Origin of the sequence: Pseudalkalibacillus sp. A8, from assembly GCF_045920555.1 — a bacterium.
Classification (GTDB): Bacteria; Bacillota; Bacilli; order Bacillales; family Fictibacillaceae; genus Pseudalkalibacillus.
Map to the genome: position 1 here is coordinate 57,672 of NZ_CP174509.1, position 57,671 is coordinate 115,342.

55 protein-coding genes, 2 tRNA genes, 1 rRNA gene and 2 pseudogenes (2 of these 60 cut by a window edge) are annotated in these 57,671 nt (G+C 41.9%); 58 read left to right on the forward strand and 2 right to left on the reverse strand.

Annotated features, from left to right (window positions below; translation table 11 throughout):
* From ACJROX_RS00275 to rsmI, 8 genes and pseudogenes are all read left to right on the forward strand, one after another.
* Nucleotides 1-75 carry the end of a cyclic-di-AMP receptor gene (locus ACJROX_RS00275; RefSeq protein ID WP_261134704.1) on the forward strand. Its footprint begins 255 nt before the window's first position, so the window shows 75 of its 330 coding nt (coding positions 256-330); its start codon lies off the left edge, out of view; its stop codon occupies nt 73-75.
* 107 nt (nt 76-182) lie between these two features.
* Nucleotides 183-527, forward strand: a pseudogene (locus ACJROX_RS00280) (YaaR family protein); the annotation flags it as partial.
* 16 nt (nt 528-543) lie between these two features.
* Nucleotides 544-1,530 (forward strand): DNA polymerase III subunit delta', encoded by a 987-nt coding sequence (gene holB / locus ACJROX_RS00285; protein WP_408008858.1) that lies wholly within the window; start codon nt 544-546, stop codon nt 1,528-1,530.
* A 5-nt stretch (nt 1,531-1,535) separates the two neighbouring features.
* Entirely contained in the window at nt 1,536-2,360 is an 825-nt protein-coding gene (locus ACJROX_RS00290; RefSeq protein ID WP_408008859.1) for a stage 0 sporulation family protein, read from the forward strand.
* Nucleotides 2,361-2,372: 12 nt separating this feature from the next.
* Nucleotides 2,373-2,729: a DNA replication initiation control protein YabA gene (gene yabA, locus ACJROX_RS00295; RefSeq protein ID WP_408008860.1), complete on the forward strand. Its 357-nt coding sequence runs from the start codon at nt 2,373-2,375 to the stop codon at nt 2,727-2,729.
* Between the two features lie 360 nt (nt 2,730-3,089).
* The gene (locus tag ACJROX_RS00300; protein WP_408008861.1) at nt 3,090-3,824 is read left to right on the forward strand and encodes a tRNA1(Val) (adenine(37)-N6)-methyltransferase; all 735 of its coding nucleotides are present in this window, start codon (nt 3,090-3,092) and stop codon (nt 3,822-3,824) included.
* The gene (locus ACJROX_RS00305) at nt 3,817-4,098 is read left to right on the forward strand and encodes a GIY-YIG nuclease family protein (RefSeq protein WP_408008862.1); all 282 of its coding nucleotides are present in this window, start codon (nt 3,817-3,819) and stop codon (nt 4,096-4,098) included. Before ACJROX_RS00300 ends, ACJROX_RS00305 begins: the two co-directional genes overlap by 8 nt.
* Nucleotides 4,082-4,957: a 16S rRNA (cytidine(1402)-2'-O)-methyltransferase gene (gene rsmI, locus ACJROX_RS00310; protein WP_408008863.1), complete on the forward strand. Its 876-nt coding sequence runs from the start codon at nt 4,082-4,084 to the stop codon at nt 4,955-4,957. Before ACJROX_RS00305 ends, rsmI begins: the two co-directional genes overlap by 17 nt.
* Before the next feature lie 49 nt (nt 4,958-5,006).
* On the opposite strand, the gene ACJROX_RS00315 is transcribed toward rsmI, so the two are convergent.
* Nucleotides 5,007-5,291: an AbrB/MazE/SpoVT family DNA-binding domain-containing protein gene (locus ACJROX_RS00315; protein ID WP_408008864.1), complete on the reverse strand. Its 285-nt coding sequence runs from the start codon at nt 5,289-5,291 to the stop codon at nt 5,007-5,009.
* 572 nt (nt 5,292-5,863) lie between these two features.
* Between ACJROX_RS00315 and metG the strand changes: the two genes are divergently transcribed.
* From metG to ftsH, 35 genes are all read left to right on the forward strand, one after another.
* Nucleotides 5,864-7,831: a methionine--tRNA ligase gene (gene metG / locus ACJROX_RS00320; RefSeq protein ID WP_408008865.1), complete on the forward strand. Its 1,968-nt coding sequence runs from the start codon at nt 5,864-5,866 to the stop codon at nt 7,829-7,831.
* Nucleotides 7,832-8,325: 494 nt separating this feature from the next.
* The gene (locus ACJROX_RS00325; protein WP_408008866.1) at nt 8,326-9,096 is read left to right on the forward strand and encodes a TatD family hydrolase; all 771 of its coding nucleotides are present in this window, start codon (nt 8,326-8,328) and stop codon (nt 9,094-9,096) included.
* Nucleotides 9,097-9,299: 203 nt separating this feature from the next.
* A complete protein-coding gene (locus ACJROX_RS00330) occupies nt 9,300-10,496 on the forward strand; it encodes a ubiquitin-like domain-containing protein (protein WP_408008867.1) in 1,197 nt (398 codons plus the stop codon).
* A gap of 229 nt (nt 10,497-10,725) precedes the next feature.
* On the forward strand, nt 10,726-11,286 hold the full coding sequence (rnmV, locus tag ACJROX_RS00335) for a ribonuclease M5 (protein ID WP_408008868.1): 561 nt from the start codon (nt 10,726-10,728) through the stop codon (nt 11,284-11,286).
* Nucleotides 11,283-12,161 carry a 16S rRNA (adenine(1518)-N(6)/adenine(1519)-N(6))-dimethyltransferase RsmA gene (gene rsmA / locus ACJROX_RS00340; protein WP_408008869.1) on the forward strand — a complete coding sequence of 293 codons (879 nt, stop codon included), beginning with the start codon at nt 11,283-11,285 and terminating at the stop codon, nt 12,159-12,161. The genes rnmV and rsmA overlap by 4 nt, the downstream gene beginning before the upstream one ends.
* A 416-nt stretch (nt 12,162-12,577) precedes the next feature.
* Complete coding sequence (gene yabG / locus ACJROX_RS00345) at nt 12,578-13,477, forward strand: sporulation peptidase YabG (protein ID WP_408008870.1); 900 nt, start codon at nt 12,578-12,580, stop codon at nt 13,475-13,477.
* A 397-nt stretch (nt 13,478-13,874) separates the two neighbouring features.
* Entirely contained in the window at nt 13,875-14,144 is a 270-nt protein-coding gene (gene veg / locus ACJROX_RS00350) for a biofilm formation stimulator Veg (protein ID WP_221569244.1), read from the forward strand.
* A 403-nt stretch (nt 14,145-14,547) separates the two neighbouring features.
* Complete coding sequence (locus ACJROX_RS00355; protein ID WP_225066957.1) at nt 14,548-14,718, forward strand: small, acid-soluble spore protein, alpha/beta type; 171 nt, start codon at nt 14,548-14,550, stop codon at nt 14,716-14,718.
* 151 nt (nt 14,719-14,869) lie between these two features.
* On the forward strand, nt 14,870-15,730 hold the full coding sequence (ispE, locus tag ACJROX_RS00360; RefSeq protein ID WP_408008871.1) for a 4-(cytidine 5'-diphospho)-2-C-methyl-D-erythritol kinase: 861 nt from the start codon (nt 14,870-14,872) through the stop codon (nt 15,728-15,730).
* 68 nt (nt 15,731-15,798) lie between these two features.
* On the forward strand, nt 15,799-16,635 hold the full coding sequence (purR, locus tag ACJROX_RS00365; protein ID WP_408008872.1) for a pur operon repressor: 837 nt from the start codon (nt 15,799-15,801) through the stop codon (nt 16,633-16,635).
* Nucleotides 16,632-17,006 (forward strand): RidA family protein, encoded by a 375-nt coding sequence (locus ACJROX_RS00370; RefSeq protein ID WP_408008873.1) that lies wholly within the window; start codon nt 16,632-16,634, stop codon nt 17,004-17,006. The genes purR and ACJROX_RS00370 overlap by 4 nt, the downstream gene beginning before the upstream one ends.
* 520 nt (nt 17,007-17,526) lie before the next feature.
* Nucleotides 17,527-17,817, forward strand: a complete 291-nt coding sequence (gene spoVG, locus ACJROX_RS00375; protein ID WP_221569249.1) for a septation regulator SpoVG — start codon at nt 17,527-17,529, stop codon at nt 17,815-17,817.
* A gap of 242 nt (nt 17,818-18,059) precedes the next feature.
* Entirely contained in the window at nt 18,060-19,448 is a 1,389-nt protein-coding gene (glmU, locus tag ACJROX_RS00380; RefSeq protein WP_408008874.1) for a bifunctional UDP-N-acetylglucosamine diphosphorylase/glucosamine-1-phosphate N-acetyltransferase GlmU, read from the forward strand.
* A 7-nt stretch (nt 19,449-19,455) separates the two neighbouring features.
* Nucleotides 19,456-20,406, forward strand: coding sequence for a ribose-phosphate diphosphokinase (locus ACJROX_RS00385; protein WP_408008875.1), 951 nt, complete (start codon nt 19,456-19,458; stop codon nt 20,404-20,406).
* Between the two features lie 89 nt (nt 20,407-20,495).
* Complete coding sequence (locus ACJROX_RS00390) at nt 20,496-21,146, forward strand: 50S ribosomal protein L25/general stress protein Ctc (protein ID WP_408008876.1); 651 nt, start codon at nt 20,496-20,498, stop codon at nt 21,144-21,146.
* Nucleotides 21,147-21,370: 224 nt separating this feature from the next.
* Nucleotides 21,371-21,931, forward strand: a complete 561-nt coding sequence (gene pth / locus ACJROX_RS00395) for an aminoacyl-tRNA hydrolase (protein WP_408011543.1) — start codon at nt 21,371-21,373, stop codon at nt 21,929-21,931.
* A 58-nt stretch (nt 21,932-21,989) separates the two neighbouring features.
* Nucleotides 21,990-22,220: an anti-sigma-F factor Fin gene (locus ACJROX_RS00400; protein WP_408008877.1), complete on the forward strand. Its 231-nt coding sequence runs from the start codon at nt 21,990-21,992 to the stop codon at nt 22,218-22,220.
* Nucleotides 22,221-22,528: 308 nt separating this feature from the next.
* Entirely contained in the window at nt 22,529-26,065 is a 3,537-nt protein-coding gene (gene mfd, locus ACJROX_RS00405; RefSeq protein ID WP_408008878.1) for a transcription-repair coupling factor, read from the forward strand.
* 204 nt (nt 26,066-26,269) lie between these two features.
* A complete protein-coding gene (gene spoVT / locus ACJROX_RS00410) occupies nt 26,270-26,806 on the forward strand; it encodes a stage V sporulation protein T (protein WP_408008879.1) in 537 nt (178 codons plus the stop codon).
* Between the two features lie 550 nt (nt 26,807-27,356).
* The gene (locus ACJROX_RS00415) at nt 27,357-28,955 is read left to right on the forward strand and encodes an oligosaccharide flippase family protein (protein WP_408008880.1); all 1,599 of its coding nucleotides are present in this window, start codon (nt 27,357-27,359) and stop codon (nt 28,953-28,955) included.
* The gene (gene mazG, locus ACJROX_RS00420; RefSeq protein ID WP_408008881.1) at nt 28,948-30,432 is read left to right on the forward strand and encodes a nucleoside triphosphate pyrophosphohydrolase; all 1,485 of its coding nucleotides are present in this window, start codon (nt 28,948-28,950) and stop codon (nt 30,430-30,432) included. Before ACJROX_RS00415 ends, mazG begins: the two co-directional genes overlap by 8 nt.
* A 101-nt stretch (nt 30,433-30,533) precedes the next feature.
* Entirely contained in the window at nt 30,534-30,806 is a 273-nt protein-coding gene (locus tag ACJROX_RS00425) for an HU family DNA-binding protein (protein ID WP_408008882.1), read from the forward strand.
* Complete coding sequence (locus ACJROX_RS00430) at nt 30,807-31,073, forward strand: RNA-binding S4 domain-containing protein (protein WP_408008883.1); 267 nt, start codon at nt 30,807-30,809, stop codon at nt 31,071-31,073. It begins immediately after the preceding gene.
* Between the two features lie 271 nt (nt 31,074-31,344).
* The gene (gene yabP, locus ACJROX_RS00435) at nt 31,345-31,662 is read left to right on the forward strand and encodes a sporulation protein YabP (protein WP_408008884.1); all 318 of its coding nucleotides are present in this window, start codon (nt 31,345-31,347) and stop codon (nt 31,660-31,662) included.
* On the forward strand, nt 31,659-32,252 hold the full coding sequence (yabQ, locus tag ACJROX_RS00440; protein WP_408008885.1) for a spore cortex biosynthesis protein YabQ: 594 nt from the start codon (nt 31,659-31,661) through the stop codon (nt 32,250-32,252). Before yabP ends, yabQ begins: the two co-directional genes overlap by 4 nt.
* 11 nt (nt 32,253-32,263) lie before the next feature.
* Nucleotides 32,264-32,647 (forward strand): FtsB family cell division protein, encoded by a 384-nt coding sequence (locus ACJROX_RS00445; protein WP_408008886.1) that lies wholly within the window; start codon nt 32,264-32,266, stop codon nt 32,645-32,647.
* 70 nt (nt 32,648-32,717) lie between these two features.
* On the forward strand, nt 32,718-33,137 hold the full coding sequence (locus tag ACJROX_RS00450; RefSeq protein WP_408008887.1) for a S1 domain-containing RNA-binding protein: 420 nt from the start codon (nt 32,718-32,720) through the stop codon (nt 33,135-33,137).
* Nucleotides 33,138-33,501: 364 nt separating this feature from the next.
* Nucleotides 33,502-33,578, forward strand: a tRNA-Met gene (locus tag ACJROX_RS00455).
* Between the two features lie 210 nt (nt 33,579-33,788).
* A tRNA-Glu gene (locus ACJROX_RS00460) sits at nt 33,789-33,863 on the forward strand.
* Nucleotides 33,864-34,337: 474 nt separating this feature from the next.
* On the forward strand, nt 34,338-36,824 hold the full coding sequence (gene spoIIE / locus ACJROX_RS00465) for a stage II sporulation protein E (RefSeq protein ID WP_408008888.1): 2,487 nt from the start codon (nt 34,338-34,340) through the stop codon (nt 36,822-36,824).
* Nucleotides 36,825-36,899: 75 nt separating this feature from the next.
* The gene (locus ACJROX_RS00470) at nt 36,900-37,640 is read left to right on the forward strand and encodes a VWA domain-containing protein (RefSeq protein WP_408008889.1); all 741 of its coding nucleotides are present in this window, start codon (nt 36,900-36,902) and stop codon (nt 37,638-37,640) included.
* Nucleotides 37,612-38,607: a protein kinase domain-containing protein gene (locus ACJROX_RS00475; protein WP_408008890.1), complete on the forward strand. Its 996-nt coding sequence runs from the start codon at nt 37,612-37,614 to the stop codon at nt 38,605-38,607. The genes ACJROX_RS00470 and ACJROX_RS00475 overlap by 29 nt, the downstream gene beginning before the upstream one ends.
* A gap of 112 nt (nt 38,608-38,719) precedes the next feature.
* A complete protein-coding gene (tilS, locus tag ACJROX_RS00480) occupies nt 38,720-40,120 on the forward strand; it encodes a tRNA lysidine(34) synthetase TilS (protein WP_408008891.1) in 1,401 nt (466 codons plus the stop codon).
* 15 nt (nt 40,121-40,135) lie between these two features.
* On the forward strand, nt 40,136-40,678 hold the full coding sequence (gene hpt, locus ACJROX_RS00485; RefSeq protein ID WP_408008892.1) for a hypoxanthine phosphoribosyltransferase: 543 nt from the start codon (nt 40,136-40,138) through the stop codon (nt 40,676-40,678).
* Nucleotides 40,679-40,746: 68 nt separating this feature from the next.
* Nucleotides 40,747-42,699: an ATP-dependent zinc metalloprotease FtsH gene (gene ftsH / locus ACJROX_RS00490; protein ID WP_408008893.1), complete on the forward strand. Its 1,953-nt coding sequence runs from the start codon at nt 40,747-40,749 to the stop codon at nt 42,697-42,699.
* A 154-nt stretch (nt 42,700-42,853) separates the two neighbouring features.
* Here the strand turns inward: ftsH and ACJROX_RS00495 are convergent.
* A pseudogene (locus ACJROX_RS00495) lies at nt 42,854-44,326 on the reverse strand (IS1182 family transposase); the annotation flags it as partial.
* Nucleotides 44,327-44,684: 358 nt separating this feature from the next.
* Between ACJROX_RS00495 and ACJROX_RS00500 the strand changes: the two are divergent.
* The 15 genes from ACJROX_RS00500 to ACJROX_RS00570 all read left to right on the forward strand — a co-directional run.
* Nucleotides 44,685-45,458 carry a type III pantothenate kinase gene (locus ACJROX_RS00500; RefSeq protein WP_408008894.1) on the forward strand — a complete coding sequence of 258 codons (774 nt, stop codon included), beginning with the start codon at nt 44,685-44,687 and terminating at the stop codon, nt 45,456-45,458.
* Between the two features lie 15 nt (nt 45,459-45,473).
* On the forward strand, nt 45,474-46,370 hold the full coding sequence (gene hslO / locus ACJROX_RS00505; RefSeq protein WP_408008895.1) for an Hsp33 family molecular chaperone HslO: 897 nt from the start codon (nt 45,474-45,476) through the stop codon (nt 46,368-46,370).
* Nucleotides 46,367-47,284: a peptidyl-prolyl cis-trans isomerase gene (locus ACJROX_RS00510; protein ID WP_408008896.1), complete on the forward strand. Its 918-nt coding sequence runs from the start codon at nt 46,367-46,369 to the stop codon at nt 47,282-47,284. Before hslO ends, ACJROX_RS00510 begins: the two co-directional genes overlap by 4 nt.
* 90 nt (nt 47,285-47,374) lie before the next feature.
* Nucleotides 47,375-48,301: a cysteine synthase A gene (gene cysK, locus ACJROX_RS00515; protein ID WP_408008897.1), complete on the forward strand. Its 927-nt coding sequence runs from the start codon at nt 47,375-47,377 to the stop codon at nt 48,299-48,301.
* A 250-nt stretch (nt 48,302-48,551) separates the two neighbouring features.
* Nucleotides 48,552-49,985, forward strand: a complete 1,434-nt coding sequence (gene pabB, locus ACJROX_RS00520) for an aminodeoxychorismate synthase, component I (RefSeq protein WP_408008898.1) — start codon at nt 48,552-48,554, stop codon at nt 49,983-49,985.
* A gap of 3 nt (nt 49,986-49,988) precedes the next feature.
* Nucleotides 49,989-50,582: an aminodeoxychorismate/anthranilate synthase component II gene (gene pabA, locus ACJROX_RS00525; RefSeq protein WP_408008899.1), complete on the forward strand. Its 594-nt coding sequence runs from the start codon at nt 49,989-49,991 to the stop codon at nt 50,580-50,582.
* Nucleotides 50,567-51,406, forward strand: coding sequence for an aminodeoxychorismate lyase (gene pabC, locus ACJROX_RS00530; RefSeq protein ID WP_408008902.1), 840 nt, complete (start codon nt 50,567-50,569; stop codon nt 51,404-51,406). The genes pabA and pabC overlap by 16 nt, the downstream gene beginning before the upstream one ends.
* A gap of 404 nt (nt 51,407-51,810) precedes the next feature.
* Entirely contained in the window at nt 51,811-52,641 is an 831-nt protein-coding gene (gene folP, locus ACJROX_RS00535; protein ID WP_408011544.1) for a dihydropteroate synthase, read from the forward strand.
* On the forward strand, nt 52,634-52,996 hold the full coding sequence (gene folB, locus ACJROX_RS00540; protein ID WP_408008903.1) for a dihydroneopterin aldolase: 363 nt from the start codon (nt 52,634-52,636) through the stop codon (nt 52,994-52,996). Before folP ends, folB begins: the two co-directional genes overlap by 8 nt.
* On the forward strand, nt 52,990-53,517 hold the full coding sequence (gene folK, locus ACJROX_RS00545) for a 2-amino-4-hydroxy-6-hydroxymethyldihydropteridine diphosphokinase (RefSeq protein WP_408011545.1): 528 nt from the start codon (nt 52,990-52,992) through the stop codon (nt 53,515-53,517). The genes folB and folK overlap by 7 nt, the downstream gene beginning before the upstream one ends.
* Nucleotides 53,469-53,687, forward strand: coding sequence for a helix-turn-helix domain-containing protein (locus tag ACJROX_RS00550; RefSeq protein WP_408008904.1), 219 nt, complete (start codon nt 53,469-53,471; stop codon nt 53,685-53,687). The genes folK and ACJROX_RS00550 overlap by 49 nt, the downstream gene beginning before the upstream one ends.
* Before the next feature lie 13 nt (nt 53,688-53,700).
* Complete coding sequence (dusB, locus tag ACJROX_RS00555; RefSeq protein WP_408008905.1) at nt 53,701-54,693, forward strand: tRNA dihydrouridine synthase DusB; 993 nt, start codon at nt 53,701-53,703, stop codon at nt 54,691-54,693.
* 274 nt (nt 54,694-54,967) lie between these two features.
* Nucleotides 54,968-55,096 carry a hypothetical protein gene (locus ACJROX_RS00560; RefSeq protein WP_408008906.1) on the forward strand — a complete coding sequence of 43 codons (129 nt, stop codon included), beginning with the start codon at nt 54,968-54,970 and terminating at the stop codon, nt 55,094-55,096.
* Nucleotides 55,097-55,191: 95 nt separating this feature from the next.
* Nucleotides 55,192-56,679: a lysine--tRNA ligase gene (gene lysS / locus ACJROX_RS00565; RefSeq protein WP_408008907.1), complete on the forward strand. Its 1,488-nt coding sequence runs from the start codon at nt 55,192-55,194 to the stop codon at nt 56,677-56,679.
* Between the two features lie 372 nt (nt 56,680-57,051).
* Nucleotides 57,052-57,671 (forward strand): 16S ribosomal RNA (locus tag ACJROX_RS00570) (it continues 931 nt past the right edge of the window).

Sequence of the window (57,671 nt, forward strand, 5' to 3'; positions counted from 1 at the left end):
CCGTATCCAGTAGAAGTTGAAGTCGGAGGCGCTACGGTGTTTGTCCTCCCTATCGAACAGTTTATGCAGTATTAGGAGGCATAGTTATGAAAGTCGGACAAGAGCTTCGTACAACTGTTGAACAACGTGTTCAGGAAATGTGAAGCCCCAACTAAAGCCAGGCAAGTTCGGAATCAGTCGTACAGGCCCAGCAGCAGAAACTACAGAGCGAGCAAATGACCCAACTACTAAATAAAATAGATCGCCAAGGACAGCGATTGTTGAAGTCCCAGACTTTAAGTGAACTTCGAGAATATAAACAACTTGTGAAGCGGTTCGTGAAAGAAACTGTGGAATTCGGAATGAATCTGAAAAAGTCGAGAAGCTGGAATGGACACGGGAATATAGAGACGATGCACCTGGTCGAACAAATCGATAAAGAATTGATGGCGCTGACTGATGAACTCGTATCCCGAGAAGGAAAATCCATTGATATTTTAGGCCGGATTGGTGAAATCAAAGGATTGCTCGTGAATTTGTATACGTAGAAAAGAGTCGATTGCAATGAACTGGAATACACTCGCTGATAGACAGCCTTATGTGGTCAAACTATTGACCAACAGTCTAAGAAAAGAACGACTAGCCCATGCCTATTTATTCAAAGGCAACAAAGGGACCGGAAAAAGGAAAATTTCAATCCATTTGACGAAGGCTTATTTCTGCCGCGTCAGGGAAGATAGTGAACCTTGTGGTGAATGTCCGGATTGTAAGCGGATCGATTCTGGAAACCATCCGGATGTCCATGTTGTGGAGCCAGAAGGCCAATCGATAAAGATCGAACAAATTCGGCAGCTTCAAAAGGAATTTTCCTATTTAGGCTTAGAATCAAAATCGAAGGCTTATATTCTTGAACACGCGGAACGAATGACAAACCAAGCTGCAAACAGTCTGTTGAAGTTTTTAGAAGAACCTGGCCAAAAAACAATCGCCATATTGCTAACTGAAAATCCTCAACAACTTTTAGACACAATCCGATCAAGATGCCAAATCTTGACCTTTGCACCACAGTCACAAAGAGAATTGATAGCGTCACTTATAGAGAAGAATTATCCTGCCCATCTTGCTCGGACTGCTGCCGCATTGACAAATGATCAGACAGAAGCAGAAGAGTATTTGAATGATGAGTGGTTTGTAAAAGCTAGAAAGAACGTGTTAAAATTAGGAGAAGAGCTTTTTGAAAGACCCCAACGTGCACTCCTTGCTCTTCATGAACATTGGAATCCAAATTTCAAAGAGAAACAACAGGTCGAGATCGGTTTGGATTTGTTGTTGATTTTGTATAAAGACGTTTTTCTTTCACAATTGGAAGAAGAACAATCGATCGTATACGACGATCATCAGAATAAATTATCCGTCCAAGCGCTACAAAGCTCTCAAAGCCGAGTGCGGACTCAGATGCTGCATATTCTTGAGGCGAAGCGACGTTTGAACGCAAATATGAATCTTCAGTTATTAATGGAGCAATTAGTGCTTAGATTGCAGGAGGGATAACCCAAGTGTATGAAGTAATTGGTGTCCGCTTTAAAAAAGCGGGTAAAATATATTATTTTGATCCGGGTGACCTTGATATAGATGTCAATACATTCGTCATTGTCGAAACAGCAAGAGGTATAGAATATGGCAAAACAGTTCTTGCTAGAAAGCAAGTTGATGAAAATGATGTCGTCCTTCCCTTGAAGAAGGTCGTACGGGTAGCGAACACGAAGGATCAAATTTCTGTGCAAGAGAATAAAGAGGCTGCGAAAGAAGCATTCGATGTTTGTGTCAAGAAAATAGATGAGCATGATCTTGATATGAAGCTTGTCGATGTTGAATATACATTTGATCGAAACAAAGTCATCTTTTATTTCACAGCAGATGGCCGGGTCGATTTCCGTGAATTAGTAAAAGATTTGGCATCCATTTTCCGGACGAGGATTGAGTTGCGCCAAATCGGTGTCCGGGATGAAGCGAAAATGCTTGGAGGAATCGGTCCGTGTGGACGCCTGCTTTGCTGTTCAACTTTCTTAGGTGACTTTGAACCTGTATCGATCAAGATGGCAAAAGACCAAAATCTATCATTGAATCCAGCGAAAATATCTGGATTATGCGGACGACTAATGTGTTGTTTGAAATATGAGAACGATGATTATGAGACCGCAAAAAAGGAGCTTCCAGACATTGGAGAAGAAATTCACACAGCGCATGGTAACGGGAAAGTTGTCGGTCTGAATATTTTAGAGCGGTTAGTACAAGTAGACCTTTACGAACGTGAACGTGTGATTGAGTACACCCTCGATGAGCTTATAAAGGAAGGCTCCGTTTCACAAGCTACAGAGTAACGGGGTGAAGCCGTGGATAAAAAAGAAATCTTCTCAAGAGTAAGTGAAATGGAAGAGCAAATCGGAAGTTTATACAAGCAATTGGGAGATCTGAAAAACCAATTGGCTACTCTATTAGAAGAAAACCATCATTTAGAAGTTGAGAATCGTAATTTGAGGAGCCGCCTGGAGAGGGAAAAGCAGCCGGCGGGAGGACAAGCTTCTTCTAAAAAAAGCGGTTCCCAAAAACATGTACCTGATATCGGTGAAGGGTTTGATACATTGGCACGTTTGTATCAAGAAGGATTCCATATATGTAACCTTCACTATGGGAGTATACGGACTGAAGGAGATTGCCTATTTTGTCTGTCCTTTCTTAACAAAAAATAAATGATGATTCCTTTGATGTTTTTTTGTAAGGGCTGAGCTGTGATTTTTCGTAGTTCAGCCTCTTTTTTACACTATAAGAAAGTATAAATCCTTTCTTAAGTATAAGTGAACAAGCTGTTCACTTCGGAAGCAACACTCCGTACGAAGGAAAAGCATTTGCTTTTTCGAGGAACTAAGGCTCAGCCATCGCAACAGGCTTGGCTTTACCAAGTTTTATTTATATAGTCTCTGTTATACTTCATGGTTGATATTTTTGCGAAGGGGTGTCGCGAATTTCGCTTAGAAGAATTTTAGCAAAAATCAAAATGAAAATTCAGCAGAACCTATACATACAACCATGAGTGAAAGGACTTATATATGATGTCGATAGAGTTATTTGATGATGAACGGATTGATTATATTGTTAAAGATCAGTTGAAGATAATACAAAGTCCATCTGTCTTCACCTTTTCATTAGATGCTGTTTTGTTAGCCAATTTCGTATATGTTCCTATCCAGAAAGGAAAGCTGTTGGACTTATGTACCGGGACCGGAGCTGTTCCATTAATTTTGTCAAGGCGTACCAAAGGATCGATTATAGGAGTGGAAATCCAAGAAAAGCTTGTAAGTATGGCGGAACGAAGTATTAAAATAAACGGTCTAGAAGAACGTATTCAAATCGAACATCAAGACATCCTAGATTATGAAAAGCGGTCTAATCAAGAATTTGATGTTGTCACCTGTAATCCGCCTTATTTTGATTCTAAAAACCCATTCGATCATAATGAGAATGAACACGTAGCAATTGCCCGCCATGAAATTTATTGTTCTTTGGAAGATGTCGTCAGGATTTCGGCTGAAAATCTTCGGAATGGCGGGAAGGCGGCATTTGTCCATCGACCAGAAAGATTGATGGACTTACTGTTTTTGATGCGTAAATTTAAAGTTGAACCAAAGCGCCTGCAGTTCGTTTATCCGAAACAGGGCAAGGACGCTAATATGGTGCTTATTGAGGGTGCCAAAGGTGGAAAGGCTGATCTGAAACTGCTTCCGCCACTGACTGTTTATGATCAATCGAATAAGTATACTGAGGAGGTCAGGAAAGCCTATGAGTGACTTCCAGTATTGTGTATATATTTTAGAATGCTGCGACGGCACCCTTTATACAGGATATACGAACGATATCGATAAAAGGTTGAATGCGCATCAACAAGGAAAAGGGGCTAAATACACAAAAGGAAGAACACCAGTCGAACTTGTGTATAAAGAGCATCACTTGACGAAGTCGGATGCGCTTAAAGCCGAATATCAGATCAAGCAGTTGAACAAAAAGGAAAAGCAGCGCTTGATCTATGTGAAGGAGCAAAGGAATCATGTGGAATCAACATAGCTATCAATCAGATGAAAAGCAAGGTTCTTTAGTGATCATTCCAACCCCAATCGGTAATCTGGAAGATATGACATTTCGAGCCATTCAAAATTTGAAAGACGCAGATTTGATAGCATGTGAAGATACCCGCCAAACGAAAAAGTTATGTAATCACTTCGATATTTCTACACCACTTGTCAGTTATCATGAGCATAATAAGATGAAAAGCGGAGAAAAATTGATTGGCCAGCTTCAAAGCGGTGAAACGATAGCACTTGTCAGCGATGCTGGAATGCCTGGTATTTCTGATCCTGGTTTTGAATTGGTGAAAATGTGTGTTGAAAACCAGATTCCTGTCATCCCATTACCAGGGGCAAACGCTGCATTACCTGCTCTTGTTTCCTCAGGCTTACCGACTGATCATTTTTATTTTTATGGATTCCTCCCGAGAGACAAGAAAACGAGAAAAGAAGAACTTGAGTATTTAGCTTCAATTCGGGATACGTTCATTTTATATGAATCTCCCCACCGGCTCAAAGAAACCATGAAAGAACTTTCTGAGTCCTGTGGACCGAATCGGCAAGCTTCTATCAGCAGAGAATTGACGAAGAAATATGAAGAAATCATTCGCAGTAATTTAGAAGAATTACACCAATGGAGTGAGAAGGTGCAAATTCGAGGGGAATTTTGCTTAATAATAGAAGGAACAGGGGAACATCCCGAAGATAAAAATCAATGGTGGTTGAAACTTTCTGTGGTTGAACACATCGAGCACTATTTAAATGAAGAAAATATGTCCAGTAAGGCTGCTATTAAACAAGTAGCCGTGGATCGCGGTTTACCAAAACGTGAAGTCTATCAAATGTATCATGTTGAATGATAAAGAAAGAAGGGTTGACCCTTTATGGGCCAACCCTTGTGTTATGTCATTATTTAGCTTTTGACACGTAGTCTTCTAATTCTTTCATGATTTGCTCTGCACCTTCACGGCTTAGGATGATTCTTCCATCAGCGATTGAAAGGTTGTCATCAGATACTTCTCCAGTGACTTGGCAAGTCATGTTCGGCTTATATTTTTTAAGTACAATGCGGTCATCGTCGACATAGATTTCTAATGCATCCTTCTCTGCAATTCCTAGTGTGCGGCGAAGTTCAATCGGAATCACCACGCGACCTAATTCATCAACCTTACGAACAATACCTGTAGATTTCATATTAACAAATCTCCTCTCTTGTTTTCCTATGTTTTTGACTTATTCTATGTTTATCGCCATTATTCGACAAAAACTATTATGCCCTAATAATACCAGCGATTCCCAAACTCGTCAATCATTTTCTTTTGTGATAAAATTCGCAATTTCTGTAAACGAAACACAAACCTTAAGTTGACGCATTTTATGAACATAGACTGTTTCATAATTTCCAAAAACAGAAGTCATTTCCAGGAAAAGTATACTAGTTTTTTAAAATTACTAATAACCTAAAAGTATTATACTTCGACTTTGATTCGTCATTATTCGACAAAATCGTGTCGAATTCTTTATGCGCCTACTTGAAGGAACCCAGTACTTCAGGTATATTTTTTAAGAAATACAGTAATACTGTAGTATTTACATATATTGTTTTCGTATCTCTGTGTCATTTTATGTCTAAGATAAGAAAAACTCTTTGATTAATGATAGAATTAAATCGGGAAAATGTATGAGAAAAAATAGAGGATTCAAAATTCAAATACCCCTATATTATTAATTTGAAACAATTTTTGGAAATCCGAGGAGGTTGCAAGATGTCAGGGGAAAACAAATCATTTTATATCACTACACCAATCTATTATCCAAGCGGGAAACTTCATATCGGACATGCATATACGACTGTAGCCGGTGATGCGATGGCACGCTATAAACGTTTGCGCGGATATGATGTCATGTATCTGACTGGAACAGATGAACATGGTCAAAAGATTCAGGATAAAGCAGAAGAACAAGGTGTTGCCCCGATCAACTATGTAGATGAAATCGTAGAGGGGATTCAAGATCTCTGGGACAAGCTTGATATTTCCTATGATGATTTCATAAGAACCACTCAAGATCGTCATACGAATATTGTCGAAAAGATTTTTCAGCAGCTGATGGACCAGGGGGATATTTACCTGGATGAATATGAAGGATGGTATTGTACGCCTTGTGAATCCTTTTTCACAGATTTACAGCTAGAAGAAGGAAATTGCCCGGATTGTGGCCGTCCTGTCCAAAAGGTAAAGGAAGAATCGTATTTCTTTAAGATGAGTAAGTATGCTGATCGCCTGCTTAAATTTTATGAAGAAAACCCGCATTTCATTTTACCGGAAACACGAAAGAATGAAATGGTCAATAACTTCATTAAGCCGGGACTTGAGGATTTAGCGGTATCACGGACTTCCTTTGACTGGGGCGTTAAAGTTCCTGGAAACCCGAAGCATGTCATTTACGTTTGGATCGATGCACTATCCAACTACATCACGGCACTCGGTTACGGCTCTGAGAACGATGAACGCTATCAAAAATATTGGCCTGCTGACGTGCATTTGGTAGGAAAAGAGATTACACGATTCCATACCATCTATTGGCCGATCATTCTCATGGCTCTTGATCTACCGTTGCCAAAACAAGTATTTGCCCATGGTTGGCTGTTGATGAGAGACGGTAAGATGTCTAAATCAAAAGGTAATGTAGTGGATCCTGTTACGTTGATCGATCGTTACGGCCTTGATGCACTTCGTTATTATCTGCTCAGAGAAGTTCCATTCGGATCTGACGGCGTCTTCACACCTGAAAGCTTTGTGGACCGTGTGAACCACGATCTCGCGAATGATCTAGGTAATTTATTGAACCGTACTATTGCAATGATCGGTAAATATTTTGATGGGGAGATTCCGTCTCATCAAGGCACGATTACATCATTTGATGGCTCCTTGGAAGAGTTGGTTGACGCCACTGTTGAAAAAGTAGAAAATGCGATGGACCACATGGAATTTTCTGTTGCATTGTCTTCTATTTGGCAGCTTGTTAGTCGAACAAACAAGTATATCGATGAAACTCAGCCTTGGATTCTTGCGAAAAATGAAGACCAAAGAGATCAGCTTGCTTCTGTTATGTCTCATTTAGCAGAATCTTTACGTTATATCTCCATCTTGATCCAACCATTCATGACGAAAGCGCCGTCTAAGATATGGGAACAACTTGGAATCGAAAGAGGTTACCTGACTGGTTGGGACAGTTTGCAAGAATTCGGCCAAATCCCAGGGGGAACGAAAGTCCAAAAAGGACAGCCGATCTTTCCACGACTTGAAAATGAAGAAGAAGTAACATACATCAAACAATCAATGACAGGAGCAGGAACCACAGAAGAAAAAACTAAAGAAGAGTCCAAGGATGAGAATAAGGGAAGCTCAGACGAAATCACCTTTGATGAATTCATGAAGGTAGAATTGAAAGTTGCAGAGGTTATGGAAGCCGATAAAGTCAAAAAAGCCGATAAATTATTAAAGCTTCAATTGAATCTAGGTGATGAAAAACGACAGGTCGTATCTGGCATAGCAGAATATTATCAACCAGAAGAATTAGTCGGGATGAAGGTCATTTGCGTCACAAACCTGAAACCGGTAAAACTCCGTGGTGAAATGTCTGAAGGAATGATCCTTGCAGGAAGTAAAGATGGACAACTTAAGCTCGCTACAATCGATCAATCCCTGCCGAATGGAACGATTGTAAAGTAAAAAATAGGCTCTGTTAAAGTTCGTTGTTGATATATGCGAAATTCGCTCTCTTTCCGCGGACGATCCGCATGCCTCCACGCTTTACCTCGCTGAGGGGTCTCGCCTGGCTCGCTTTTCCCGCTGGAGTGTAGTGAATTTCGCTTTAGAAAATTTCCTGCAAAACCAACATTACTATTTAACAAAGCAAAAAAATGATTCTAAAAGAAGATTGGCCAAATCCATTTAATTGGACACTTTGTCTGATTCTGTTTTACCAACCTTTTTCAAGTTAGGTAAATACCAGCAGATCAAGTGTTTTAGGGAATGGACGGTCATTCTTCTTTTTTTATGTACGATTTCTTTTTTATAACGATTTTTCTTTGTAATAGATTTGTAACCGTAATGACAAGCATTTGACTTAGCAATTCCTATAATAAATGTGATAAACTAGGAAAGTGTTTCAGGGACTAGGGATTCTGAATCAGAAACTACAGTTTTAGTAGGTGTTTGGAACTATGTTATTTGATACGCACGCTCATTTGAATGCTGTGCAATTCGATGATGACCGAGAAGAAGTCATACAACGTGCTCTTGATGAAGGTGTATCTCATATCGTCGTTGTCGGTTTTGACCGAGAAACGATCAAAGGAGCCCTTGATCTAGCAGAAGGCTATGATTTCATCTATGCGGCGGTCGGCTGGCATCCTGTAGATGCAATTGACATGACGGAAGAAGATCTGAAGTGGATTAAGGAATTGGCTTCACATCCGAAAGTAGTCGCTCTTGGTGAAATGGGCCTCGATTATCATTGGGATAAATCACCAAAGGATATCCAGATGGAAGTCTTCAGGAAACAAATCCGACTTGCGAAAAAAGTGAACCTTCCCATTGTCATTCATAACCGGGAAGCTACAGAGGATGTCGTGAGGATCTTAGAAGAAGAAAATGCCGCAGAAGTCGGAGGTATTATGCATTGCTACAGTGGCAGTCTGGAAATTGCAAAAAAATGCATGGATATGAATTTTTACATATCATTTGGTGGGCCAGTCACATTTAAGAATGCTAAAAAGCCTAAAGAGGTAGCAGCTGAAATACCAATGGACCGTATTTTGATCGAAACGGATTGTCCGTTTTTAAGTCCGCATCCATTAAGAGGCAAGCGTAATGAATCCTCTTATGTCAAATATATCGCAGCACAAATCGCTGAGTTAAAAGGTATGTCTATAGAAGAAATCGCGCAAAAAACTTCCGACAACGCATTTCGATTATTCGGCATCAATCGCTGAAGAGTTATGTCGAAGTTTGAGAATATACAAAATAGAACGCGAAATTCTACAAAGTTCAGTATCAACTGAACAAAAAATGTCGAGCAGTTTTTCTTTCTTTTTGGAGTTTTCCCTTGGATAATGGGGACCAAGTGCGAAAGGAGGGAATGTTTGACAGCGGGGCAACAGGTGTTGAAAACAATACGTGAAGGAGGGGTCGGAACATGACTCATCTGAAAACTGTTTTGACCAGATTGTTTACGGGAAAGTGGCTTCTGGTATCAATTGCAGGACTTCTTGTGTTGGGGACAGCCGTCAGTGTCGGAGCATATGAAATGACCAAAAAGACGGTGACTCTCTCAATTGACGGGAAGGATCAGACGGTGCAAACTCATGCCGATACCGTTAAGGGGTTACTGAAAGAACATGATATAGCCGTTGATTTACATGACAAAATAGAACCCGGGCTGGATTCAAAAATCAAAGACCAGATGAAAATCTCTTGGACCGAAGCACACCAGGTAAAGGTGAACGTGGACGGTAAAGAGGAAAAAGTCTGGACCACAGCAGATACGGTTAAAGAACTGTTAGAATCAGAAAACATAGAAGTCGGGGAACATGATAAACTTACACCTGATATGAATGCGAACATCTCAGGTGGATTGTCTGTCAACCTTGAAAAAGCGTTCCAGGTAAAACTGAACGACGGTGGGAAGAAAAAAGATGTTTGGACCACTTCGATTACCGTCGCTGACCTTTTAAAACATAATAAGATCGAATTAAAAGAAATGGATCGCGTAGAACCTGGTAAAGATGCCCTTGTTAAAAAGGGGGAACAGGTTAATATCACACGAGTAGAAAAGGTCACCGATGTAGTGGAAGAATCCATAGACTTCGCAGTTGTCAAACGCAAGGATAAGAACCTTGCAAAGGGAAAAGAAAAAGTCGTTTCTGACGGTAAAAAAGGTAAAGTCAAGAAACATTACGAAGTGATCATGGAAAATGGAAAAGAAGTTTCCAGAGAGCTTGTGAAAACAGAAAATGTTTCTGAAAGTCAAGATAAAATCGTAGCAGTGGGTACAAAAGTACAAACACAAACGGTATCTCGTAGTAAATCATCAGAGCCTTCAGGCCGTGAGTTTTATGTTTCAAGCACCGCATATACAGCGAATTGTTCTGGGTGCTCGGGAATTACGGCTACTGGTTACAACCTGAAGGAGAACCCGAATGCTAAAGTCATTGCGGTTGACCCAAGCGTCATACCTCTCAACAGTAAGGTATGGGTTGAGGGTTATGGCTACGCAACAGCTCTAGATACGGGCGGGGCAATCAATGGTAATAAGATCGACGTCTTCTTCAGCAGTAAGTCGACAGCTTACAGCTGGGGCAGGAAGACGGTCCGTATTAAAATAATCGATTGATAGGAATGAGGAGTTGACTCAATATACCTTGAGTCGACTCCTTTTCTGTTTCGATTAAAAGAAATGATTTGTTATAAAATTAGCTTGATCTTTATAGGTTCAATACCCGATCGAGCAGTTTTATAACCTTTATCTATTCCTTTCAGATAGGGTATACTGATAAAATAATTGCTTTTACTTATTAGACGCTTATGTTACAAAAAGGTTTCAAATTTTTCGGAGGTTTTTCATGAAAATTAAAGAAATTATCGTAGTTGAAGGAAAAAGCGATACAATTGCGATAAAACGAGCCGTTCAGGCGGATACAATTGAAACGAATGGCTCTGAAATCAGTGCTTCTACAATAGACAAAATAAGACTTGCTCAAGAGCGAAGGGGTGTTATCGTCTTTACGGATCCTGATTTTCCGGGGGAGCGGATCAGGCGGATTATTCGTGAGGAAGTCCCCGGCTGCAAGCATGCTTTTCTCCCCAAAAAAGAAGCGATTGCCATGAATAAAAGCGGTGTAGGAATTGAACATGCCTCAGATGAGTCGATAAGATTAGCGTTAAGAGATGCATACGAAGACCATTTTAATGAAGGTATTGAATTGATCTCCTGGCAGGATCTTATCGATGCAGGATTAATTGGGGGAAATCGTGCGCGTACAAGACGCGAGAAGCTTGGTACTTATTTAAAACTTGGATATAGTAATGGAAAACAGCTGCATAAAAGGTTGAGAATGTTTCAAATCAGCCAGGAAGAATTCAGGCTAGCGATGCAAAAGGTCCTTGAGGGGGAACAGTCATGAGAAAGGATATAGCGACACCTCAGTATACGAAGTCGATTTTGGATAAACATAAGTTCACTTTTAAAAAGAGTCTTGGTCAAAACTTCTTGATCGATCGAAATATCCTGGATAAAATTGTTGCTACAGCAGGTGTGGGGTCTGATACAGGGGTTATTGAGATAGGACCTGGTATCGGGTCTTTAACTGAACAGATTGCCAAAAAGGCAAGAAAAGTGACAGCGTTTGAAATCGATCAGCGCCTTATCCCGATTTTGAAGGATACTCTTTCCGATTACCCGCATGTAAAAATAATTCATCAAGATGTGCTGGAAGCTGACCTACAGGAAGTTATCGCTCAAGAGTTCAGTGGATTTGATGATTTGATGGTTGTTGCCAACCTTCCTTATTATGTGACGACTCCAATAATCCTTAAATTATTGACGGAACGATTGCCGATCAGAGGGATCGTTGTGATGATCCAGAAGGAAGTAGCAAACCGGATGGCTGCAGAGCCCGGAACGAAAGATTACGGTTCTTTATCAATTGCTGTCCAATACTATGCAGTGGCGAAATCAGAAGTTAAGGTGCCAAAAACAGTCTTTGTCCCTCAGCCGAACGTCGATTCTTCTGTCATATCACTGACATTAAGAGAGCAACCACCCGTTCATGTTGAAGATGAAGATTTCTTTTTTGAAGTTGTGCGCTCAAGTTTCGCACAGAGACGAAAAACATTGCTGAATAACTTACAAAATAATTTGTTTACAAAAGAACAGAAGCTTTTGATACAAGAAGCATTAAATGATACCGAAATTGATGGAAAACGCAGGGGAGAAACGTTATCTATTGAAGAGTTTGCAAGGCTGTCTAATGCTTTACTTAAGCTTAAGCTTTGTTAAGCGGGTCGCTTCCGCTTTTCTTCAGCCCGCGGAAAGGGAGTGAATTTCGCGAAAATCAACAATTAAGTATAACGGAGATTAAACTTAAGAACGGTTAACCTTTCAACTAGGTCTGACATATACCTGAATGTCAGATCTTTTTTTATGGCTTTGAAAGCTGAAAAATCCTTCCATGTACTTTTCAAATGCTTGGCTGACCTTAAGTATTCTTTATCATTTTTCTTTAGCGATGAACATAAGTTAGAAAGGTAACGTAATTATCATATAATCATAAGGGATTGCTATTTATTATGTGCAACCATAGCTCAGCCAAAATCAAAGGCAGTTGCTGGTTGCTTTGTTCTTTAAAAGATGCATCCAGTCCAACAATGTCTGACTTATTCCAAATTATCACTTTCGCCCGAGGGGGAAATTGTATGTCTATTCAAGTAGGGGATATCGTAGGAAGACGCTCATATCAATGTGATCTTTTATTTCGTGTCGTTACTATATCGGAAGATCAATCGATAGTAGAGCTAGCTGGGGAAGATATGAGGTTGATTGCTGATGCCCCTATGGACGATCTTGTAGTCATGAATCGAGATGAGCAGCAGCAAATTAAAAGAAAGATCATAGAGAAAGAAAAATCATCCTTCCGTTTATTCAGGCAGGATTATCAGCTATTGCGACATAAAATGGAATATTCCGCGACAGGAGGCTATGATAAGAACAACTCGTATTTTAAGCTTCCGGGAAAAGTTCTGCATGTTGACGGCGATCCTTATTATTTGAACAAATGTCTAGAATTGTATAAGAAATTGAACGTACCTGTATACGGTATCCATATGAAGGAAGCTGAAATGCCTGAAAAAGTTCCAGCTCTACTTGAGGAAGTTGGTCCAGATATTTTAGTCATTACTGGACATGATGCCTACTCGAGTTCAAAGGGAGATAAAAATGATTTACAAGCATATCGAAATTCTAAATATTTTGTCAGAACTGTAAAAGATGCAAGAAAGAAAAACCCTAATCTTGATCAATTGATGATTTTTGCGGGAGCATGCCAATCTCATTTCGAGTCCCTGATCAGAGCTGGGGCGAATTTCGCTAGTTCGCCTTCCCGTGTGAACATCCATGCACTTGATCCAGTGTATATTGTTTCTAAAGTGAGTTTTACTTCCTTTATTGACCGGATCAATGTATGGGAAGTTTTACGCAATACAATTACAGGAGATGAAGGCTTAGGTGGTGTAGAAACGACAGGCTTTTTACGAACTGGTATGCCGATTAAAAGTCAAGAGAACAGTACGAGCCCGTCTTCTTCTGCAGAGGTATAAGGCCTGTTTTTTATGTTAAATCCTGTTGTTTGATTTTTCTTTAACCGATATTTACGACACTCCTGCGGGAAAAGCGAGCCAGGCCACGTAGCGAGGAACGAGTGAAGAGGCTTGCTGGCGAAAAGGGAGGGAATTTCGCAGAAATCAACAATGAAGAATAAAAAGTCTCTCTATAAAGTTTATTCGACAAAATCAAAATAGCTATGTACTTAATTCTACGTTTCAGATTTTTGTACAAGTCCACATAATGTATAAAATTTAAGGCAAACTAGGAAAAGAATGAAAAAATTTACACAATACCGTTGACAAGGATGAAGAAGGATTGCTATAATTTTAGTTTTATTTTGACAAAAAGCATCAAATGATGTTATAATTTGTCTAAGTGAGGTGTAGTAGAATGGGTAAAACAATTCCTGATATAAAACGCGTGTTAGAAGGGCAAGTAGGTAAACGACTTACGTTGAAAGCGAATGGTGGACGACGTAAAACCATCGAACGAAGCGGCACCTTAGAAGAAACGTATCCGGCAGTCTTTATCGTAAAACTCGACCAGGATACAAATGCATTTGAAAGAGTATCATACAGCTATGCTGATGTACTGACTGAAACGGTTGAACTCACTTTTGATGAGGATACAGCGAGTGGAATGATGGTAAGTGGGCAGTAGGCATCCATGTCTAACTGCTTTTTTACTTTTTGGATTAGTTAAATTTTAATGTTGGTTTTCAAAGAAATTATTTAAGCGTAATTTACGACACTCCTGTGGTGAACGTCGAAGCAAGCATAAGGAAAGCTTCTTAGAAGTTTCATCGCAGACACGAAAATGATTTCATTTTTGTGTGGAGATCCATATGCAAGTGAGCGAGGAGGCTTGCGGATCGTCCGCGAAAAGGGAGTGAATTTCACAAAAAATCAACCATGAAGAATAACGGAGCCTACTTTTTAAGGGGCAGAAGCATACAGAAAATATTGTAATTAAGGATACATAAGGAAATAATAAATCCTTACTAGCGGCCTAATACTAATCATACGTAGTAGTGATCAAGTATTTGAAAGGGGCTGCTAACCTTATGGGCAGAAGACGCGGCATGATGTCAGAGCAATTGAAAGAAGAAATTGCAAAAGAGTTAGGCTTCTATGATACCGTGCAAAAAGAAGGCTGGGGAGCAATCCGATCACGAGACGCTGGAAACATGGTAAGGCGCGCAATTGAAAAAGCGCAAGAACAAATGACGAAATAACTACTACGTAGGGGCGGTCTCAAAAATGGGCCGTCCCGTTTTTTGTTTAGGGAATATTTTACTGCTCTAAAAATTAACATTTGCAAGAAAAGCGATGAAAATACATAATTGAATTTATGATAGTCCGTTTTAGAAAAAGTAGGTGAAAGAAATGAAGATATCGGTCAAAGCTCCGGCTAAAATCAATTTATCTCTAGATGTTCTACATAAAAGGGAAGACGATTTCCATGAGGTAGAAATGGTCATGACGACTATCGACCTTGCTGATCGTATCGAGTTGACGACAATGGAGCGCAATAGGATAACCATCGACTCTACAGGCAGTTATGTTCCTTCAGATGAGCGTAACTTAGCTTACCAGGCTGCTGATTTGGTTAAAAAGAAATTCAATCGTAATGAAGGCGTGCGAATTTATATCGACAAACAGATCCCTGTATCAGCAGGATTGGCAGGTGGAAGCAGCGACGCAGCTGCTACACTGAAGGGACTCAATCAATTATGGGATTTGGGTCTTTCAATAGAGGAACTAGCCACTCTTGGAGCTGAAATCGGCTCAGATGTATCTTTTTGTGTATATGGTGGTACAGCATTAGCAAAAGGGCGTGGTGAAATCATCCGTCCGATTCCTTCACCACCTCCTTGCTGGGTCGTATTGGCCAAGCCCTCGATCGGCGTATCGACAGCAGACGTATATCGGATGTTGAAAATAGATGCAGCCGAACATCCGAATACCAAAGCCATGCTCGATGCAATCGAGGAGAAGGATTATAGAAAGATTTGTACTTCGCTTGGGAACGTGTTAGAATCCGTGACATTGAATCATTACCAGGAAGTCCGTCATATCAAAGAGCAGATGCTGCGTCTTGGTGCGGATGGCGTATTGATGAGCGGCAGTGGTCCTACTGTTTTCAGTTTAACGATGTATGAGAGCAGAGCTCAAAGAATTTATAACGGGTTGCGGGGTTTTTGCAATGAAGTTTACATGGTGCGGATGTTAGGGGAATCAGAATAGAAGGTTGAAAAAACACGTACAAAAGTGGTATATTAACCTTAAAATATTCGGTTTTGGAGGAATAAAGCATGAAATTAAAGCGAAGCGGTAGGCTTGTGGATTTAACGAGATATCTCCTCCAGCATCCACATCAACTTGTTTCCCTTTCCTTTTTCAGTGAGCGATATGGAGCAGCAAAGTCTTCGATAAGTGAAGACTTGTTGATCATAAAAGAAAATTTTGAAGAACAAGGTGTTGGATGGCTTGTCACTGTTCCTGGTGCTGCGGGAGGCGTCCGGTACATCCCTCGAGTATCCGAACAAGAAGCACGAGAGGTCATCAAGGAACTTAAGGAATTATTAAGTTCTTCAGAAAGGGTGCTACCTGGCGGATATCTCTATATGACTGACATCATCGGCAATCCTTCGATCATCGATAAAGTTGGAAGAATGTTTGCTTCGATATTTTCAGGTCGGAAAATTGATGTTGTGATGACTGTCGCCACAAAAGGGATTCCACTAGCTTATGCTGTAGCATCTTATCTTAATGTCCCAGTCGTTATCGTCCGGAGTAACAGCAGAGTTACAGAAGGATCAACCATGAGCATCAACTATGTATCAGGGTCGACAAAACGGATCCAGACGATGGCGTTAGCAAAAAGAAGCTTACAATCTGGATCGAATGTCCTGATTGTAGATGACTTCATGAAAGCAGGAGGGACGATCAAAGGGATGATGGATCTCCTGCAAGAATTTGAAGCGAATATGGTTGGCATCGGTGTTCTTGTCGAGTCGGAAGAAGTCCAAGAAAGACTTGTCGATGATTATATTTCCATTGCAAGGTTATCAAATGTAGATACCAGAGAGAAAAGAATTCAAGTTGAAGCAGGTAATTATCTAGATCGAATGGAGGATGATCAATTATGAAATACGTCCACACTTCTAATGCACCTGAAGCTATAGGTCCCTATTCCCAAGGTACGATTGTTAATAATATGTTCTATAGTTCGGGGCAAATCGGATTGACTCCAGAAGGGGCCTTAGTTGGAGATGATGTTGCCAATCAAACACATCAAGTATTCGCAAATTTGAAAGCTGTGTTAGAAGAAGCCGGAGCATCATTGGATACAGTCATCAAAACAACGGTATTCCTGAAAGACATGGACGATTTTCCTCAAGTCAATGAAATCTATGGCAGCTATTTTGTCGAGCACAAACCTGCCCGTTCTTGTGTTGAAGTCTCAAAGCTTCCGAAGGACGTAAAGATCGAAATAGAAGTGATTGCACTTGTAAAATAATCTCTCAGGGACATGCAGCAGTCTTATGCCGCATGTCCTTTTTATTTATAGCTGTTTTCTAAAAGTTTTTGCTATGTAATACAGATAAGGAGGTTGGTAAAACCTTTTATACGTTGGAAATATACGAGACTCCTACGGGAAAAGCGGGCCAGGCGAAACCCCACAGCGATTTAAGGATCTTCGACTGAACGTCGAAGCCAGCATAAGGAAAGCTTCTAAGAATTGTCATCGCAGACACGAAAATGATTTCATTTTTGTGTTGAGATCCTGTGCAAGTGAGCGAGGAGGCTTGCGGATTGCACGAGGAAAGCGAGCATATTTCTATCGTCATTATGATTCCGCAGAAAACCAACAATGAAAAATAACAGAGCCATCCTTTAAAAACCCTACGAATGCAATTCTGTTTAAAATTATTTAATTTTTCAATTATTTTTTATATTTGGAGAAGGAAAAAGTTACTAGTGTGTTGAAAGTACATAGTACGCTGGTATTTATAAAAAAGGTGGTGTGTTTTTACAAAATGGAAGTAACAGATGTAAGACTTCGACGAGTTAACACAGATGGACGTATGAAAGCCATTGCTTCAATCACCATCGATCATGAATTCGTTGTTCATGATATCCGTGTGATTGATGGAAATAATGGGATGTTTGTTGCCATGCCTAGTAAACGGACTCCAGATGGAGAATTCCGTGACATTGCACATCCGATCACATCAAACACTCGTGAAAAGATTCAAACTGCTGTGTTAACAGAATACCATCGTGTAGGGGAATTGGAGTCCGCTTTAGAAGAAGCAGGTGCATCCTAATCTACGCATCTAAGAGCCTGATCAACGTGATTAGGTTCTTTTATTTATGTAAATATCACTATTAAAATGTATTTGAAGGTTGTAAATATCCATTGATAATGCAGACTGTGGTGGAAATGGGATGGTACATATTTCACAGAATGTTTCAATCTAGCGACAAAAGCCTAGTTTCCTTGAATATGACAGCATTATGAGATATATTCATAATGGAATTATAGGATAACGAGCATTGGAGGATATTTATGACGAAACGTTATGCGGTTGTTTTAGCAGCTGGACAAGGTACCCGGATGAAATCTCGTTTATATAAAGTACTACACCCTGTTGCTGGAAAAGCAATGGTCCAGCACGTCGTCGATCAAATTAAGAAAGTTGACGTGGAAAAGATCGTGACAGTAATTGGCCATGGAGCTGAAAAAGTGAAATCCCAGCTTGGGGACGAAGTAGAATACGCTCTTCAAGATGAGCAGCTTGGAACGGGCCATGCGGTCATGCAAACAGAAGAACAGCTCGGAGGATTGGAAGGAACGACTCTCGTAGTGTGCGGCGATACACCCCTGATCTCTTCTGAAACGATGGAAGCTCTCCTAGAGCATCATGATAAAGAAAACGCAAAAGTGACGCTGCTGACTGCTCATGCAGATGATCCTACCGGTTATGGCAGAGTGATTCGTAATGTGGACGGGACGGTAGCCAAAGTCGTTGAACATAAAGATGCCTCTATGGAAGAATTGGCAGTCCAAGAAATCAATACAGGTACGTACTGCTTTGACAATAACACGTTATTCGAAGCACTTAAACGGGTGAATAACGATAATGTACAAGGTGAATATTACCTACCTGATGTCATCGAAATTGCAAAAAACAAATCTGAAACAGTTGCTGCTTACCAAACACCTTCCTTCGATGAAACAATTGGCGTCAATGATCGTGTCGCTCTATCTGAAGCAGAAAGGCTGATGAAGATACGAATCAACACGAAACATATGAGAAATGGTGTAACAATCATCGACCCGCAACAAACATACATTAGCGCTGATGCAACGATTGGAAAGGATTCCGTCATTTTCCCTGGCACCGTCTTAGCTGGGAGCGCTTCAGTCGGAGAAGACTGCGAAATCGGTCCGAACAGTGAAATTAAAGACAGTCATATAGGAAACAATACAGTCATCAAACAATCCGTCGTCCACGATAGTAAAGTTGGGGACAACGTTGTTATAGGACCTTTTGCCCACATCAGACCGCAATCCACATTAGGAAACGACATCAAAGTCGGTAATTTTGTAGAAATTAAAAAATCCAAAATGGATGACGGCAGCAAAGCGTCTCATTTAAGTTACATCGGGGATGCGGAAATTGGAAAAGATGTAAACCTTGGGTGTGGATCGATAACTGTCAATTATGATGGTAAAAACAAACATTTAACAAAGGTTGAAGACGGGGCATTCATTGGATGCAATTCCAATTTGATCGCACCAGTAACCGTTGGTGAGAATGCATATGTCGCTGCAGGTTCGACAATAACGGATAACGTTCCCGGAGAGGCTTTGTCCATAGCTCGAGCTCGTCAAATGAACAAAGAAGGATACGTTTCTAAAATACAAGAAAAGCTAAACAATCACAGGGGGTAATTGATCAATGTCTAAGTACGAGAATTCGAAGCTGAAAGTTTTTACCTTGAATTCAAATGAAGACCTGGCAGAAGAAATAACCGAACATATTGGTGTGCACATGGGAAAATGTTCTGTTCAACGGTTCAGTGATGGAGAAATCCAAATCAATATCGAAGAAAGTATCCGTGGCGGTGAAGTATACGTGATTCAATCCACCTCTTCTCCAGTCAACGAAAACTTGATGGAACTCCTGATCATGATCGATGCCTTGAAGAGGGCATCGGCAAAAACGATCAACGTCGTCATTCCTTATTATGGATATGCACGTCAAGATCGCAAAGCACGTTCCAGAGAACCGATTACAGCAAAGCTTGTCGCGAACCTATTGGAAACAGCAGGTGCAGCACGTGTCATCACGATGGATCTGCACGCACCGCAAATCCAAGGCTTTTTCGACATCCCTGTAGACCAATTGCTAGGTGTTCCGATTTTAGGGAATTATTTTGAAAGCAAAAATCTTGACGACATTGTCGTTGTATCCCCTGATCATGGAGGCGTAACCAGAGCTCGTAAATTAGCTGATCGATTGAAAGCACCCATTGCGATTATTGATAAACGACGTCCTCGCCCTAACGTTTCTGAAGTCATGAGTATCGTTGGCAACATTGATGGTAAGACAGCCATTCTGATCGATGATATCATCGACACAGCAGGTACGATCACATTGGCAGCGAACGCCTTGATTGAAAACGGTGCTAATGATGTCTACGCTTGTTGTACACACCCAGTTTTATCTGGCCCTGCGATCGAACGAATTCAGAATTCGAAGATTAAAGAACTTGTCGTGACCAACACGATTGCGTTACCAGAAGAAAAATTCATTGATAAGCTGACTCAGCTTTCTGTAGCTCCACTTCTTGGAGAAGCAATCATACGGGTCCATGAACAGCAATCTGTAAGTAAACTCTTCGATTGATTTTCAGAATTTAGCAGCATGATGTTTGAACCTAACTGATTTCGGGTATAGTTTTAAAATAGCAACTGACACAGGAAGGTGATTTCGTTATGGCTATTGATTTAGATGCAACAGTAAGAGATGATTTTACTCGTTCTAATACTAGAAAACTACGTGAAGAAGGACATGTTCCAGCTGTTTTCTACGGGAATGGTGACAGTAAGCCGATCTATCTTGATCGTGTCAATTTCGTAAAATCGATCCGTGAAGGCGGTATTAACACTGTCATCAACTTGAAAATCGGCAAGGACATGCATTCTGCGATGGTCCAGGATATACAGATGGATCATTTGAAAGATTTGATTCTCCACATCGATTTCAGAGAAATCAACTTGAATGAAGAAACAGATGCGGATGTTCCTGTCCATCTTACGGGCGAAGCAGCAGGCGTGAAGGAAGGCGGCGTGGTCCAGCATTTCTTACACGAGATCACTGTTAGAGCATTACCTGCAGATATTCCGAGTGAAATAGAAGTGAATATCGAGGAGTTGAGCATCAGTGATTCATTTACTGTCGCTGACATTAAAGAAAATTCTTCTTATCAGATCATGACTGATCCGGAAGAAGTCGTCGTTTCAATTGCACCACCGACAGAAGAGCCTGAAGAAGAAGTGGATGAAGAAGACCGTGAGCCAGAGCTCGTCGGTGAAAAAGGAACTTCCGAAGGCGATGATAATGAAGAGGCTCCTAAGGAAGAATGACCAGAGGAAGCAAAAGAGTAAGTTGAACATACGTTCATGAGAGGCGTAGCCGCTTTGGTTGCGTCTTTTTCTACGTAAATGTACTATATGAAACAGAATGATTAAACAGAAATCAACAAGGAAGAATAACAAAGCCTTAATAAAATAAGAAAGTTAATTACGAGGAGTTCGTTATCATGTTGAACAGGTTCCTGCAGAGGTTGAAAAAGGAAGGGTATGAAGAAATGAAAGTCATTGCCGGTCTAGGTAATCCGGGAGAAAAATACGAAAATACACGACATAATGTTGGATTCAAAGTCATAGATCACCTTTCGGAAAGTCTATCAATCCCGTTGAACAAACAAAAATTCAACGGACTATTTGGCATAGGCGAAGTGAATGGGCATAAAATATGTTTATTAAAACCCTTAACGTACATGAACCGGTCCGGCGACTCCATCATCCCTCTTATGAAATATTATAAAGTAGGGATTGATGATCTGCTTGTCATTTACGATGACTTGGATCTAGTTCCTGGAAAACTGCGTTTACGTGAAAAGGGAAGCGCTGGCGGTCATAATGGAATGAAATCGACCATTCAGCATCTTGGCAGTCAGGAATTCAAACGCATACGCATCGGGATCGGCCGACCTGAGCCTGGAGAAGCGGTACCGGATTATGTACTTAAAACATTTCGCCCAGAACAACAAGATCCAATCAAGGAAGCATTACAACGAGCGGCTGATGCATGCGAAAGCTGGATTGATACGCCGTTTACGCAAGTAATGAACCGATATAATGGATGAATAGAAACCTGCCTCATAGACCATAATGGTAGTAAATAAGTCACCAAGGAGGCATAGGATGGCTGTCTATTATTCGTGTAAACATTGTGGTGTACACATCGGGAAATTAGATGTAGCTTCAGTAGATTCAACGAATCTCGGTTTTGACCATCTTTCTGATCAAGAACGTGAAGAATATATATCATATGGTGATCATGGAGATGTTTATGTTAAATCAATTTGTGAGGATTGTTATGAGATGCTAAGGAGAAACCCAGATTTACACGCACTGGATACGTTCATACAGTAAACCGCTTTGGTTTTAAGACCAAGGCATTTTCTGTTTCTCTGAAGATCTTTTTATTAGCTCTGTTATTTTTAATTGTTGATTTTTTTCGCAAAATTCACTCCCTTTCCGCGGGCGATCCGCAAGCCTCCTCGCTCGTTCCTTGCTGCGGGGTCTCGCCTGGCTCACTTTTCCCGCAGGAGTGTCATGAATTTTGCTTAAAGCAATGTTCTATAAAAATCAACATTAAAATTTAATAAAGCATTTTATTAAAATGAGATTTATAATTTTGGGGATTATGACTCCCATCCTGACGGGAAGGAGATAATTGCATGCAAGGTTTACTTAACTATTTTTGTGATAACGATGATTTCCATTCCCTTGCCACAGGACTATCAGAAGGCCTGCGAGAACAACTCGTTTCAGGGCTTTCCGGTTCGGCAAGAACACTGTTGATGGCTTGTCTTTATCGGTCGGAGGAACGATCGCAACTCGTCGTTACACATAATCTTTTTCAGGCACAGAAACTCTATGAGGACCTGACCGCTTTACTCGGGGAAGACACTGTTCATTTATATCCGGTCAATGAATTGACCTCTGCAGAAATCGCGATTGCAAGTCCAGAATTGAAATCCCAGCGGATTGATGTCCTCAATCACCTGAGTGAAGATGCCAAGGGGATCATCATCACCCCGATTGCGGGGCTCAGGAGAATGATTTCTCCGCTTCATGTATGGCGCAATAGTCATGTGACATTCAAAAGAGGGACGGATATTGATCTTGATGAAGTGAAGAACCTTCTGATCGCGATGGGGTACGAGCGTACCGATATGATCACCACACCAGGGGAATTCAGTATCCGCGGTGGGATCATGGATGTGTTTCCGTTGACAGAATCCAGCCCGATCCGAATTGAACTCTTCGACACGGAAGTGGATTCTATCCGTTATTTTGATGTCGAGACACAACGTTCCGAGAAACAATTGAAGGAGATCAAAGTCGGCCCGGCTGAAGAAATCATCTTGTTCCCTGAACACTTCGAAAAGGCTGTAGTAAATATTGAACTTGGTCTTTCACGGTCACTGCAAAAGATCAAAGACAGCGGTGTGAAAGAAAAGCTCACAGAACATGTCGGTTATGAGGTTGAACAGCTTAAACAAAAGCAAGTTTTCCAAGGGATGTACAAATACATTTCATACTATTACGATCAGCCTGCTAGTTTACTAGAATATTTACCTGATCATGCACTGGTCATAATGGATGAAATCAGCCGCATTCAGGAGACATCTGCACAACTTGAGAAGGAAGAAGCTGAGTGGCAAACGACATTATTGAACCAGGGCGAGATTTTGACTGGGATGACGTTGTCACATCAATATGAAGAAATCCTTAATAAACCTGGCATCATGTTCTTATATTTATCTTTGTTCTTAAGGCATGTTCCACATACAAATCCGCAGAATATCATCAATATGAGTTGTAAAGCAATGCAAAATTTCCATGGCCAGATGAATCTCCTGCACTCCGAGCTACAAAGATGGCGTAAAAGTAAAGATGCAGTCGTCTTTCTTGCTGCAAATAAAGAGCGTGCAAAACGCCTAGAGCGCGTAATGGAAGATTATAAAATCGATGCCGCTCTGGTGGAAGAAGAAACACCGTTGACACCAGGAAAGAACCATATCATGATCGGTGATTTGAACGGTGGGTTCGAGCTGCCTATGCGAAAGCTTATCCTGTTGACGGAGGAGGAGGTTTTTACCAAAAAAGCCTCCAGGAAACCTCGACGGACACAGAAAATGTCCAATGCAGAACGGATCAAAAGCTATTCCGAATTGAAAGTCGGGGATTATGTTGTGCACATCAACCATGGAATCGGGAAGTATTTGGGTATTGAAACGCTCGAAATCAACGGGGTGCACAAGGATTACTTGCATTTAAGATATGCTGGAGACGATAAACTTTACGTCCCAGTAGAACAAATCGATCAAGTTCAAAAATTTGTAGGATCCGAGGCTAAGGATCCTAAAGTATACAAGCTTGGCGGCAGCGAGTGGAAAAAGGTTAAAAGCAAAGTACAGTCGTCCGTCCAGGATATTGCAGATGACTTGATTAAATTGTATGCAGAGCGTGAAGCGACAAAAGGATATGCTTTCTCGAAAGATGGTGCTCTTCAGCAGGAATTCGAAAGTGTATTTACGTATCAAGAGACCGAGGATCAGCTTCGCGCGATACAAGAAATAAAAGAAGACATGGAAAAAGAAAGACCGATGGACCGGTTGCTCTGTGGTGATGTCGGTTATGGGAAAACCGAGGTGGCAATCCGGGCAGCATTCAAGGCGATCAATGATGGCAAGCAAGTCGCCTTCCTAGTCCCGACGACAATCTTAGCACAACAGCATTTTGAAACTTTGCAGGAACGTTTTGCAGAATTTCCTGTGACAATCAAATCATTAAGTCGTTTCCGTACCCGTAAGGAACAGACCGAAACATTAAAAGGATTGAAACAAGGGACAGTGGATATCGTTATAGGTACCCATCGGCTGCTTTCGAAAGACATCAAGTTTAAAGAGCTGGGTCTCCTTATCATTGACGAAGAACAACGGTTCGGTGTCACACATAAGGAAAAAATCAAACAAATGAAAACAACTGTTGATGTATTGACATTGACAGCGACTCCGATTCCGAGAACACTGCATATGTCGATGCTTGGCGTCCGGGACTTATCTGTGATCGAAACGCCGCCAGAGAATCGCTTCCCCGTACAAACCTATGTAGTCGAATACAGCGGAAGTATGATTCGGGAAGCGATCGAACGGGAGCTTTCAAGGGGCGGGCAAGTATACTTCCTATACAATAAAGTTGAAACCATCCAGCAAATGACGGAACAGATCTCCCAGCTTGTTCCTGATGCCAGAGTCGCCTATGCTCATGGACAAATGCGTGAGAATGAACTTGAATCAGTGATGATCGACTTTTTAGATGGGAATTATGATGTTCTTGTCAGTACAACCATCATCGAAACTGGTGTCGATATTCCGAATGTAAACACACTTATCGTACATGATGCTGACAAGATGGGTCTTTCGCAGCTGTATCAGCTAAGAGGTCGGGTAGGACGATCTAACCGTGTTGCCTATTCTTATTTCATGTATCAACGTGATAAGGTGCTGACTGAGGTGGCCGAAAAACGTTTGCAAGCGATTAAAGAATTTACCGAACTAGGTTCAGGATTCAAAATCGCTATGCGGGACCTTTCGATCCGTGGAGCAGGTAATCTGTTAGGTGCCCAGCAGCATGGATTCATCGATTCAGTCGGATTTGATCTCTATTCCCAGATGTTGAAAGATGCGATTGAAGAACGGAAAGGCGAAAAACCGAAAAAGAAAGAAATCGACCTAGAGCTCGACTTGAACGTGGATGCGTATATTCCAGCTTCATATATTAATGATGAAAAACAGAAAATTGATATATACAAACGATTTAAAGGTTTGACAAGTTTTGATGATGTCATTGATCTGAGTGACGAAATGATGGACCGGTTTGGAGAATACCCTGAACAAGTCGCCAATTTGCTAGCCGTTGCTCGAATCAAACTATATGCTGAGCAAGAAAAGATTGAAAAGATCGAGCAAAATAAAACAAATGGAGTTCAAATCCTGATTTCTAAGGAAACGACTCTACAGCTTGATGGCAGTAAACTATTCGATATCGTCAATAAGATCGGTCGGCATGTGAATCTAGGAATGGTCCAAGATCAAATTAAAGTAATTATCAATCACAAAAGGCTAACGGATGATCAACTGTTAGGAGTCATTGAAGAAGTGCTGCAGCAATTCCCGAATGCAAAGAAGGAAGCCGTTCAAGCATAAATCAAATGATACCGAGTTTTTCTCCAATTTTATGAGGGTAGGTGCTTTTCTGAATTTCTTAGGAAGAATTTTGCTTATTCTGTGAATAGATTAGGATAACGTACGGATACTAAAGGCAAATGAATGGTATTTTTACTCATTAATACCATGATTGCTATTGTATCTCCATTATCTTGCAACGTTAGGAAAGTGAGGGCAACAAGAATGAAAGCCACAGGTATCGTACGTCGTATCGACGATCTGGGTCGGGTCGTCATTCCTAAAGAAATCAGAAGAACCCTGCGGATTCGCGAGGGAGATCCTCTAGAGATTTTTGTTGATCGAGAAGGGGAAGTCATCCTGAAGAAATATTCGCCAATAAGCGAGCTTGGTGATTTTGCTCAGGAGTATGCTGAATCCTTGTACGAAAATACTCAGCATATTGCATTGATTTCAGATCGTGATGCATTCATCGCCGTAGCTGGTGGAGGGAAAAAGGATTACTTGAATAAGAATATCGGAAAAGTGATTGAAACGTCGATGAGTGACAGGAAATCTGTCGTATCAAGCCAGGCGACCTCTGTAGAAGTTGTTGACGGCAATAGCGAGACAGTTTCTCATATCATCGCACCCATAGTAGCAAACGGAGATCCGATCGGAGCAGTCGTGTTACTTTCAAAAACGGACAAGCAGGTCGGTGACGTCGAACAGAAGGTAGCTGAAACCGCCGCTGGTTTCTTAGCCAAACAAATGGAACAATGAGAAAAAGAAGCAGCTGACCTGCTTCTTTTTCTTTGGCTTCGGTAAATATCAATGGTGATTTTTTTCACTTGTTAAGCGGAATCCGGGGTGAATATAGAAATTCAACTACTTCTTCGTTGATATATGCGACATTCACTCCCTTTCCGCGGGCGATCCGCAAGCCTCCTCGCTCACTTGCACAGGATGTGCTAGCTTCGACGTTCACCACAGGACGTGGTGGTTGTTAGTTGAAGATCCTTAAATCGCTGTGGGGTCTTGCTTGGCTCGCTGTTCCCGCAGGAGTGTCGCGAATTTCGCTTAATAAAACTTACCAAAACCAAGCCTTAGCTACCTTAGCGAAAGCAGAGGGAGGGCTTAGTTATTAATCACCTTCTTACGCCCAAAAGTGGATTTTGGACTACTCGATTTCCAACGATACGGAGTGTCGTCAGATGCAGTAGATTTCGTGCTATAATGGCAGGGATGTGTATTGTCCAGTTCAAACGTGCTTGGAGTCTGAAGGTATATAAACATCCGTACGTTTGCGCATTTTTAAGGATGTGTAAATCGAGTGAATCATATTGATATCCAGAAATCATTTTGGAAAGGAACCCTTGTCATTTCAGGAGCCGCATTATTTGTGAAGGTGCTTAGTGCCTTTTATCGGATCCCTTATCAGAATATTGCAGGGGATCTTGGACTCTATGTGTATCAGCAGGTATATCCTTTCTATGCGATAGCTTTTGCCTTAAGCATGTATGGTTTTCCGCTTATGCTTTCAAAAATGGTTTCTGAAGATGAAAACAATCAATTTAAAAATACATTGACGACAACCTTGATCGGGCTGAGCAGTTTCTTCATACTGGTCTTTTTTCTGTTACATAGTTTTTCGCCAATGATCGCGAAGGCCATGAACGATCTATTACTTGTCCAACCGTTGCGTATGGCGTCTTATTCCTTCTTATTCGTTCCGTTTTTATCCGTAGCAAGAGGGTTCTTCCAGGGTAGGGAGAACATGGGTCCGACAGCTATTTCCCAAGTAGCTGAACAATTCGTTCGAGTAGCTATGATATTGATTTTGACGATCTGGCTTGTTTCTGCAGGTGCGGATCAGTACTTGGTCGGTACTGCAGCCGTTTTCGGCGGGTTGGCTGGAAGTTTAGTCTCTGTGTTCGTTTTGATCCTCTTCCTTCGAAAACAAGAAGTTCGAATTGAAGCTTATGGAAGGCTATCTCTTCGTAAAACTATGAAAATGATGGGCTCATTGCTGAAAGGCGGAATTGCTATATGCATCACTGCTGTCATGCTTGCCTTGTTTCAGTTGATTGATGCGTTGCAAGTTGTACCAGGTTTGAAAGCGAGCGGTATGGAAGTGTTGGATGCAAAGGTGAACAAAGGTATTTTTGACCGTGGCCAGCCCTTGCTGCAACTTGGCACAGTCATTGCGACTGCAATGGCACTGCCCTTGATTCCTTTCATTGCTAAATCTAAACAAGATAAGGATTATGAACGCATTAATGTGTTTACAGGCTTATCATTGAAATTCAGCTTCATCATTGGTGGTGCGGCTGCCGTCGGTTTGGCTGTGATCATCGTCCCTACGAACATCTTTTTATATGAGGACGGCAACGGATCTGCCGCTCTCGGGATTTTAGGTGTGGCTATTCTCTTCGGTTCACTCGCGATAACATCATCGGCGATCCTGCAAGGGCTTGGGAAGATCAGTTACCCTGTTATATTCATTTTATCAGCAGTGCTTTTAAAAGCCGCTTTGAACACATTTCTGCTGCCGATTTACGGTATTTCCGGTGCTGCGTTGACCACTGTGATCAGCACCGCTTTTGTAGCCTTATGTAATTTGATCGTTGTCCACCGTATGACAAATGTTTTTCACGTGCAGCGGTTTTACAGTGGGAAGGTTATTTTATCACTGATTTTGATGGCCATTGCCACGTCCCTATGGAAGGAGCTATGGTTCTTTTTCGAAACAGAAGGAAGCAGGGTGGCGGCTGGTTTTGCAGCTGTGTCGAGTTCATTATTGGGGGCTCTTGTGTATATGGTTTCACTTGTTTATCTGAATGTATGGAAATACGAAGAAATCATCATGCTTCCTAAAGGAAAGCATCTAGTGAAATGGCTTTATAAAGAAAGGAGCAGTGAAAATGGCTAACACGATTACAATAGTCGGATTAGGTGCCGGAGACCTTGAACAGATTCCGTACGGTGTATATAAACTGCTGAAAGAAACCGATCATGTTTTTCTTCGTACGAAGGAACATCCTGTTGTTGAAGAACTAATGAAAGAGGGATTAGAATTCCAGAGCTTCGACCACCTTTATGAACAAGAAGAGCAATTTGAAAATGTATATGAAGAAATCGTACGTCACTTGTGGAAGGAAGCGGAAAATCGAGATCTTGTATACGTTGTGCCTGGTCATCCTCTAGTTGCTGAACATACGGTGCAGCTTCTTTTAAAAGGGGAGCAAGAAAGGGATACCTCAATCGAATTGCGAGGCGGGCAGAGCTTTCTTGATGCAATGTTCCAAGCGTTGAGAATAGATCCGCTCGACGGTTTCCAGCTCCTTGATGGAACGGGATTGACGGAAGAACAGCCTAACATTCAACAGCATGTCATCATAGCCCAGGTATACGATTCAATGATCGCATCAGATGTGAAACTGTCGTTGATGGAGCGCTATCCTGATGACCATCAGGTACATATAGTTACGGCAGCCGGATCTGAAGGTGAATCGATTGTTTCTGTTCCGCTTTTCGAAATGGATCGCCATGTAGAGGTTAATAATTTGACTGCTTTATATGTGGAGCCTGTCAGGGATTCAACTCTGCTAAGCAGGGAATTCTCTCAATTACGTCACGTCATCCGTACATTGAGAGGTCCAAGCGGATGCCCGTGGGATAAAAAGCAGACCCATGAAAGCTTACGCAAGTATTTGCTTGAAGAATCCTATGAAGTGATCGAAGCCATCGATAACAAGGATGATGAACATTTGACGGAAGAACTTGGGGATGTTTTGCTTCAGGTGATGCTTCATGCTCAGATCGGTGAAGATAACGGTTATTTTTCAATCGATGACGTCATCAAATCATTGACGGATAAAATGATCCGCCGCCACCCCCATGTCTTTGGTGAAGATTCACTCGATACGGCGGAGGAAGTGAAGCAAACATGGGATGAAATCAAAAAAGCAGAAAAAGCGGATGATCCTCAACAAAACGTTGAATCAATCCTTGATGGAATAGACCATTTCCCAGCCTTGATCCGAGCAGAAAAATTACAGAGGAAAGCTGCAAAAGTGGGGTTTGATTGGGATGACATCGACCCTATCCTCCATAAAATTAATGAAGAACTGGCTGAGCTTGAAGAAGCTGCGAAATCAGGTAACCATCATGACATGGAAGGCGAGCTCGGAGATTGTTTATTTGCACTTGTCAATCTATCCCGTTATTATTGGATTGACCCTGAGTTGGCTCTTACGCGTACGAATCGCAAGTTTTACAATCGATTCCGCTATATTGAAGAAGAGCTGAGAAAAAATGATGTCTCTTTTGAGGATGCATCCCTTGAGGAAATGGACTTTTTTTGGGAACAAGCAAAAAAAATGTCTAAAAAGAAGGATTATCAGTAAATTTAGAGAATTTTATTCTTTGGAATGGACAAAGAAGCTAGAGTTCTTGCGAATTTGTCTATCAAACAAACGAAAACGACTAATACTAGGAGGTACATAAAATGAATAAAAATGATCTAGTCAACAATATTGCTGAAAAAGAGGGCTTGACTAAAAAAGATGTTGAAGCAGTAGTAAACAGTCTGCTTACAGAAATTACAGATGCTCTTAAAGAAGGCGACAAGGTACAGTTCGTCGGTTTTGGCACTTTTGAAACAAGAGAACGTTCAAGCCGTACAGGACGTAATCCTCAAACTGGTGAAACGATTGATATCCCAGCATCAATAGTTCCTGCATTCCGTGCTGGAAACAAGTTGAAAGAAGCAGTAAAATAAATGCGTCTAGACAAGTTCTTGAAGGTTTCTCGCTTGATCAAACGACGTACTGTCGCCAAAGAGATTTCTGATCAAGGAAGAATCCTCATTAACGGGAATGCCGGGAAGGCGTCCTCAACCGTCCAACCTGGAGATGAACTTCAGATCCGTTTTGGACAAAAAATCGTTACAGTAAAAATAGAAGACTTAAAAGAGACAACAAAAAAAGAAGATGCTGCATCCATGTATACAGTCGTCAGTGAAAAGCGTGTAAGCGAGGAATCGTAATCTCGGGTGGAGCAGCATTTCAAACCGTAATTTATTACGAGGGGTTCATATAAGAAAGATCGATTACACCAATTGTGAGGCAAACCGAACACCATTTCAAAGCAATCAAGGTACAATGCTTTTGAAATGGGTGAGCACCGGAAGCTGAACATTCGTGGTCGATCTTTTTTAGTGGGATGCTTTGGCCTCGAAGAACAGGACACATAAAGCTTGTTCTAAACAGGTCAAGCTGCTCATACATTGGTACAAACCATGTATGGGAGGAGTCTCTATGGACCAATATTACGATTACAATGGATCATCCTACAATAATAAATCCCCTGCAGCACCAGACCATGACATTAAGATGAGAGGGAGGAAATCCCTCGATATCACTGGAGTAAAGCAGGTTGAAAGCTTTGATAACGAGGAGTTTCTCTTGGAAACCTCAATGGGCTTCCTTGCAGTACGGGGCTATAATTTGAAAATGAAGAATCTGAACCTCGAACAAGGCCTGGTTTCAATTGAAGGGAAAGTATTCGACCTTGTATATTTAGATCAGCAACAGGGAGATAAGGCTAAAGGATTTTTTAGCAAGCTGTTCAAATGAGTCTGAATGTACAGCTGTACACGATTTTAGCCATGGTAGGGAGCGGCATTTGGATCGGCGCAGCTCTCGATACGTATCAAAGATTCCAAACGAGAAACAAGCGATGGAATTGGTTAAGATTCATCAATGATATCATTTTTTGGTTCCTCCAAGCCCTGATTATTTTCTATATTTTGCTCCAGGTCAATCAAGGTGAGGTTCGCGTCATCATCTTCCTCGCCCTTCTTTGCGGGTTCGCATGCTATCGGAGCCTGCTGCAATCTGCTTATAAAAAATTGCTAGAAAACATCATTTCCGTAGTGGTTTGGATCGGGAAAATGATCAAAAACATATTTTACACTTTTTTTATTCATCCTGTGAAACTCATATTGAATCTCCTTCTTTCCTTGAGTAAAATGATAGGTAGACTTCTTATTTCCATCCTCCTATTCGTTACTGGAATTTTGCTTTTTCCCCTTAAAGCTTTTGGAATTACCGCCTTATTGGAAAAAATAAGGACCAAAATGATGGCAAAGCTAAAGGAAAAAGCAGGAATTTTAAAAAAGCCAACGAATAAGGTGAAAGGATGGATTGGAAAGTTTAGAAGGTAAAGGAGGATCTGATGGTGCAACGTCATGACAAAGTGACAGCCTTAAACGAAAGCTATGTAACTCAAGAAAAGAAGAAACAAGAACGAGCACATCGGAGAAAGCAAGGTCTAGTGAGACGTTTAACGGTTTTTGGTGTACTAGTTGTCATCATGTTTACCTTCATGGTTGCTACCCTGACTTCCCAAGCAGCTCTCATTGCTGAAAAAAAGGAAGAGAAACAAGCGGTTGAACAGCGCCTAGAAGAAATCAAGGCTGAAAAGGCACAATTAAGTGATGAAGTGAATAAACTACAAGACCCGGATTATATTGGTGAGGTCGCGAGAAGAGATTATAATATGTCCAAACCTGGTGAAACGATCTTCAAACTCCCTGATAGCAAAGAAGAGTCACGTTGACCTTGGTTTTTAGGGCATGTATAATAAAGTATATTTGATTTTCATATTTTAAGGAGGAGCAATTTTTACAATGACAATTGAAGTAGGCAGCAAATTAAAGGGAAAAGTATCAGGTATTACCCATTTTGGAGCATTTGTCGAGCTGCCAGATGGTATCACCGGTTTAGTCCACATCAGTGAGGTTGCCGATAATTACGTGAAGGATATTAACGAACATCTTTCTGTTGGAGACGAAGTTGAAGTAAAAGTCATCAATGTTGAGTCGGATGGAAAAATCGGACTTTCAATCAAGAAAGCGAAAGATCAACCATCCCGCCCAAGGCAAGACCGCCCGCGCGGAAGGGGAGGTAAGCCAAGACGACAAAGTAATGATTTCGTTTCTTTCGAAGATAAGTTAAACCGATTCCTAAAGGACAGTGAAGATCGTTTATCCACACTAAAAAGGCAGACTGAATCTAAACGTGGAGGACGCGGAGCACGCCGGGGATAGAGAAACTAATATCTGCTGCTTACCGATTGCAAGTAAAAATTGCCTTAAAATCGGAAAACGCAAGCAAACCTATATATTAAAACACCTGTTATACAAAATGGGTGTTTTTTTATAGGGTGTTAAAAATACGATTAATGATAAACTGCGAATTTCTTCGTTACTCGGATTTTCCGGTTCTCATGTATTAAAGACATACATTCCGATCCTCAAATCTGTCGTGCCTCGAAAACTTCTTGTTTCTAATTCATCCCTTTTTTAACTTGAATCTAATTTCAAATTCTTAAGGAAATGTCGAAAAAGTTATTGACGGATTTCTCGTTATCTTGTATTATTCTTGTTGTGTCTTTAAGACGTATTCAATTTTGGCGGTGTAGCTCAGCTGGCTAGAGCGTACGGTTCATACCCGTGAGGTCGGGGGTTCGATCCCCTCCGCCGCTACCATTTTATAAAGAGGTTAAATAATCTGCCGAATGATAAACTGCGAATTTCTTCGTTACTCGGATTTTCCGGTTCTCATGTATCGACAACATACATTCCGATACTCAAATCTGTCGCGCCTCAAACTTCTTGTTTCTAATCCGCCGATTTTTTAACTTATATTTAAACTGTTAAATAATCCGACGAATGATCAACTGCTACAATAAAAAATATGGCCCCTTGGTCAAGTGGTTAAGACACCGCCCTTTCACGGCGGTAACACGGGTTCGAATCCCGTAGGGGTCACCATTATAAATGTAACTGTCCCGCTTAGGCGAAGGACAGTTTTTTGTTATTTCTTAACTTCCTCGGCTGATTTCCTAAGTACCTGACCAATACCGAATTGAAGGTACTCATAAGAGCTTCTTGAGGCCTTTAAAACGCAAAAAAAACGATTTTTGTAGTGAACCATCTTCATTTAAAATGGAAATGTCGCTCTCAACAAATGTAGAATTATTAAAACTTTCATGGTTGTTATGGATACTTCGCCATAATTTTACTTTAGATACCGAATAGTCGAGAAAACATACCGAGCATACAGCACGTACTTTTCTTATATAAATGATTATCTCGACAGTTTTCTGAAAATTGAATCTTATTGACGCTCGACATCGTAACCCGTCGAGAAGTTTTTATCTCCGTATCTGATGGTTTGACAAAAAATGAATATACCCTGTGGTTTAATAGAAAAACACGAAACTATTAACGAGTGGGGTGGGATTGATGCAAAAGGTAGGATCCGAAAGCAGCCATCTACTTCGGAAAATCGCGATAGTGGAAAGGTTGAAGAAAAGTGTTTCTTTACAAGTGAAAGGGATTTCCCAAGGTGTTAAACGTTTTCTTCTCCATTGGAGTTTACTATTGTTTTGTACAGGCTTTCTGTTAGGAAGGGCGCTTATACTATCAGAGCTATCTCCGTTTGCGCTTCCTTTTTTCGGAGCGGTATTGTTTCTTAAACGTGAGCGTGCTGGTGTTGCAGCAGTTGCTTTATTAGCAGGAGCGCTGACGACGTTTGAGGCAACTGGATTATTCGTTTCGATCGGGCTTGCTGTCTTCTTTGTCATCCATTCCATTATTACGAACATCATCAAACAATCGTATAAAATTCTACCAATAACCGTTCTTATTGCTAGTTTCATCACCCGAATGAGTCTTCTGTCTTTTACATCGGAACCAATTACAACCGGAAGCCTTTTGATGGTTGTGATAGAAGCTGGATTAAGCAGTATCTTAACATTGATTTTCTTGCAAAGTATTCCGCTTCTATCGTTAAAGAAAATTCAGCATTCATTGAAAAATGAAGAGATTGTATGCTTCATCATCCTTTTAGCTTCAGTCATGACTGGCACGATAGGCTGGCAACTCTATGATTTATCTATTGAACATGTTTTGTCCCGGTACCTTGTTTTAATATTCGCCTTCGTAGGTGGCGCAGCGATTGGATCAACAGTCGGGGTGGTTACAGGCCTTATTCTTGGCCTTGCGAATATTGCGAGTCTTTATCAGATGAGCCTTCTGGCATTCTCAGGTTTATTAGGAGGCCTATTAAAAGAAGGTAGAAAAATCGGGGTGAGTATCGGATTATTCATTGGAACACTGCTTTTAGGATTATATGGTTCAGAGAACGGCTTGCTTGTAACCAGTCTGTTGGAATCCTGTGCTGCAGTAGGGTTGTTCTTGCTGACGCCAAAAAACGCGATCTCTAAAATCTCCCGTTATATACCGGGGACCAAAGAATATACACAAGAGCAACAGCAATATCTGCGGAAGGTCAGGGATGTCACTGCAAGCCGTGTGGAGCAATTTTCAAACCTGTTCCAGGCTTTATCCAACAGTTTTTCCACGGTCAGTGCAACAAGTATGATCGAAGATGAAGATAAGAGAGAGCTGGACATGTTCCTTGGCAATGTTACGGAAAAAACGTGCCAAAATTGCTTTAAAAAGCGGCATTGTTGGGTGAATAATTTTGATAAGACGTATGATTACATGGCACAAATCATGGCGGAGACGAATCCGCAAGGCAAGTTGAATGATCGCAGGCTGCAAAAAGATTGGGAAAAGCATTGTGTCCGTTCACAGAAAGTGATTGATACGATCCAATACGAGCTTGGTCAATATCATGCAAACATCAAGTTGAAACAGCAAGTGAAGGAAAGCAGGCGTCTTGTTGCTGAACAGCTTCATGGGGTTTCTCAAGTGATGGACAACTTCGCAAAGGAGATACAAAGAGAACGGGAAAACCATCAAGTCCAAGAAGAAAACGTAAAGCAAGCTCTTGATGATATCGGGCTTGAAGTTGGGAATATCGAAATCTATTCTCTAGATAAAGGTAGTATCGATATCGAAATGAGTATCCCATATTGTAATGGACGCGGAGAATCAGAAAAAGTCATCGCCCCATTATTGTCGGATATATTAGATGAAACAATCGTGGTGAAAGAGGAAGAGTGTGCCGCATATCCTAATGGTTATTGCCATGTCGTCTTCCGTTCTTCACAAAACTTTGTCATCGAATCAGGGATGGCGAGCGCGGCCAAAGGTGGTGCATGGCTTTCAGGAGATAGTCATTCTACGATAGAGCTTGGCGCAGGAAAGCATGCAGTTGCGATCAGTGATGGGATGGGTAACGGGGAACGTGCCCATTCGGAAAGCAATGAAACGCTGAAACTACTTCAGAAAATCCTTCAATCGGGTATAGATGAAACGACGGCGATCAAGTCCGTTAATTCAATTTTATCACTGCGGACGACGGATGAAATCTTTTCGACACTTGATCTTGCAATGATCGATCTACAAGATGCCACGGTACGCTTTTTGAAAATCGGTTCGAGCCCGAGCTTCGTAAAACGCGGTGATCAAGTGAGGATGATCGAGGCAAGCAATCTACCGATGGGGATCATTGAAGATTTTGATGTCGACGTTGTCAGTGATCAGTTAAAGCCTGGCGATTATCTGATCATGATGAGTGATGGAATCTATGAAGGGCCGAAGAATGTTGAAAATAAAGATGCGTGGATCAAGAGGAAAATACGAGAAATCAATTCTGATGATCCGCAAATCATTGCCGACCTTCTACTTGAGGAAGTGATCAGAGCTGATTATGGACAGATTGAAGATGATATGACAGTCGTCGTAACGAAGGTCAATAGAAACATCCCGAAATGGACGACCATTCCGCATCAACAGAAGAAGGTGCGAAAGCAAGCGTAGTCTATCAAATCTAGTATAAATCCCCTCTACCTTGACTATCATGGTAATAACAAAATTCGAGAGGGGATTTTTGGCATGAGTAAGGGTACTTTAAGGCAAATTCTATTAATAACGGACGGGTGTTCAAATCACGGTGAAGATCCAGTCGCCATTGCTGCCCTGGCAAGAGAAAAAGGGATTACGATCAATGTTATCGGAATTCTATCTCAAAATGAAGCTTATGGCGAACATGGTTTGAAAGAAGTCGAAGATATTGCGATGAGCGGTGGAGGCGTTAGTCAAATTGTGTATGCGACCCAACTCGCCCAGACTGTGAAAATGGTGACACAAAAGGCGATGACACAAACCATACATGGGATGATCAACAAGGAACTGACACAGATTTTGGGTGATGAGCAGCAAATGGAAGATTTGCCGCCTGAAAAACGTGGACAGGTCATGGAGGTCGTCGATGAGATCGGGGAGACCGTCAATCTTGAAGTTTTGATACTGGTCGATATTTCTGCAAGCATGGATGATAAGCTGCCGACTGTACAAGAATCATTGATAGACTTATCGATCTCTCTGAATTCCAGAACAGGAAACAATCAATTTTCGATCTATGCATTTCCTGGCAAGAAACAATCCATTGAAAAGCTGCAGGATTGGACGCCGCAGCTCGATACTTTAGCGAAGACATTCAAGAAAATTTCCACAGGCGGGATCACACCAACAGGGCCTGCGCTGAAAGAAGCTCTGGAGCTTTTTTCAGATAAACGATCTAAGCGGAAACTGCTAGGTGACTATGATGAATACGTCGAAGAATCCGGAAGTTAATGTACCGATCGGATCAATTATTTCTGGGAAATGGAACCAGAAGCAGTATTTGATTCTCCGTGAACTAGGATCGGGTGCGACCGGAACCGTCTATCTTGCAAAACATGATCATATTAAGGTTGCTGTCAAGGTAAGTCATGATACGCTTTCGATTACCTCTGAAGTGAATGTGCTCAAGCATTTATCGAAGGTCCAGGGCAAAACACTTGGGCCTTCTTTTATCGAAATGGATGATTGGGTTACGTCTTCAGGGACTGTACCTTTTTATGTGATGGAATATGTACAGGGTGAATCATTATTCGTGTTCATGAGACAGCGTAAAGATGAATGGTTCGGCATACTCCTTTTACAACTATTGGGCGATTTGGCGGAGCTTCATAAAGCCGGATGGGTATTCGGTGACCTTAAACCAGATAATCTGCTCATTTCTGGTCCTCCACCTAAAATCCGTTGGCTTGATGTTGGCGGAACCACGATGGTCGGAAGAGCGATCAAAGAATATACGGAGTTTTTCGATCGTGGATTTTGGGGTATGGGTTCAAGAAGGGCTGAACCATCCTACGATCTTTTTGCAGTAGGGATGATAATCATGAATTATGCTTACCCGAAGCGCTTTGATAAAAAAGAGGGAGAATGGACCCAATTAAAAAAACAAATCGATCAGAATCGTATATTAGGAAAATATCGACCGATCTTATATAAGGCTTTTCATGGACAATATCAAAATGCGATCGAGATGAGACAAGACTTACTTGAGCTTTATTCGAGGAAACCGGCAGGGAAAACAACCGGCTCGCCCAAAGGTAAACGCCCAGATGCACAAGTTCAACAACCATCAAAGCCTGCGCCTGCAGGGCGATACCAGCAAAAGAAGATCAAAAAGCGGCGTCATTTCACGGAAACTGTGCTCATTTTCATATTTTTGTTTGTCTTTTATATTGTTTACTTGATGGGACAAACTTTGTAATGACCCCTGGTGGGTAAACATTGACATCAGTTACTCCTTCTTCTATGATGGCAGTGATTTTCTTTTTTAAGGTTAATCTAAACTTTACCTATCTATTGAAGGAGATAGTTCCATGTTTGAAGCAGTTGATCGATTTGTACAGAAAAACAAGCTGTTTACTGAAGGAACGACGATTGTGATCGGGGTTTCTGGAGGACCTGACTCGATGGCTTTACTTGATTATTTCATGAAAAAGAGAAGCGAGATGGACCTGAAAATCATCGCTGCACACATGGATCACATGTTTCGAGGTAAGGAATCCGTTGAAGATGCTGACTTTGTGCAACAATACTGCATGATACATGATGTACGTATTGAACGAGCACAAAAGAATCTTCCTTTATATATAGAAGAAACTGGAGAGTCACCTCAGCAAGCTGCACGAAGGATCCGTTATGAATTCTTTGCAGCTGTCATGCAGCAATATGATTCTGATTGTTTGGCTCTTGCACACCATGGTGATGACCAAATTGAAACGATGCTGATGAACATGGTGAGAGGTGCGGGACATGCAGGGCTTTCAGGGATTCCAGTGACAAGGTCTTTCTCAACTGGTCGTATTATCCGTCCATTTCTAGGAATAACGAAGGATGAACTTGTACATTATTGTAAAGACGAAAATATTCCTTATCGGATCGATCCTAGCAATACGAGTGACAAATATAAACGGAACCGTTTCAGAGAAAACGTCCTCCCTTTCTTGAAAGAAGAAAACCCAACCGTACACGAGAAATTCCAACAGCTGAGTGACCGGTTGAGAGAGGATGATGATTACCTTCATAAGCAGGCGGAAAAGGGACTTGTGAACGTTATTCTGCAAAAGTGTGACAAAGAATTGACATTGTCTGTGCCAGGCTTTCTGAAGATGGCAATTCCTTTACAAAGAAGAGGGATTCATCTAATATTAAACTATCTTTATCAATCAGATCCGAGCAATATTACGTCTAGTCATATCAAGGATAGTATACGATTGATGAAGTCGGAAAATCCTTCTGGAACAATACATTTGCCAGGCGGTCTGTTCTGCAGACGAGAGTATGACAAATGTGTATTCACGTTTCAGCAGCCGGAAGATGGTTATTCATATTCATACCAGTTGGAATTAGGCCTAATGTATGAATTGCCTGTTGGGAAACTCATCTTTAGTTCCATAGAGCGGAACGCTGGTGATATAAAGGGTAAAAATTATTTCATCTTTCAACCCTCTCAACTGCAATTACCATTATTCGTAAGAACCAGAGAAGAAGGTGACCGGCTCCGTCCTGCTGGAATAAAGGGGTCTAAGAAGGTGAAAGATGTGTTCATTGATGCGAAATTGCCAAAGCAACTAAGGGACAGGTGGCCTATTGTTACTGATTCTTCTGGGAAGATTCTCTGGATACCAGGAGTGAAGCATGCCGATTTAGGACCAGCTGATGGTACCGATGATCAATGGATGTCTCTATATTTTCAAAATACCAGGCATGAGGTCTAGGAGGAATACATACTTATGAGAAATGATATGCAGGAGATCTTGATTTCAGAAGATGAAATCCAAACTAAGGTGCATGAGCTCGCATCGCAATTATCAGATGAATACAGAGATCGTTTTCCGCTTGTAATCGGTGTTTTAAAAGGAGCTTTGCCATTCATGGCCGATCTTGTAAAACGGATGGATATCCATGTGGAACTTGATTTCATGGATGTATCAAGTTATGGAAATTCTACAGTGTCTTCTGGTGAGGTAAAGATAATCAAGGATTTGAATACTTCCATTGAAGGTCGGGATATCTTGATCGTGGAAGACATCATAGACAGCGGGCTGACACTTAACTATTTAGTGGAGTTGTTCAAGCACCGGAAAGCGAAGTCGATCAAGATTGTCACTTTGCTGGATAAACCGACTGGAAGGAAAGTCGATTTGAAACCGGATACTGCTGGATTTATCGTACCGGATGCGTTCGTAGTAGGGTATGGATTAGACTTTGCAGAGCGTTATCGAAACCTGCCATATATCGGCGTATTAAAACCGGAAATCTACCAAGGCCAATGAGTTGTGAATTAGTGAACAGATATGATACTATAAATTATGATTTGCTCGTATGCGAGAGGAGGTAAGGGATGAATCGCATCTTCAGAAATACAATATTTTATTTGCTAATATTCCTTGTCGTTGTTGGGATCGTCAGTTTCTTCAATGGCAACAACAACGACGTTAAACAATTAAGATACGATCAATTCACTGAAGCTCTACAAAATGGTGAAGTAGAGTCTCTTACAATGCAGCCTAAGAACCAGGTTCTGGTACTTCAAGGTAAACTGACGGCTTATGACGATGAAACGTCCTTCACAACAAACATTCCGCCTGAGATGAGTAGGGATGTCCTAGCTCAGTTGGAAGAGGCAAATGTTGAAATAGAAGTAAAAGAAGCAGAGGGAACTAGCGGTTGGGTAACCTTCTTTACCTCCATTATTCCGTTTGTCATCATATTCATTTTATTCTTCTTCCTTCTTAATCAAGCTCAGGGCGGCGGCAGCCGTGTCATGAATTTTGGTAAAAGTAAGGCGAAGCTATACAGTGAAGAAAAGAAGAAAGTCACATTCAAAGACGTAGCTGGTGCAGATGAAGAGAAGCAAGAATTGGTCGAGGTTGTCGAATTCTTGAAAGATCCTCGTAAATTCGCCGCACTCGGTGCGCGGATACCGAAGGGTGTCCTCCTCGTAGGACCTCCAGGAACAGGTAAGACATTACTTGCTCAAGCTGTAGCCGGTGAGGCTGGGGTACCGTTCTTCTCGATCAGTGGTTCTGATTTCGTCGAGATGTTCGTCGGTGTCGGGGCTTCCCGTGTCCGTGATTTATTTGAAAACGCTAAGAAAAACTCACCTTGTATCATTTTCATTGATGAAATTGATGCTGTAGGTCGTCAACGTGGCGCAGGACTCGGTGGAGGTCACGATGAACGTGAACAAACCTTGAACCAGTTGCTTGTTGAAATGGATGGTTTCAGTGCAAACGAAGGAATCATCATCGTAGCTGCTACCAACAGACCAGATATTTTGGATCCTGCATTATTGCGTCCAGGTCGTTTTGACCGTCAAATTCCAGTCGGCCGACCTGATGTCAAGGGCCGTGAAGCAGTACTTAAAGTACACGCTCGCAACAAACCTTTAGCAGAATCAGTCGACATAAAAACGATTGCAATGCGTACTCCAGGATTCTCCGGAGCTGACCTTGAGAACCTGTTGAATGAAGCAGCCCTGGTCGCTGCCCGTCATAATAAAAAGAAAATCGATATGGAAGACATCGATGAAGCAACGGATCGTGTTATTGCCGGTCCTGCTAAGAAGAGTCGTGTCATTTCCCAAAAGGAAAAGAATATCGTTGCCTATCACGAAGCGGGGCATACGATTATCGGCCTTGTGCTTGATAATGCAGAAGTTGTCCATAAAGTTACCATCGTTCCTCGCGGTCAGGCTGGCGGATATGCTGTAACCTTGCCGAAAGAAGACCGTTATTTCATGACGAAACCTGAATTGGTGGATAAAATCACTGGATTACTTGGTGGACGTGTTGCTGAGGAAATCACATTCAATGAATCAAGTACTGGAGCAAGTAACGACTTCCAGCGTGCAACAAGCATCGCTCGCCGAATGGTCACTGAGTTCGGGATGAGTGAAAAGCTTGGTCCGATGCAATTCGGTCAAGGTCAAGGCGGTAATGTATTCCTGGGCCGTGACATTCAAAATGAACAAAACTACAGTGATGCGATTGCTCATGAAATAGATCTTGAAATTCAGAAGATCATCAAGGAAGCGTATGACCACTGTAAGGAAATCCTTGTCCAGCACCAGGACAAATTGAATTTGGTCGCTGAGACGTTGAAAGAGGTTGAAACGCTTGACAGCGGACAAATCAAATCCCTATTCGAAACAGGTCAAATGCCTGAGGGATACGAATATCCGAAGAAGCAGACTGATTCCTCTGATGATGTGAAAGTCAACATCACAAAAAAGGAAGAAACTTCTGAAGACTCGGTTGAACCAAAGGATTCAGATTCAGATCATAAAGAATAATATCCAAAAAGATGCCCCTCTTGTGAGAGTCCTGCAAAATAGGGCGAAAAAATCTTTAATAGAGAAAAATCCACCAGTTAGAAAAGTTGATCTTAACTTTCTGGTGGATTTTTACATGTTTCAAGAAGTATGGGCTGATATTACACTTTCCCAGCTCATTTTGTGGTAATAATTTTGTCATTCTTTTAATGTTTACAGCGAACACCGAGAGATAGGTTTGTATTTTCATACCTAATAAACCACGGTATTTCGCCCTGGTTAACCCATGGAATCTTTTTAATTCCGCATTCTTATGCTCTATAGATGGACGTACCTTTTTCCGTTCTTGATACTCTTCCGAGTCTAAGTACTTCATTTGTTGTTGATGTTCTTCAGAAATGATCCGAATGGAGTATGTTTTTGATTTTTTCCCCTCTTTATAACACCCTTCTTTTAACGGACATTCTTTACATATATCAACGTCAAAATAAAAAGTGTTCATTTGGTTTGTTCCAGTATCTTTTTTACCCGTTCGAGCTTTTCGAATACTATGGTGTCCTGCTGGACAAATCACTTGATCTCTTTCTTTATCATATTGAAAGTTGTCCTCTTCTCGTGCTCCATAAACAGATGGATTGAGTGGGATGGATGCTGTGATTAAATTTTGTTGTAAGTAGGATAAATTATGCTTAGATGAGTAAGCCGTATCAGCGAGAATTTCGTTAACTTCCATTCCACCAGCTTTAGATTGGTTCACTAATTCTTTTAATTGCTTACCGTCATCTACATTTCCTGGAGTGACCTGAACACCCGTAATAATTTCTTCTTCGGTCATCGCAAGATGATTCTTATAACCATAAAAGGATTTTGTAGTAGACTTCCATCCAAAACGCGCATCCGGGTCTACTGCTGACAGAATCCCTTTCTTCGAAAGAAGCCTTTCGTCTTCGACAATTCTCTTTGCGGTCTCCAGCTTATCCTTTATCGCGCCTTCCGCATCTGGAAGAGCCTGTTCGATTTGTTCACCTAAATGGGCTAAATACCGAAGCATTTCTTTAGCTTGTTCTTCCTCTGGAATATCATTAAGCTTTGGAGCTTTAGGTAATTTTTTATGTAGTTTGGTATGTTGTTTTTTAACGGCTCTGGAGAGCCTTGAAGCTGCTTTTGTTAGCACTTGTAGAGGCGAACGCTTACTTGCGTTTGCTTGGGCATGTGTAGAATCTAAAATGAGTGCTTTCGATTGGATGATCCCTTTTTCCTGGCACTGCTTGACGAGTTCTTCCAATACTTCCTCTACACGATTAGCTCCTAATCGATGGTTTCGAAATCGACTTAATTGTGTAGGATGGGGTAAAGAACTTTCGGGATTCAATCGTAAAAACCACTTATAAGCTAAATGTAAATTGGCATCTTGAATGACTTGATCATCGGATAAATCATATAAGGTCTGGATGAGAAGAATTCGAAGTAGTAACTCTGGTTCAGTCGCTGGTCGTCCGTAATACATACAATATGATTCCTTCGTAAGGTCATATATAAATGAAAAATCAACCACCTTATCGATTTTCTTTAATAGGTGATCTTCTGGTATTAAATTGTACAACTCGGCATGAAAGGAAAGAGTTTCTTGATATTGATCTTTTAACATTTATCCAATTCCTTTGCATTTTTCTTTCATCATATCAAAAAACGCCCCGAAGGGCGCTTTTTCCAGTTACTGTATTCGTTTTGCAGGACTCTCCTTGTGGGCATCTTTTTTCAGAGATAAGTATAAAGTTTGGCTCTATTACGATACTTTTGACTTTGGTAGTCTTTTACGCTTTATTAAAAGGCTTTGCAAAATCATAATAAGACAATATAAGAAAAACCTGAGTGAAGAAAGCGTTCATGCTCAGGTCCTTTTTTGCTATCGGTCCCACGTTATGTTCCGAGCTTATTCTTGGTGTTTTCGACAAGGGTTTGTGTTATAACTAAAGATAGAATTTGTATAGATAGTGGGGAATGACATGATTTTAGTAATGGATATAGGGAATACAAATATCGTACTCGGGATTTATGAAGGGGACGATCTTAAATATCATTGGCGCGTTGGTACAAGCCGTAAAAAATCTGAAGATGAATATGGAATGTTCATTTCAAATTTATTGACTCATGTTGGGCTTGATTTTAATGACATTGATGGAATCATCCTTTCATCAGTAGTACCTCCATTGATGTTCCCGCTTGAAAAAATGTGTGAGAAGTACTTTAATCTTAAGCCGCTAATCATAGGGCCGGGAATCAAGACTGGATTGAACATAAAGACTGAAAATCCGAGGGAAGTCGGTGCCGATCGTATCGTCAATGCAGTTGCGGCATTACATGAATACGATTCACCGCTGATCATCGTCGATTTTGGTACAGCGACCACGTATTGCTATATCGATAAAAACAAAAACTACTTAGGTGGTGCGATTTCACCTGGGATCAGCATTTCTACGGAAGCCCTTTATACACATGCAGCTAAACTTCCTCGAATAGAGATCATGAAAACTGACCACATTATAGGAAAAAATACAGTCAGTGCCATGCAAGCCGGTATTTTTTATGGATATGTCGGGCAAGTAGAAGGCATTGTAAATCGAATGAAAATGCAAGCTGACGAGGAACCATTGGTAATAGCGACTGGCGGCCTGGCCAATTTGATCGGAAAGGAAACTTCCGTCATTGATGTGGTCGATCCTTTCCTAACATTGAAAGGCTTGCAATTGATTTATCACAAGAATACAGAATTTCATTAAGGAAGGAGATTCTCCATGTCCGATTACTTAGTAAAAGCATTAGCCTTTGATGGGAATATCAGGGCTTTTGCTGTAGATACAACAGAAATGATAAGTGAAGCACAACGACGCCAAAAAACCTTGCCTACAGCTTCTGCCGCACTGGGGCGTGCCATGACAGCATCTACAATGATAGCATCAATGTTAAAAGGTGACAGTAATAAATTAACCGTGAAAATTGAAGGTGGCGGACCAATCGGAGCCATTATTGTGGATGCGAACGCCAAAGGGGAAACAAGAGGATATGTTTCAAACCCGAACGTCCATTTTGACTTGAACCAGCATGGAAAACTTGATGTAGCCCGGGCCGTCGGGAAAAATGGTCACATATCCGTCGTCAAGGACCTTGGCATGAGGGAAAACTTCACTGGACAAGTTCCCTTAGTATCAGGGGAACTGGGAGAAGATTTTACGTATTATTTCGTATCCTCTGAGCAAATTCCTTCTGCTGTGGCAGTAGGGGTCCTTGTAAATCCGGACAATACGATTCTCGCTTCAGGAGGATTTGTCATACAAGTAATGCCTGGGGCACAGGAGGAAATGATCACGTTCATCGAAAAAAGGCTGGAGAATACCGATCCCGTTTCGAAGATGATCGACGCAGGTGATACACCTGAACAAATGTTATATAACGTGTTAGGTGAAGAAAATGTAAAAATCTTATCTAAATCACCTGTTTCATTTTCATGCAGCTGTTCGAGGGAACGTTTTGCAGATGCAATCGTCAGTCTTGGTGAAAAGGAAATTCAAGATATGATCGTCGAGGATGGAAAAGCTGATGCCAATTGTCATTTCTGCAATGAAACGTATCATTTTACAAAAGAGGATTTGGAAGCGCTTCTTGAGGAAGCCCGTAAGGAGAAGAATGGATGAACCGGAAAATTTTAATCGGTGTGATTGTTCTGCTCTTAATCACGAACATCGGGTCGATCATTTTGTTCACTAAGGCTAGCAGTGATGCTTCTGGTGAACAAGGGGGAAACCTCCTTATGGATCTTTCCGGCAGTGTAGCCCAAGTCGGGAATGAGTCCATTTCAGAAAACGAATGGGGCGAACTGCTGAAGAAAAGGTACGGGAAAGACGTATTGAAGCAAATGATCGATAAGAAGGTTGTCGAGCAGCTTGCCAATAAACATGATATTACTGTGTCGGATGAAGAATTGACTCGCGAAATCGAACTGTACCAAAGAATGGTCGGGGCTGGTGCGGATGCCCATGAACACCCCGACATCCAGGTCATGGACGGAAAACAACTGAAGGAAGAAATCGAGCATGCCATCCTTTTGGAAGAATTGATCACTAAAGATGTCGTCATCAATGAGGATGAACTGCGTAAATATTATAAAGAGAATCAACACCTTTACGATCTTAAACCTCTATATCAGATCTCTCAGATTATCGTAAAGACAGAGGAAGAGGCAAATCGAGTACTGGAAGAGCTAGAGAATGGTTCTTCTTTTTCCACGCTTGCCAGAGAAAGATCGATCGATGAGTTTTCTGGTCCCAGCGGAGGAGCGATGGGATGGGTCGATACTTCGAGTAATTATGTTGAACCGGCCTATTTTGATGCCATCACCGAACTTGAAAAAGGCGAATGGAGCAGTCCCATTCAAACAGAGGATGGGTACGGAATCGTATTGCTTCACGATATGAAACCTGGAAACAAGTACGAATTTGATGAAGTGAAAAGCCAGATTAAAAGGCAATTGGCGATTCACCAAATGGATACGACTTTCAATCCAGAGCAGCTTTGGAAGGAACTCGACGTAAAGTGGGAGTACGAATGACCTCATTAATTGAATTAAAATTCTGATAATGGTATCATAGATTCAGTGTTATTCCTATGAAAATACTAGGAATTGAAGGAGTTGAAAGGGATGAGAGTAGGAAATACCATTGTTGATTTAATTGGAGAAACACCGATTGTCAAACTGAACCGGTTGACAGGGGAAAATGATGCAGAAGTTTACTTGAAGCTAGAATTCATGAACCCTGGAAGCAGTGTAAAAGATCGGATTGCAAAATCGATGATTGAAGCTGCTGAGAAAGACGGTGCTCTGAAAGCTGGAGATACGATCATCGAGCCGACCAGTGGAAATACAGGGATCGGACTTGCGATGGTCGCGGCAGCAAAAGGATATCGAACCATACTTGTCATGCCGGACACAATGAGCATGGAACGCCGTAATCTCCTCCGCGCTTATGGAGCAGAGCTTGTGCTGACGCCTGGAGCAGAAGGGATGAAAGGCGCAATCGCTAAAGCGGAAGAACTTTCGAAAGAACATGACTATTTCATGCCGCAGCAATTTATGAACAAAGCGAATCCAGAAGTTCATAAAAATACAACCGGAAAAGAAATCGTAGAACAAATGGGTGATCAGCTAGATGCGTTTGTTTCTGGAATCGGAACAGGCGGGACGATCACAGGTGCTGGTCAAGTCCTTAAGGATAAGTATCCATCAATCAAACTATATGCAGTAGAACCGAAGGACTCACCTGTACTATCAGGCGGCAAACCAGGCCCCCACAAAATCCAAGGAATCGGTGCTGGATTTGTGCCATCCATCTTGGATACCTCTCTTTATGACGAAGTATTGACGATTTCAACAGAGGAATCGTTTGAATATGCACGGAAATCAGCGAGAGAAGAAGGCCTTTTAGGTGGAATTTCTTCTGGTGCAGCCATAGCTGCAGCATTGAAAGTCGCGAAAGAACTTGGGAAAGGTAAAAAAGTGCTTGCAGTCATCCCAAGTAATGGAGAGCGTTACCTAAGCACACCGCTTTACCAATTTGAAGAAGAATAAAGATCAAGATTGAAGGCTGACGAGTTGTCAGCCTTTTTTCTGTTTTTTTCGGGTTTTAGAGCAGCAGTTCTTTCTTACTGTGTTACCGGACACACTCCCCTTTTCATCGGACAAATACTTGATATATCGGACACTCAAAAGTACCCTCCTGATAATTGGAATTGTAAAGAACTGGAGACTGTTTTTACGTGTCATCCCTTCTTTCTTCATGTACAATGAAAGAGGAAATTGAAGGTAGGAGAGGACTTCTATGCAAGTTAAAAGAGTTCGGTTAACGAAGACCATTAACGATTATCCGGAAAACTGGTTTGATCGATATAAATATATAAGTTCAAATGAACAACACCATGTCCTGTTGGAAAGCGGCCGAGGTGGAAGGTACCACATAATCGGTGTTACTCCTTCTGCAGTATTGACGGGCAAGGGACATAAGCTAGTGATTCAGTCAAAACTCGGGACAGAAACAAAAGAGGGAGATTTGCTCGACCTCGTTCAAAATCACCTGCAGACTTATAAAATTGTAAACGAAACTGAAGAAACAGATCTGCCTGATTTTAAAGGCGGGGCGATCGGTTATGTCAGCTATGACGTCGCAAGACAGATTGAAAAGCTCCCAGAAGAGACGCTCGACGATGTAGAGATGCCCGATGTCTATTTCTTGATTTTTGAGGACTTTATCGTAATTGATAAACAGCTTAACAAGCTTACATTTGTGTCACACGTCCCTGAAGTGGAACGTAAGGCTGGCATCGCAAAACTTGAAGAAATGGAGAAACTGTGGCTCGGAGACTTTAAACGAATGGGTTCCACAGCTAGGACTATCAATAAGCTAGAATCAGAGGAATTACAATATTCAATGGATGAGGAGCAATTCAAATCGGCGGTGCGTCAGGTTCAGGAATACATTCGCAGCGGCGATGTATTCCAGGTGAACTTATCGGTTCGACAATCGCAGCCTTTGCAATCCGCTCCAATCGACATTTATGAGCATTTACGAGATTTCAATCCATCGCCATATATGGGATTTTTCCAAACACCAGAGTTTCAGCTCGTCAATGGATCGCCGGAACTGCTTGTCAAAAAGAAAGGCGACCATGTCAGCACGAGGCCAATTGCCGGAACCAGATCGCGAGGGAAAGATCCTGTAGAAGATGCGTCACTTGCAAAAACATTGATCGAGAACGAAAAAGAGCGTGCAGAACACGTCATGCTAGTGGATCTGGAACGAAATGATTTGGGCCGGGTATGCCGATATGGGACAGTAGAAGTGAATGAATTCATGGTGATTGAAAAGTATTCCCACGTCATGCATATCGTTTCGAATGTCCAAGGAGAAATTCATCCTGATCGGAATACCATCGATTTGATCCGTGCAACATTTCCAGGAGGGACCATCACAGGGGCCCCTAAAGTAAGGACGATGGAAATCATTGAAGAACTTGAGCCTGTCAGAAGAGGCGTTTATACCGGCTCAATCGGTTGGATCGGGTTTGATGGGGATACCGAGCTCAATATTGCAATCCGTACGATGATCTGTAAGGATGGTATCGCTCATGTTCAGGCTGGAGCCGGAATTGTCATCGATTCTGAACCGAAAGCGGAATTCAAGGAAAGCCTGAAAAAGGCAAAGGCGTTATGGCATGCAAAAGAACTTAGCGAACAAGAAATGTTGAAGAAGGTGTAGCCCATGATAGTCATGATCGATAATTACGATTCTTTCACCTATAATCTCGTCCAATATTTAGGCGAACTTGGAGAAGAACTGATCGTGAGGCGTAATGATGAAATAACCATACAAGAAATTGAAGAGTTGAACCCGAGCTATTTGATGATATCCCCGGGTCCTTGCAGTCCGAACGAAGCAGGAATCAGCTTGGCAGTGATCGAACATTTCGCCGGTAAAATTCCGATCCTCGGTGTTTGCCTTGGGCATCAATCGATTGCCCAGGTATTCGGAGGCAAAGTCGCCCGTGCTGAACGCTTGATGCATGGGAAGACATCACCGATCGGACATGATGGTAAAACCCTTTATGAAGGATTGTCTGATGAAATCATCGCGACACGCTACCATTCCTTGATCGTTGAGCGCGAGACGCTGCCTGACTGTCTGGAAATAACAGCAGAAACAGCGGAAGGGGAAATCATGGGCCTGCGTCATAGGTCATTGCCGATCGAAGGAGTGCAATTCCATCCAGAATCAATTATGACGGCAGACGGAAAGCAGCTTTTACGTAATTTTATGAACAGCTATGGACGTGAAATGGCATGTACATCTATTTGAATGGGGATTATGTAAAAGATACAGAAGCTGCGATTTCACCATTCGATTATGGGTATTTATACGGAATTGGTGTTTTTGAAACCTTTCGAATTTATAATGGCTGTCCCTTTTTGTTGGAAGATCATTTGGAAAGAATGAATAATGCATTGGGTAATATGGCTATCCGAAAGACAGTAGAGAAAAAAGAAGTGGAAAATATCATCAGCCAGCTGCTGCAATTGAATAGATGGATAAATGCGTCGATACGCCTTAACATATCAGCTGGCAAAGGTGCCCCAGCATTAAGGACACTCGAGTTCGCCGAACCGACGTTAATGGTATATGGCGGAGCGTTGTCCGAGGCACCTGAAACGGTACAGAATAAAGAAGCGAAAGTGTTGACGATTCGGCGTAATACACCTGAAGGCCATATCCGTTGGAAATCCCATCACTTTTTAAATAACCTTCTTGCCAAACAGGAACTTGACGACCCGGCAATCGAAGGGATTTTCCTTACGAACGAAGGATATGTTGCAGAAGGGGTCACCTCGAACTTATTTTGGCGGAAGGATGAGACTCTCTACACCCCTTCAGTGGATACTGGAATTTTAAACGGCATAACAAGGCAATACGTGCTTACACTTTGCAAAAGGCTAGGGATCCACGTGCAAACCGGAAAATTTAAAAAAGACCATTTGCTCGAGGCTGATGAATGCTTCATGACAAATTCGGTTCAAGAGATCATAGCAATCGACAAGATCGATGACAAAACTTTTCGAGGAAAAAACAGAAGAATCACAAACGAATTGTTCGATTGTTACAAAGCGGATCGTAATAAGCTTTGAGCACACTAGAAAGGATTTTATCGATGAAATACAACCCGATTTTCATATATCCGAAAAATGAAACAGAGGCGATGAACGAACTGATGTCTGTTGGGGCCAAGATCGAAAGCGTACGGCGGAAACGGTTGATCGAAAGCAAAACTGTCATCCGTGTTGAGGAGGTACCTTTGAAGGCCGCTTGGCAGGTGAAACAGACGCTGTTACTTCATGGGCAGGAGTGTATCATCCATGAAGACGCTGAACAGCTGGAGGCTGACCAAACTCATGCGCTGATTCTTGGAAACCCTTATGGAATTGAGATTGCGGTGAAGCAATTGCTTGAGAGCGACTTTCAGGATGTCGCTCAATTAGGCGCTGAAATCGATAGTCTCTTGAAATTTGAGGATGTGAAACATCAGCCATGGATGATCCAGTTCCATGATACGACTGTCGACCTTAACGATCAGACAAGGATCATGGGGATTTTGAACGTTACACCTGATTCTTTTTCAGATGGTGGCAATTACGATTCACTCGATCAAGCAGTAAGCCACGCCAAAGCAATGGTCGATGCTGGAGCTGACATCATCGATATCGGTGGTGAATCCACACGCCCTGGAGCTGACAAAGTGACCGTCGAAGAGGAATTGGAACGAGTGGTTCCGATCATAAAAGCGGTAAGAGAAGCCGTAGACGTGCCTATTTCCATCGATACGTATAAAGCAGAAGTTGCAAAGCAAGCGATCGAAGCAGGAGCGAATATCATCAATGATGTATGGGGAGCAAAAGCTGATTCGAACATGGCGCAAGTCGCAGCAGACTATCAAGTGCCAATCATCTTGATGCATAACCGGGAGGATAAGAATTACGATCACTTGATGTCGGATATCGCTCGTGACTTGAGAGAAAGCATTGCCGTTGTGAAAGAGGCAGGTGTGAAAGATGAAAACATCATCTTAGACCCAGGCATAGGCTTTGCGAAAACCTATGAGGACAACTTGGACGTCATGTCGAACCTAGAAGTGTTGACAACACTCGGTTATCCTGTAATCCTCGGAACTTCCCGGAAATCATTTATCGGACGCGTGCTTCAGACAGAAACGAATGAACGGATGGAAGGAACTGGTGCAACGACTTGTCTCGGTATCCAGAAAGGCTGCCAACTCGTGCGTGTGCATGATGTGCTGGAAAATAAGCGTATGGCAATGATGATGGATGCGATGTTAATGAAGAAGGGAGCGGTTCAAAATGGATAAGATCTATATCAATAACATGAAATTTTACGGTTATCACGGTGTATATCCTGAAGAACAAAAGCTCGGACAACGATTCAATGTCGATCTTGTGCTTGAGTGCGACCTCTCAGAAGCAGCAATATCAGATGATATCGAAAGTACCGTCGATTACGGACAAGCGTATGAACTGACAAAAGGACTGGTAGAAGGGGAACCAAGGAAATTGGTTGAAAAGCTGACAGAAGAGATTGCCCAGGCGGTCCTTGGAAAATTCGAGATCGTTTCAGCTTGTACCGTCAAAGTCATCAAGCCGGACCCGCCGATCCCGGGCCACTATGATTCAGTGGCGATCGAAATCAAGAGGTCTAGATCATGAATGATGTATACATTGCATTAGGCTCCAATATGGGGAATCGGCAAAGCTTTTTGAAGATCGCCCTGAAAGAGATAGACCAACTTGAAGGAACGCAAGTCGAAAAGACATCATCCATTTATGAGACAGAACCTGTAGGATATACAGACCAGGAAGCCTTTTTAAACATTGTCGCAAAGGTTCAGACAGAGCTCTCGCCATTTATGTTACTCGACAAGCTTCAATCGATCGAACAAGCTTTAAAGCGTACACGTGAGATACACTGGGGTCCGCGTACGATAGACCTTGACATTTTATTGTATAATCAAGAGAATATACAAACAGAAGAACTAAAAATCCCACACCCTAGAATGCTCGAAAGAGGATTTGTGATGATTCCGCTTTATGAGCTGCAACCAGATTTGCATTTTCCACATACGGATGAAAACTTTTCGACGATCATCGAAGACCGAATTGACAAAAAAGGAGTAAACGTATGGAAGCGGAACAATGGGGAAGGCGAATTCGGGCTTTTCGAAAATTGAAAGGCTACACACAGGAAGGACTCGCCGAAAAGATAAACATTTCCGTTTCGATTCTCGGTGAAATTGAACGCGGGAACCGAAAACCGGATCAGGCTCAAATCCACAAAGTCGCAGAGGCTCTTAATATATCAGTAGAGGAACTTTCTCCTGAGAAAGTACATTTAACGTAAAGAGGTGAAGAAAATGTTTCAGATCGGTGACATCAAACTGAATAATCGTGTCGTGCTTGCCCCGATGGCAGGCGTTTGTAACCCGGCCTTTCGTCTGATCGGGAAAGAATTCGGTGCAGGTCTTGTTTGTGCAGAGATGGTCAGTGACAAGGGAATCTTGCATAAAAATGATAAAACGATGCGGATGCTTTATGTAGATGAACGCGAAAGACCGCTTAGTCTACAAATCTTCGGTGGTGAGAAGGAATCCCTTGTAGAAGCGGCCAAGTATGTTGATGATTATACAAATGCTGATATCATTGACATCAACATGGGTTGTCCAGTACCTAAAATCACTAAGTGTGACGCGGGAGCGAAATGGTTGTTGGATCCACAGAAAATCCACGACATGGTCGCGGCCGTCGTGCCCGAGGTGAAAAAACCTGTTACGGTCAAGATGCGAATGGGTTGGGATGAAGACCATATCCTTGCTGTCGAGAATGCGCAAGCGATCGAGGAAGCTGGCGGTAAAGCCGTCGCACTGCACGGGCGTACAAGGGTACAAATGTATGAAGGAAAAGCCAACTGGGATATCATCCGTGATGTGAAGGAGTCTGTCTCCATTCCAGTCATCGGCAATGGGGATGTAACTACACCGCAGGATGCAAAGCGTATGCTTGAAACGACAGGCTGTGATGCAGTCATGATCGGGCGCGGCGCACTCGGAAATCCTTGGATGCTTTATCGGACGGTCCAGTACCTTGAAACAGGGGAACTGCATGGTGATCCGACACCACGTGAAAAAATGAAGGTATGTATGCTGCACCTTGATCGCTTGATTGCCCTGAAAGGTGAGGACGTCGCAATCAAAGAAATGCGTAAACATGCAGTGTGGTATTTAAAAGGACTGCCGAAAAATGCGAAAGTCCGAAATAAAATCATGGAACTCGAATCCCGTGATCTTATGGAACAAGTTCTCATGGATTATGTAGAAGAAGTAGAAGCTAAACAAGTTAAAGTAGGATAACAGTGTTCTCTTAGAGAATACTGTTTACATACCTCTTGGTGTCTACACACGATTACCTATTGATTAGGAAGATTAGTATGAGTAAAGAATTAACCAGACTCACGAGTGAAGGCATCAAGATGTTAGCGGCGGAATTGATCGATGTTTATGAAAGCAGGAAGACCCTTTCGGAAATGCTTCCTCCCTGAAGGATGAGGAAAAGCAATTTTACAAACAACGGATCACCGACCTGGAACAACTTTTGTATTCTGCTAAACCAATCCCTGAAAACAAGATGAGCGAAACTGTCATCCTCGGATCAATGGTGACGCTTTTCGATCCTTTTTTAGATGAAATTGAAACATATAAACTCGTACATCCTGTTGAAGCTTCGCCGTTACGAAAATACGGGAACTTCTTTTAAGAAAAAAGGGCGATGATATTCGAATTACGCTTTACGGGGATACGATTCGTTATAACATTCTAGATGTGAAATAGGTAACTTTAGGAGTGATAGAGATGAGTCAAGACGTCGAATTAAATGACCAGTTGCTCGTTCGGCGCGAGAAATTGAACACATTACGAAACCTTGGGATCGATCCTTTCGGACACCGCTTCGATCGTACACATACTGCAGAATCGATGCAAAAAAATTTCGGAGAGATTTCTAAGGAAGACCTGACAGAACAAAACCACGAAGTAACCCTTGCAGGTCGTATCATGACAAAACGTGGAAAAGGAAAGGCCGGCTTTGCTCATATCCAGGATTTGACCGGACAAATTCAACTCTATGTGCGTAAGGACGCAGTTGGAGAAGAGCAATATGATTTGTTCAACTCGATCGACATCGGTGATATTGTCGGAGTCAAAGGGGTAGCGTTCAAAACGAAGGTAGGGGAGCTTTCCGTAAAAGTGACAGACTTTTCCTTGTTGTCAAAAGCTCTCCGTCCACTGCCGGACAAGCACCATGGTTTAAAAGATATCGAGCAGCGCTATCGTCAGCGTTATGTCGACCTGATCATGAATCCAGAAGTGAAAGATACATTCATCACTCGAAGCAAAATCCTGCAATCGATGAGACGGTATCTCGATGACAACGGCTACCTGGAAGTAGAAACACCGACAATGCACTCGATCCCTGGTGGAGCGTCAGCTCGTCCATTCATCACCCATCACAATTCACTTGATATGGAGCTTTATATGCGTATTGCCATCGAACTCCATTTGAAGCGATTGATCGTCGGCGGAATGGAAAGAGTATATGAAATCGGCCGTGTATTCCGTAATGAAGGTGTTTCCACCCGCCATAACCCGGAGTTTACGATGATGGAGCTTTATGAGGCTTATGCGGATTATAAAGACGTCATGACTCTGACAGAGAATCTTATTGCCCATGTTACCCAAGAAGTGCTCGGTACAACGACGATCACTTATGGGGATCATGAAGTCGACCTCAAACCAGAATGGACGCGTATCCATATGGTTGACGCAGTTAAAGAACACACAGGTGTAGATTTCTGGAAAGAAATGAGTGACGAAGAAGCGCGTGCCCTTGCTAAAGAACATAATGTTCCTATTCAAGAAACGATGTCATTCGGACATGTCGTCAATGAATTCTTCGAACACTTCGTAGAAGAGAAGCTCATTCAACCTACATTTATTTATGGCCATCCAGTTGCGATTTCTCCATTGGCGAAGAAAAATGCTGACGACCCACGATTTACGGACCGCTTCGAACTCTTCATTGTGGGGCGTGAACATGCTAATGCCTTTACCGAGCTCAATGATCCAATCGATCAACGCGAGCGTTTTGAAGGTCAGTTAAAAGAACGTGAAGAAGGAAACGATGAAGCGCATATGATGGATGAAGATTTCATCGAGGCGCTTGAATATGGTCTTCCGCCTACAGGTGGACTTGGAATCGGAATCGACCGTGTCGTAATGCTGTTGACCAACTCTCCATCGATCCGGGACGTTCTGCTTTTCCCACAAATGAGAAATAAATAGAATTGCTTATTATAAACAGGGCTGATCCTGAAGGTTGGATCGCGCCCTGTTTTTTGTTAGTCAATTGAGTGGAATTAAATTCATAAAACTATTTTTGAAAAATGTATTGATTGAAACTTAAAAAGATGGTATATTATTTTTCGTCGTTGGAAAAACTGTTTTCGCGACAACACACGATAAAATTCTTTGTTGACATCGACAAAGTGATGTGGTACATTAATAAAGTCGCCAATAAGCGACAAACACAAAAATGGTTGGACAAAAACAAACCATTCAGCTCTTTGAAAACTGAACAAAAGCCAAGCGTGAAACGGGTCTTTTATAAGAACCCTGAATCAATTTCGATTTACATTTAATGAGCAATCAAACACTTTATTGGAGAGTTTGATCCTGGCTCAGGACGAACGCTGGCGGCGTGCCTAATACATGCAAGTCGAGCGGACCAACGAGGAGCTTGCTCCTCAGAGGTCAGCGGCGGACGGGTGAGTAACACGTGGGCAACCTGCCTGTAAGACTGGGATAACTCCGGGAAACCGGGGCTAATACCGGATAACATTCTCCTCTGCATAGAGGAGGATTAAAAGATGGCTTCGGCTATCACTTACAGATGGGCCCGCGGCGCATTAGCTAGTTGGTGAGGTAAGGGCTCACCAAGGCGACGATGCGTAGCCGACCTGAGAGGGTGATCGGCCACACTGGGACTGAGACACGGCCCAGACTCCTACGGGAGGCAGCAGTAGGGAATCTTCGGCAATGGACGAAAGTCTGACCGAGCAACGCCGCGTGAGTGAGGAAGGCCTTCGGGTCGTAAAGCTCTGTTGTTAGGGAAGAACAAGTACCGTTCGAACAGGGCGGTACCTTGACGGTACCTAACCAGAAAGCCACGGCTAACTACGTGCCAGCAGCCGCGGTAATACGTAGGTGGCAAGCGTTGTCCGGAATTATTGGGCGTAAAGCGCGCGCAGGCGGTCTCTTAAGTCTGATGTGAAAGC

Bases quoted from the DNA above. Each gene is read 5' to 3' on its own strand.
- holB (WP_408008858.1), top strand. From the start codon at position 544: ATGAACTGGAATACACTCGCTGATAGACAGCCTTATGTGGTCAAACTA.
- ACJROX_RS00300 (WP_408008861.1), top strand. From the start codon at position 3,090: ATGTCGATAGAGTTATTTGATGATGAACGGATTGATTATATTGTTAAA.
- ACJROX_RS00305 (WP_408008862.1), top strand. From the start codon at position 3,817: ATGAGTGACTTCCAGTATTGTGTATATATTTTAGAATGCTGCGACGGC.
- rsmI (WP_408008863.1), top strand. From the start codon at position 4,082: ATGTGGAATCAACATAGCTATCAATCAGATGAAAAGCAAGGTTCTTTA.
- ACJROX_RS00315 (WP_408008864.1), bottom strand. From the start codon at position 5,291: ATGAAATCTACAGGTATTGTTCGTAAGGTTGATGAATTAGGTCGCGTG.
- metG (WP_408008865.1), top strand. From the start codon at position 5,864: ATGTCAGGGGAAAACAAATCATTTTATATCACTACACCAATCTATTAT.
- ACJROX_RS00325 (WP_408008866.1), top strand. From the start codon at position 8,326: ATGTTATTTGATACGCACGCTCATTTGAATGCTGTGCAATTCGATGAT.
- ACJROX_RS00330 (WP_408008867.1), top strand. From the start codon at position 9,300: ATGACTCATCTGAAAACTGTTTTGACCAGATTGTTTACGGGAAAGTGG.
- rnmV (WP_408008868.1), top strand. From the start codon at position 10,726: ATGAAAATTAAAGAAATTATCGTAGTTGAAGGAAAAAGCGATACAATT.
- rsmA (WP_408008869.1), top strand. From the start codon at position 11,283: ATGAGAAAGGATATAGCGACACCTCAGTATACGAAGTCGATTTTGGAT.
- yabG (WP_408008870.1), top strand. From the start codon at position 12,578: ATGTCTATTCAAGTAGGGGATATCGTAGGAAGACGCTCATATCAATGT.
- veg (WP_221569244.1), top strand. From the start codon at position 13,875: ATGGGTAAAACAATTCCTGATATAAAACGCGTGTTAGAAGGGCAAGTA.
- ACJROX_RS00355 (WP_225066957.1), top strand. From the start codon at position 14,548: ATGGGCAGAAGACGCGGCATGATGTCAGAGCAATTGAAAGAAGAAATT.
- ispE (WP_408008871.1), top strand. From the start codon at position 14,870: ATGAAGATATCGGTCAAAGCTCCGGCTAAAATCAATTTATCTCTAGAT.
- purR (WP_408008872.1), top strand. From the start codon at position 15,799: ATGAAATTAAAGCGAAGCGGTAGGCTTGTGGATTTAACGAGATATCTC.
- ACJROX_RS00370 (WP_408008873.1), top strand. From the start codon at position 16,632: ATGAAATACGTCCACACTTCTAATGCACCTGAAGCTATAGGTCCCTAT.
- spoVG (WP_221569249.1), top strand. From the start codon at position 17,527: ATGGAAGTAACAGATGTAAGACTTCGACGAGTTAACACAGATGGACGT.
- glmU (WP_408008874.1), top strand. From the start codon at position 18,060: ATGACGAAACGTTATGCGGTTGTTTTAGCAGCTGGACAAGGTACCCGG.
- ACJROX_RS00385 (WP_408008875.1), top strand. From the start codon at position 19,456: ATGTCTAAGTACGAGAATTCGAAGCTGAAAGTTTTTACCTTGAATTCA.
- ACJROX_RS00390 (WP_408008876.1), top strand. From the start codon at position 20,496: ATGGCTATTGATTTAGATGCAACAGTAAGAGATGATTTTACTCGTTCT.
- pth (WP_408011543.1), top strand. From the start codon at position 21,371: ATGAAAGTCATTGCCGGTCTAGGTAATCCGGGAGAAAAATACGAAAAT.
- ACJROX_RS00400 (WP_408008877.1), top strand. From the start codon at position 21,990: ATGGCTGTCTATTATTCGTGTAAACATTGTGGTGTACACATCGGGAAA.
- mfd (WP_408008878.1), top strand. From the start codon at position 22,529: ATGCAAGGTTTACTTAACTATTTTTGTGATAACGATGATTTCCATTCC.
- spoVT (WP_408008879.1), top strand. From the start codon at position 26,270: ATGAAAGCCACAGGTATCGTACGTCGTATCGACGATCTGGGTCGGGTC.
- mazG (WP_408008881.1), top strand. From the start codon at position 28,948: ATGGCTAACACGATTACAATAGTCGGATTAGGTGCCGGAGACCTTGAA.
- ACJROX_RS00425 (WP_408008882.1), top strand. From the start codon at position 30,534: ATGAATAAAAATGATCTAGTCAACAATATTGCTGAAAAAGAGGGCTTG.
- ACJROX_RS00430 (WP_408008883.1), top strand. From the start codon at position 30,807: ATGCGTCTAGACAAGTTCTTGAAGGTTTCTCGCTTGATCAAACGACGT.
- yabP (WP_408008884.1), top strand. From the start codon at position 31,345: ATGGACCAATATTACGATTACAATGGATCATCCTACAATAATAAATCC.
- yabQ (WP_408008885.1), top strand. From the start codon at position 31,659: ATGAGTCTGAATGTACAGCTGTACACGATTTTAGCCATGGTAGGGAGC.
- ACJROX_RS00445 (WP_408008886.1), top strand. From the start codon at position 32,264: ATGGTGCAACGTCATGACAAAGTGACAGCCTTAAACGAAAGCTATGTA.
- ACJROX_RS00450 (WP_408008887.1), top strand. From the start codon at position 32,718: ATGACAATTGAAGTAGGCAGCAAATTAAAGGGAAAAGTATCAGGTATT.
- spoIIE (WP_408008888.1), top strand. From the start codon at position 34,338: ATGCAAAAGGTAGGATCCGAAAGCAGCCATCTACTTCGGAAAATCGCG.
- ACJROX_RS00470 (WP_408008889.1), top strand. From the start codon at position 36,900: ATGAGTAAGGGTACTTTAAGGCAAATTCTATTAATAACGGACGGGTGT.
- ACJROX_RS00475 (WP_408008890.1), top strand. From the start codon at position 37,612: ATGAATACGTCGAAGAATCCGGAAGTTAATGTACCGATCGGATCAATT.
- tilS (WP_408008891.1), top strand. From the start codon at position 38,720: ATGTTTGAAGCAGTTGATCGATTTGTACAGAAAAACAAGCTGTTTACT.
- hpt (WP_408008892.1), top strand. From the start codon at position 40,136: ATGAGAAATGATATGCAGGAGATCTTGATTTCAGAAGATGAAATCCAA.
- ftsH (WP_408008893.1), top strand. From the start codon at position 40,747: ATGAATCGCATCTTCAGAAATACAATATTTTATTTGCTAATATTCCTT.
- ACJROX_RS00500 (WP_408008894.1), top strand. From the start codon at position 44,685: ATGATTTTAGTAATGGATATAGGGAATACAAATATCGTACTCGGGATT.
- hslO (WP_408008895.1), top strand. From the start codon at position 45,474: ATGTCCGATTACTTAGTAAAAGCATTAGCCTTTGATGGGAATATCAGG.
- ACJROX_RS00510 (WP_408008896.1), top strand. From the start codon at position 46,367: ATGAACCGGAAAATTTTAATCGGTGTGATTGTTCTGCTCTTAATCACG.
- cysK (WP_408008897.1), top strand. From the start codon at position 47,375: ATGAGAGTAGGAAATACCATTGTTGATTTAATTGGAGAAACACCGATT.
- pabB (WP_408008898.1), top strand. From the start codon at position 48,552: ATGCAAGTTAAAAGAGTTCGGTTAACGAAGACCATTAACGATTATCCG.
- pabA (WP_408008899.1), top strand. From the start codon at position 49,989: ATGATAGTCATGATCGATAATTACGATTCTTTCACCTATAATCTCGTC.
- pabC (WP_408008902.1), top strand. From the start codon at position 50,567: ATGTACATCTATTTGAATGGGGATTATGTAAAAGATACAGAAGCTGCG.
- folP (WP_408011544.1), top strand. From the start codon at position 51,811: ATGATCCAGTTCCATGATACGACTGTCGACCTTAACGATCAGACAAGG.
- folB (WP_408008903.1), top strand. From the start codon at position 52,634: ATGGATAAGATCTATATCAATAACATGAAATTTTACGGTTATCACGGT.
- ACJROX_RS00550 (WP_408008904.1), top strand. From the start codon at position 53,469: ATGGAAGCGGAACAATGGGGAAGGCGAATTCGGGCTTTTCGAAAATTG.
- dusB (WP_408008905.1), top strand. From the start codon at position 53,701: ATGTTTCAGATCGGTGACATCAAACTGAATAATCGTGTCGTGCTTGCC.
- ACJROX_RS00560 (WP_408008906.1), top strand. From the start codon at position 54,968: ATGAGCGAAACTGTCATCCTCGGATCAATGGTGACGCTTTTCGATCCT.
- lysS (WP_408008907.1), top strand. From the start codon at position 55,192: ATGAGTCAAGACGTCGAATTAAATGACCAGTTGCTCGTTCGGCGCGAG.